Below are 56341 nucleotides of genomic sequence, written 5' to 3' on the forward strand. Positions count from 1 at the left end.
GCCATCGTCACCGCCGTCCGCGAGAAACTGGCCCCCGGCAGCTACCTGGTGATCTCCCACGGCTACGCGGGGACCCTCCAGGAGGAGACCGTCGCCGAGGCCAAGGGGGTCTACACCTCCACCTCCGCCGGTGCTCCCGCTCTCCGCACGCCCGCCCACCTGGCCGCCTACACCGACGGCCTGGAGGTGCTCGACCCCGGCATCGTCCCGGTCCAGTCCTGGCGCCCGGAGTTCGACGGTGACGCCGAGTACGACCTCGGCAAGCCCGGCGTCCTCGGCGTGGTGGCCAGGGTGCCGTAAGGCCCAGCCCGTCCTGACCGGCATCGCGGGCCGTCGGCCTGGATGCCGGCGCAGGGGCGCCGGCCAACGTCGAGCAGGCGGTCGAGTCGTTCCCACATCACCTCGACGCCGGCCTCACGGTCGTGCGGTGATCTCCCGGCCTCGCTCCCGCCGGCCGATCGCGGTCACGGGATTCCAAGAAAACTCCGCCCCTCAGTGTGACCGGGTCCCATTGTGCGCACATCCGTACGCATGACCGACTTCTTCGCCGGGGACCCGCGTACCAACCGCGAGCGGATGCTCGCCGGTGACCTCTACATCGCCGACGACCCCGAACTCGAGGCCGCCCTCAAGCGCGCCGGCATCCTGGCCCACCGGTACGGCGAGCTCTACGTGACCGACTACGGGGCGGCCCGCGCCGTTCTGGAGGAGCTGCTCGGTTCGGTCGCCCCGGACGTCCACATCCGGCCGCCGCTCTACGTCGACTACGGCTCCTTCATCACCGTCGGCCCGGGAACGTTCGCCAACTACGGCCTGACCGCCCTCGACGTCGCCCCCATCACCATCGGCGCCGACGTGCAGATCGGCCCGAACGTGCAGTTGCTCACCCCCACCCACCCGCTCGATCCCGAGCGGCGGCGCGCCAAGCTGGAGGCCGCCGCGCCGATCACCATCGGCGACAACGTCTGGCTGGGCGGCGGCGCCATCGTGCTCGCCGGGGTCACCATCGGTGACGACAGCGTCATCGGCGCCGGTGCCGTCGTCACCAGGGGCATCCCGGCCGGGGTGGTCGCCGTGGGAACGCCCGCCCGCGTCGTCCGCGACCTCTGACCGCCCGCCCGCGCAGTCCGCCGTCCGTGGCCGCCCGCCCGCGTCGTCCGTGCTCTCCGGCCACCTCGCACCCCCGCCCGGCAGACTTCGATCTCCGGTCTCCCTAGACTGGTTCCTGTTTGGAAGGAAGTGTTCACCATGAGTAACACAGCCGAACTTCAGGAACTCAAGTCCCGGCAGCAGAAGACCTGGGCCAGCGGCGACTACAGCAAGATCGCCTGGCTCACCGTCCCCATGGCGGACGTGCTGTGCGACGCGGCCGACCTGCGGGCGGGCTCGGCCGTCCTCGACGTGGCGACCGGCACCGGCCACGTCGCGCTCGCCGCGGCGCGTCGCTTCTGTACGGTGACCGGCGTCGACTACGTGCCCGCCCTCCTCGACCGGGCGGCCCGCCGCGCCGAGGCCGAGGACCTCCCCGTCGACTTCCGTGAGGCGGACGCGGAGAACCTGCCGTTCGCGGACGCGTCGTTCGACTACGTCCTCTCCTCGATCGGGGTCATGTTCACCGCCGACCACCAGCGGGCGGCCAACGAGCTCATCCGGGTCTGCCGGCCCGGCGGGCGCGTGGGCGTGGCGAGCTGGACGCCGGCGGGCTTCATCGGCGAGCTGCTCAGGACGGTGAGCAACCACGCGCCCCCGCCGCCGGCGGCCCTGCCGCCGACCCGCTGGGGAGAGGAGGGCACGATACGCGAGCTGTTCGGCGATGGCGTCTCCGCCCTGACGTTCATCACCGCCGCGGTGACCCAGCGTTTCTCCTCGCCGGAGCACTTCGCCGACTTCTTCCTCACCCACTACGGCCCGACGCTCAAGGCCGCCGAGCGGCTCGACGACGCCGGTCGGCGGGCCTTCCGCGACGACCTGGTCGCCATCGCCGCCAAGTCGAACCGCGTCACGGACGGGACCCTGGTCAGCGACTGGGAGTACCGGATCGCCGTCGCGACCCGCGTCTGACCCTCCCGGCCGTCCCCGCCCTCCCGGTCTTCCGCGTGCCGTCCGGGACATAACCTCTCTCAGCACCGTGAAAGCGGATCACCGCATCGGGTGATACAGGATGACCGCTGATCCGCTCGCGAGAGGTTGCACATGACGGGGAGAGCATCGTGACCGCGATGTCCTGGGCCGCGTGCCCGGCGGAGGACACTCCGCCGGGCGTGACGGAGGCCCCTGATGCCCGGTCGTCCCTCTCGGAGCCGGAGACCCGCGGCGTCCGGCTGCCGCTCGACGACCCCGAGTCGTTCGGCGCGGTCTTCGACGCGTACTTCGGGGAGATCCACCGCTACGTCGCCCAGCGGCTCGGCGTCGACCACGCCGAGGACGTCGTCGCCGAGACGTTCCTCACCGCGTTCCGCAAGCGGTCGCGTTACGACCCGTCCCGCGCCACCGTGCGGGCGTGGCTGTACGGCATCGCCACCAACCTCGTCGGCAAGCACCGCCGCCTGGAGGTGCGCACGCTGCGTGCGCTCGGGCGGTACGGCCCGGAGGCCGACGCCCCCGGGCACGAGGAGCGCGTCGCCGTACGGGTCAGCGCGGAGAGCCTGCGCCCGGAGCTGGCGGCGGCGCTGGCCGGGCTGGACCGGCGGGACCGGGACGTGGTGCTGCTCGTCGCCCTGGCCGGGTTGAGCCACGAGGAGATCTCCACCGCCCTGGACATCCCGTACGGGACCGTCGGATCCCGGCTGAGCCGGGCCAGGAAGAAGCTGCGCGCCGCGCTGGGCGGCGTCAACCCCATGCTCGATCCCGAGGAGGCCGGCCGTGGATGAGCTGCAGGCGATCCGGGAGCTGTACGGCGAGCCGCAGGCCGATCCGTTCCTGGCCGCCAGGGTCCGGAGGCGGCTGGAGAGCGGGTCCCGGCGGCGGCGCCGGAGGTTGCCGTGGACGGCGGCCCTCGCGGGTCTCGCCGCCGCGGCGGCCGCCACGGTGATCGCGGTCCCGGGTGTGATCGGGCTCGGCCAGGACCCGGGCACGGCCGGGCGGGCCCCGGGGGCGTCCGGGCAGCCGGGCGGACCGGAGGCGGCGTCCACGACGCTCTCCGGGCGGTCGATCCTGCTCGCGGCGGCGAGCACGGCCGCGGCGGAGCCCGCGGTGCCGGGTTCCTACTGGCGGGTCAGGAAGCTCTACCGGCAGACGCATCCGGAGCGGCTCGGGCGGGGCCAGAACCGCTACTGGGTGGTGGAGTCGCGGCTCACCGAGCAGTGGGTCGCCAGGGACGGCAGGGTCTGGTCCGGTTCCCGGACGCTGGGGACGCACCCGGCGAGTGCGGCCGACGAGGCCGCCTGGCGGCGTGACGGCTCCCCCGCCGAGTGGTCGAGCCGGGGACGCGTGCTGTCCACCTCTCCCGAGAAGGGCCGGCTCAGGGAGGCCACGGGCAAGGTGCCGTTCAGCATGGCCGGCCGGGAGATGACCACGGAGCAGATCCGGGGGCTCCCCGCCGATCCCGCCGCGCTGCGGGAGTGGGTGGGCGCAGCCGTACGGGAGGCCGGGATCGGAGGCGGGGAGACCACACTGACGTCCACCGCCGGACCCACCGGCGGGACGGCGCAGGACGCTCCCGGGCCGACCGGCGGGACGGCGGAGAACACCCCCGGCGGTTCCCCGGAACCGGACGACGGCGTCGTGGCCGACGCGCTCAGCGGCCTGTTGTGGAGCAAGCCGTCGCCACCGGCCGTGCGGGCCGCCGCCTACCGGGCCCTCGCGGAGCTGCCGAACGTGCGCTACCTGGGCGAGGCCACGGACGAGCGAGGCCGCAGGGGCGCCGCGTTCTCCTTCACGACGTCCTTCACCACGTCCTCCACGGAGCAGGTCACCGTCCAGCGGACGTTGATCATCGATCCCGGCAGTTCCCAGGTGCTCTCCTCGACCACCACCGGCCTGCCGGGGGTCAAGGGCGAGCAGGTCGAGGTGGTCCTCAAGGCGGGCTGGACGGACGACGAGCCGTCCCCACCGGGGCTTCTCCGGTAAGTCCACCGGGGCTTCCCCGGTAAGCCGGCCGCGGCCCGTTCCTCCCTTCTTTTCATCCGGTTCACAGGCGCGTGGGGGTCGTCCATGCCCTGGATTGGAGCAAGCGCTTGCTTAGAAACATCGTGTCCTCGCTCGGCCTGGCGCCGCGCCGCCCCGCCGTACCGGCCCGGATGACCGGTGACGGCCCGGCCGTCTGCGTGGCCGGGCACTTCCCCGCGATCAAGGTGCCCGAGGTCATGCGGGGCCGGGTCACGTTCGCCGGCCTGCCTCCCGTCGACCTGGGCACCGCGGGCATCGACTGGCGCCTCGACCCGCACCGCAACCGCTCCTGGGCGCTGAACCTGCACGCGCTGCGCTGGATGGGGCGGCTGGTCGTGGAGTACGAGCGCTCGGGGGAGCGGCGGTATCTCGACCGTGCCACCGCGATCGCCGAGGACTGGGTGCGGGAGAACCCCCGCGGCGGGAGCGGTGTCAGCCCCTGGGCCTGGGCCGAGCATCCGGTCGCGCTGCGCACGCCGGCGCTGGTCTGCCTCAGCGCGCACGTGACGGCCCGCTGGCTCCGGGACAGCCTGGTCACGCACGGCGGGATCCTGGCCGACCCCGCGCTCTACCGGCAGGGTCACAACCACGGCCTGGACCAGGACATCGCGCTGCTGCTGGCCGGCGCCCGTCTCGGCCACCGCGAGTGGCGGGACCTGGCGCTCCGGCGGATGACCGCCTCGGCGGAGATCGCCATCGACGCGCAGGGCGTGCTGCACGAGCAGGCCCCCCGGTACGGCGTCTACGTGCACCGGCGGCTGGGCGTGGCGATGGAGGCGATCGAGCGGTGCGGGGCCGAGGTCCCCCCGGGTCTCGCCGCCCGGCGCCGGTCGCTGGAGACCTACGTCAGCCACGCCGTCCAGCCCGACGGCCGCCTGGTGCCGATCGGCGACAGCCCGGCGGGCATGCGCCCGGAGGGCTTCGCACGGGAGGAGTCCACGGTCAGGATCTTCGACGGCGGTTACGTGTTCGGCAGGACCGCCTGGGACGACCCGGGCGCGGCCCACTACTCGATCAGGTTCGGCCCCGGGCGCAGGCTCCACGGCCACGAGGACCACCTGGGCGTCACCTACCACGCCCAGGGCCGGGACATCCTGGTGGAGGCGGGCTTCCACTCCTACGAGCGCACGCCGTACCAGAAGTGGACCTCGTCCCCCGAGGCGCACAACGTCCCCGTCGTGGTGGGCGCGGCCTTCCGGGAGGGTACGGCCACGCGCCTGACGGGCTCGTCCGTCACCCCGGTCCGGCAGTCCTTCCGGCTCACCGACGACGCCTACGGCGTGAGCCGCACCCGCTCGGTGCTGGTCAGCCACGGCGCCGACCTGATGGCCGTGCTGGACACGGTCCCGGCCGGATCGGCGCTGCGCAGCCTGTGGCACTTCGACCCGGCGCTCACCGTGGCCTCCCGGGGCGACGGGCGGGTGGTGCTGGCCGACGGGGACTGGCGGGTGGCGCTGGTCCAGCTCGCGGTGCCGTCGTGCCGCCCGCTCGGCGGCCAGGCCGTACGGCCCGGTGTGGTCTCGCCCGGCTACCTCAGGACGGCGGAGGCGGTGACGGTGCTCTCCCCGGCGGCGCGGGCCGTACTGACCCTGATCGTCCCCGGGACCGCGGATCCGGAGATCACCGTCTCCGAGGAGAGCGGCGAGGTGACCGTCCGCACCCCCGGCGGCCCCGTCTCCTTCCCGCCCTCACTCGGCCTGTAGATCACGCCGGCGTCCCGTGGGACGGTCAGAACGGCAGGTAGTAGCTGAGCACGTCGGCGGTGAGCGGCGGGAAGAGCGCCTGGAACAGCTCCTTCTCCCCGGTGTAGACGTCGGGCCGGATCCGGCCCAGTCCCTCGATCCCGCGCGGGCCGAACAGCAGGGCGGGCAGGTAGTCGGGGGCCACTCCGGCGCCTCCCACGGCTCCGGGCCCCTGCATGGCCCCGCCGGTGACGACCTCGCCGAGACCGTCGGCGCGGACCGGGATGCGGTAGTGGGCGCCGAAGGTGGAGATGACGATGTCACGGCCGGTGCGGTCGATCCCGGCCGCGGTGAGGCGCCGCCACAGCAGCGGCCGCAGCCGGTCGAGAAGCGCCGCGACGTCCGGGATGCGGACGTAGTACTGCTCGGCCTGCGCGCGCGGTTCGTAGTCGAGGAAGTCCCGCCAGGCGGTGGCGGTCACGGTGCCGGCCCGGTGGACGACGTTCACCCGGCCGCCGGGCACCAGGGCCGCGACGCCGCGGAGCAGTTCCCGCGCCGCCGCCTCGTCGCGCGCGGCTGCCTCGGCCAGCAGGATCTCGCCGTCGTCGGGGGGCGTGGTGCGGCCGGTGGCGACGACGGCGCCGGCGTCTTCGAGGACCCACAGGGTGCTCGCCTCGTGGGCCAGCAACCACCGCCAGCACGCCGCCGAGTGCGGCATGGCCACGTCGAACAGGTTCTGGGCCGTGTCCTGCAGGGCCGCCATGGCGGGGATGTCGGAGGGCAGCGCGGCGCGGAGCGCGGGTGTCCCCTCGCCGGGCGGCGGGGTGCGCACGGTCAGCGCCGGCGGTATGTCGATGGCGTACTCGTAGCCGAACAGCCGGTAGAAGTACGGGATCCCGATCATCGCCTGGATGACGTGGCCGCGGGCGGCGGAGCGCTCGTGGGCCCATCGCATGAGCGCCCGGACGAGTCCGCGTCCCTCGTATTCACGGTCGGTGGCGACCAGCTCGACCTGACCGGCGGGCAGGCGGATGTCGCCGAGGCGTACTTCCTCGTCGAGGAGCGTCGCGGTGGAGACGACCCGGTCGCCGTCGACGACCACGGCGCAGGCGGGCCAGCCGGCGTCGGGATCGGTGACGACCAGCCGGTGGTCGAGGGCGTCGGCGGGTTCACCGCGTTCGGCGAGAAGCGTGCCGATCTGGTCCAGCTCCGAAGGCCGCGCCTGTCGCAGGACGAGGCCGTCGGCCAGCGGGACGGGGGCGGGGAGGTCTGCGGTTGCGGTCACGCCGGGACTATCGCACCGCCGCGACCGCCCCGTCCATCGAGTTTCCGCCGCGGGACCGCCGTCCCCGGAAGCCCTGGGAAGCATGGGGCGATCGGGGAATCCCCGTCATCGGGAGATCAGGGGGACACGTAGCACTCGACCTCGGCGCGGCGGGACGGCAGGCCGCCCGCCGCCGCGGTCTCGGCGCACTTCCGTTCCCGCTCGCTGAGCGGGAGGACGCCGCACACGCTGACCCCGGAGTAGGTCCGGCAGTCCAGCGAGGGGTTCTCCTCCCCCGTCCGGTAGTCGTTCTCGGCCGCCGAGCGGCACCGCTCGCGCAGCGCCGGGGTGTCGGCGTACCGGCACTGGTCGAGCAGGATGCGGTGCTGCGCCGGGCTCACCTCGACCGGGGTTTCGGCTGGGGTCTCCCCCGCCCGCGCCGTACCGGCCGGGTTCGCCTCCTCCGCCCGCGCCGTACCGGCTGGATCCGACTCGGTCCGGCCGGCGCGGATCGTGCTCTCCCCGGACGGTCCCGCCTGGACCGTGCCCCCCGCCGGCCCGGCGGGCGCCTGGGCCACCGGTTTCCCGGTCGTGACCCCGCATCCGGTGGCCGCGACCGATGCGGTGGCCAGCGCCGCCGCGCAGATGAACAGCCTCATATCGCCCCCCGCCTCACCGTAGCCCGAAAACGGTCTTATCCAAGGAAAGGCCGCGTATCGCTTGAGTAGTACGGCTCGCGCAAGCAGTGCGTCGTGCAAGCAGTGCGGCTCATCTGAGCGGTCCGGCGGCTACTCGGCGAGCCCGTCCTTGTAGCTCTTGCGCAATCCGATGACGTCCAGGACCGGCACGGCGGTCTCCTCTCAGCGGAGCGTGTCGCGGATTTCCCGGGCGGGCCCGTCGCGCGTCAGGTGAGCCTGTTGCGGAGCGGGACGTCGCGGATGATCGGCCAGGTCATCGCCAGGCCGAGCAGGAAACAGCCCAGGCCGGTCGCCAGGGCCGTCAGGACGGTCGGCGTGGAGACGACGCCCAGAGGCATGGAGATGAAGGGCAGCCTGAGATCCGCGCCGATGGCGGCCTCGCCCAGCACGACCAGCCCGATGCCGAACGGGATCGACAGCAGCCCGCCGCCCTGCCAGCGGTAGAAGGCCGCCCCCATGAAGGTCCCGGCGACGATCCAGACGAGGAACTCGACGAGGTACTCGGTGAAGACCAGCGGCACCTGGGTCGGCGAGGCGAACAGGTGCGGCCTGGCCAGTTCCTGCGTCCAGCCGGCCACGCTGTACAGGAGCGTCTCCAGCAGGTAGCCCACCACGAGCAGGGCGGACAGGACGGGCGCGTACAACGCGACGGTCACCGCCGCCTGCGCGCCGAACTGCCTGCGGGTCTGTCCGTGCGCGATGTAGAGCGGGAGGAACTCCCGGACCAGGGCGACGCCGACGAACAGCGCGAACCAGCGGGGCACCTGCGTCGCGCCCTCCCACACGCTCCTGTCGAGCGTTCCGAAGATCGCGATACAGATCGTGATCAGCGTCGTGACCGCGTAGAAGGCCGCCCAGAGGATCCCGGCGAAGTAGATCTGGGCGGCGAGCAGACGGCTGGGGAATCTCATCGGGCGTCTCCAAACGGGTTCGCGGAGGCGTCCGCGGCCGGTACGGCGGGCGCGGCGTCCCCGGAGCCTTCGGTGAGGTGGACGAACAGGTCCTGCATGGCGATCGGGCCGAGTTCGAGCCCGGCCTCGCGGGCCTTCCTGCGCTGGGCCTCGTCGAGGTCGCCGTAGACCATCGCCGAGGCGGTCGGGCCGAGCCGCTTGGCGCCCAGCACGGTGAGCCCGGCGGTGAACGCCTCCACCTGACCGGCGGGACCGGTGACGGAGGTGCCGCGCGACAGCAGTGTCTGGCTCTCCTCGTGCAGGACCAGCCTGCCCCGGTCGATGATCACGACCTCCTCGAACAGCGAGCTGTACTCCTCGATCAGGTGGGTGGAGAGGATGATCGTGCGCGGGTGCTCCATGAAGTCGGCGAGCAGCGCGTCGTAGAAGGCGTAGCGGGAGGGCGCGTCCATGCCCAGGTAGGACTCGTCGAACATGGTCAGCTGTGACCGGCCGGCCAGCCCGACCACCACGCCCAGCGCCGAGCGCTGTCCCTTCGACATCTCCTTCACCTTCATGTTCCGCCGCAGGCCGAACCGGTCCAGCAGCTCGCCGGCGTAGGCGGCGTCCCAGTGGGGGCGCAGCCACTCGGCGAAGTAGAGGGCGTCCTCGACCTTGTCGATGTCGATCGTCTCGCCCGCGTCCCTGATCAGGCAGATCTCCCGGGTGATCGCCGCGTTCTCGAACACCGGGTGCCCGCCGACCCGGACCGTGCCGCCGGACTCCCTGCGGAAACCGGCCAGCACCGACATCAGGGTGGTCTTGCCGGACCCGTTCCGGCCGAGCAGTCCGTAGATCTTGCCGCCGTCGAGCGAGAAGGTCATGTCGTCGATGGCCCGGACGTCACCGTAGTTCACCCGCAAGCCGCTGACCTCGATGTTCATGCGTTCCTCTCCAGCTCGTCGATGCGCTTGACGATGTCGCCCAGCGGGATCCCGATCGCCTTCGCCTCGGCCACCATCGGGTCGACCACGTCGGCGAAGAAGCGCTCCCGGCGCTGCGCCCGCAACTCGTCCCGGGCGGCCGGACTGACGAACATCCCGATCCCTCGTTTCTTGTAGAGAACCCCTTCGTCGACCAGCTGCTGGAACGCCTTGGCCGCCGTGGCCGGGTTGATCCGGTAGAACGCGGCGTACTGGTTGGTCGACATGACCTGCTCGTCGCCCTGCAACGCTCCGCTCAGCACGTCGGCCTTGATGCGGTCGGCGATCTGCCGGTAGATCGGGCTCCGGTCGTCGAACATCACACCTACTCCGTCGGTTCATTACTCATGCAATGAACCATAGAAGACAGGCGGGCACGCGTCAACGCCCCTTCGTCCGCACACACCCCCAGGGGATCCGCCTCCCGGCCGGCCGCCATCCGGTGACGGACTTCCGGCCGCCCTTGACCACCACGACCCGGCAGGAGGCAGGCCCGGTGCCGCAGGCGCCGGCCGGTCCCCGACGTCGGCCGGGATCGAATATCTCAAGCATGGAAATGCGGCATGTTCACATAAACGGACCGCTTTCCCCTAACTCCGCCAACCGATTCCTCATACCATCTCCTCCATGCCTGAGGTGGATTTTGTACTTGCGATAATTTTCGGCCCTCCAGTGGCATTGGCGTTCTGCTCTGCCGCTTTCGCGGGGCGGTCGGCCCCCCACGGCCGCCACACGCGCGTGCGCCCGATCCATCTGATTCGGGGAACGACCCTGAGTGCGATCGGTATCGCGGTGACGGCGCTCATCGCGTGGTCCACCCATGAAGACGTCCACTATGACGACTTCGGATTGGCCATGACCTTCTGGGCGGCCATGTTCAGCGGGGCATTGTTCCTTCTCGGCCTGGGCCCGTTCGTCCCGTGGCTGCTCGGATTCCTCCCGCGGCACGCCGCACGGCTACCGCTCCCGTTCCGGCTGGCCTCCCGGGACCTGGCCGACGACCGTTCCCGTACGGCCCCCGCGATCGCGCTGACGATGATCGCGACCGCCCTCGCCGTCACGATAACGATCACCGAGGTCGCCGAGACGGCACAGCAGAGGGCGCAGTACCACCCGCAAGGCAGACCCGGCGCCCTGATCGTGGAGGTCTTCACCGATGACGGGGCGGCGGCCGCACGCACGGCCGTCCGGCACGAGTTGCCCGGGGTGCCCATCGCGCAGAGCTATCGTCCGCGCGAGCACGGGCACTTCAGCCTGGGCATCGGGAACGTGGGACCGTCGGAGACCGAGAGTGTCGATCCGTCCTACCTCATCGGCGACCGGGCGCTGCTCCACTACCTCACGGCAGACGCGTCGACGCCCTACGACGAGAACACGGCCGTGGTCGTCACCACCGCCGATGCCGAAGTCGACCGGGTGCGGATCCACTATGACGCGCCTGGTGGCGGCCTCCCCCCGGCCGGCGGTGATACCGCCCTGTCCGGCAAGACCGTCCCCGCGATCACCGTCAGGCCCGGTGACCCTCGCGTGAATAAGATCTTCGTCCCCGCGAAGGTCGTGCGGGACCTCGGCTTCCAGCTGGCCCCGGAGAAGATGATCATCGATCCCTCCGTCCACCGGGTCTCGGCGGCCGAGCAGGAGCGGCTCGACCGCCGCCTGGGTGACAGCGCGACCACCTACGTCGAGCGGGGATTCCAGCCCTCGGACCGCTGGCTGGGCCTCGTCGGAACGTTGATCGCCTTCGCCTCCTGCGGTGCGCTGGCCGCGACCGCGCCGGCAGCCGTCGGCGCGCGGTCACGGCGGGTGCTCCGGCGGGTCGGCGGCGGCTCGACCGCGACCATGCGGTTGTTCGCCGCGTGCCGGACGGGGCTGGGCACCGCCTGCGGAACCGTGACGGGCGCGGTCGCCGGGTCCGTCGCCGGCCGGATGCTGGCATGGCCCATGACCGCTTCGGCCGACTGGGAGCCGATCGAACGGGCCCCCTTCGACACCCCGTGGTGGACGATCATCGCTCTGTCCGCCGGACTGCCCGTGCTCACCGCCGCGATCGCGGCTCTGCTCCCGCCCGCGGCTCCGCGCGAGCACGCGTGAACGCCCTCCGCTACGGGGTCGCGACGCCGTACCGGGGACCGCGCCGGACCGGTGCTCCCGGAGGAAGAGCGGTCAGGAGGCGCACAGGGTGCCGCGGCTGCCCTCCACGGGGATCCGCACCAGCATGCGGGTGTCTCCGGGAACGGACCGGACGGTGATCGACCCGTTGTGGCGCTGGGTCACGATGCGGTAGGAGAGGTGCAGGCCGAGACCGGTTCCCTTGCCGACGTCCTTGGTCGTGTAGAAGGGTTCGAAGATCCGGGAGAGGGAGTCGGCCGGGATCCCGCTCCCGCTGTCGCCTATCTCCACCGTCAGGCAGTTTCCCTCAAGGGATGTCCGCAGGGTGAGCGTTCCCCGGCCGTCCATCGCGTCGACGGCGTTGTCGATGAGGTTCGTCCAGACCTGGTTGAGCTCCGTCGGATATCCCAGGATCTCGGGGATCTCCGCGTCGTACTCCCGCACGACGCGCACCTCTGAGAGCTTGGACCGCAGGACCGTCAAGGTGGCCTCCAGGCCGTCCGTCACCGAGAAGCGCTGTTCGGGGGCGCGGTCCAGGTTCGCGTAGTCGCGAGTGGCGGCGATCAGCGCGGAGATTCGCGGGGCGGCGATCTGCAGTTCGTTCACCAGTCCCCGGACCTCCAGCAGCGCCGCCAGATGGTCGAGTGCGACCGGAACGGCGCCGGAGTGCAGGCCGGCCGTCCGCCGGGCCAGCCACTCCTGTGAGAGGCCGAGATCGGCGAGTGCCGACGCCAGGCGGGCGGCCCGCGCGGCCCCCTGCTCGTCGGCCCAGTCCGCGATCTCGTCCTCGATGTCCGCCAGCGTGACGGGGTCGGTCTCGGTGGGGGCGGGAGTGTCCAGGGCGTCGTCCGCGGTCCGCGCCAGGGCGTCCCGTTCCTCGTCCGTGGCGATGCGCCCCCAGGCCGACGCGGTGTCCGTGAGCCGCGCCACCGCGGGCCGCAGTTCCTGGGCGGCGCGCGCCACGGCGGCCGCCGGGTTGTTCAGCTCGTGGGCCAGGCCCGCCGCGAGCGTGCCCAGCGCCATCACCGTCGCCCGGTTGCGCGCCTGAAGCTCGGAGGCCTTGATGCGCCAGGCGAGGACCGGCAGCAGGACCCGCGCCACGCTCGGACAGCGGACGAGCATCTCGAAGAAGACCGGCTTGGGGTAGACCAGCACGGTCGTCTCGCCGACCGCGGTGACGGTGGCGACATAGCCTCCGTCGGTCAGCAGGGGCAGCTCACCGGTGAACCCGTGGGCCGCCGTCGGCTTGCCGTCCTGTCCGCCGTCCGGCTTCGAGCGCGTCGTGTGACGGGTCAGGATCTCCTCGCGCCCGTCCTCCACCTTGGTGACCACGAGCTCACCGTCGAGCAGCACGTAGAACTCGGTCGCCGGGTCACCGTCGCGGAACAGCACCTCGCCATCGGCCAGCCTTCTCCGCCGGGCCGCCGTGGCGAGCCATTCATATTGCTCCTCCGTGACCCCGGCGAAGAGCTCGATGGAGGTCAAAAGGGAGCGGAGCCGCTGAGCATCCTCAGCATCGGCCATGGTTCCTCCATTTGGAGCCGATCCCGGACGCCCGCCCGGCCAGTTCTCAGCGAGTTTCCACCGTTTGAATATGCATCACCAGAACAGCAGGGGGCCAGGATGCTGCCATGCAGTATCCTGGCGGCACTAATACGTGAATACGTACGCCGATACGTACGCCGAAATTAATCCGATTATCCGCGGGTTTTTTATCCGACAGACTCTGTCAGGTCCGCTCGGCGGAGGCCGCCGCCTCGTCCTAGACTATTGTCCGCCCTTAGTTTCGCGCGGAAAGGTTCCTCGTGAGCGAATGCACACACCTCGACCAGATCCAGCGGGTGACCCCTAGCGCGAACGGCTGCGAAGACTGTCTCGCAATCGGTGATCTCTGGGTCCACCTGCGGTTGTGCCTGACGTGCGGCCATGTCGGCTGCTGCGATTCCTCCAAGAACCGGCATGCGACGAAGCACTACCGGAGCGCCGGGCATCCCGTGGTCTCCTCCCTCGAACCGGGTGAGGAGTGGGCCTGGTGTTACGTGGACCAGGTAGCGCTGGCACCTGCGTAAATCTCCCTTCCCGAGCAGGAGCCACGATGAGCTCAGCCTCCCCGCCCAAACCTGTGATCCTCGCGGTGGACGACGATCCACAGGTTCTCCGCGCCGTCCGCCAGGACCTGAGAGTCGCGTACTCAAGCGATTACCGGATCCTGGGCGCATCCTCGGCGAAAGACGCTCTGGAGATTCTCGACGCTCTCGAACAGCGTGGCCAGGACCCGGCGCTCTTCCTCGCCGACCAGCGCATGCCGGACATGACCGGGGTGGATTTCCTGCTCGAAGCGGTGAGTCGTTACCCCGACGCCAAGCGTGTGCTGCTCACCGCATACGCGGAGACCGACGCCGCGATCACGGCGATCAACCGGGTCCGGCTCGACTACTACCTCATGAAGCCGTGGGACCCGCCCGACGAACGGCTCTTCCCCATCCTCGACGATCTGCTCTCGGACTGGACGGCCGCCTACCGTCCCCAGTATCGCGGCATCCGCATCGTGGGCCATCTCGTCTCCCCTCAGACCCATGCCGTCCGCGACTTCCTCACCCGCAACGGACAGCCGTTCCAGTTCCTGAACGTCGAGAGGGATCCGGAGGCGCGGCGGCTGGTGGAGTCGCACCCCGCCCCTCACCCCGCCCTCCCCCTGGCCTTCTTCCCCGACGGCGCGGTGCTGTCCGCGCCGAGCAACAGCCAGCTCGCCGACCAGCTGGGCCTGGTGACCACCGCCTCCCGGCCGCACTACGACACCGTCATCATCGGCGCCGGCCCGGCGGGACTCGCCGCCGGTGTGTACGGCGCGTCGGAAGGACTTTCGACGCTGATCCTGGACGCGGGCGTGCCGGGAGGACAGGCGGGGACGTCCAGCCTCATCGAGAACTATCTCGGTTTTCCCGCGGGCCTGTCCGGCGCGGACCTCACCCGCCGCGCCGTGACCCAGGCCACCCGGTTCGGGGCCGAGCTGCTCTATCCGGTGGAGGTCGTCGGCCTGCGCCGGGAGGACCCCGTGAAGATCATCGGACTCGGCGACGGCGCCGAGATCAGCGCCGGGACCGTCCTGCTGGCCATGGGGGTCTCCTACAACCGGCTCGACGTCCCCGGGGCCGAGCGTTTCGAGGGAGCCGGTCTCTACTACGGCGCGGCGACGACGGAGAGCGCTTCCTGCGTCTCCCAGCACGTGTTCATCATCGGCGCGGCCAACTCCGCCGGTCAGGGCGCGATCCACTTCTCCAAGTACGCCGCCAAGGTCACCTTGCTGGTGCGGGGTGAGTCGTTGCAGACGAGCATGTCCCAGTACCTGGTCGACGAGATCGAGCGGATTCCCAACATCGAGGTCCGGGTGCGTACGCGGGTCGTCGGCCTCGAAGGCGATGAGAACCTGGAACGCCTCGTCCTCGTCGACGACGCCACCGGCGCCACCTTCGAGGAGCCCGCCGAGTTCGTGTTCACCTTCATCGGGGCCCGGCCGCGGTCGGCCTGGCTCGGGGGCATGGTGGAGTGTGACGATCACGGTTTCGTCCTCACCGGATCCGACCTGATCCGGAGCGGGAAACTCCCGCCGTCCTGGCCGTTGGCGCGTGAGCCGTACCTGCTGGAGACGAGTGTCCCCGGCGTGTTCGCGGCCGGCGACATCCGGGCCAACTCGGTCAAACGTGTGGCGTCCGGCGTCGGGGAGGGAGCGATGGCGGTCTCACTCATCCACCGGCACCGCGCGAACGGCTGAACGTGCTCCACACGGACACCCTGCCGCCTCCACGCGGACACCCTGCCGGTCGGTTGCGTCGCCCGACGCCGTCACCGCCCGTCCCGGGCTACGTGACGGTGTCCCAGGAGAGCAGGCCGGAGGTGGCGATGAGATAGCCGAGCTGGGCCCTGCTGTTGCTGCCCAGCTGCTTGGAGATCTTCGCGATGTGCCCGCGGCAGGTGCGGACGTTGAGTCCCATCCGGCGGGCGATGGCGTCGTCGGTGTGACCCTCCACCAGCAGCCGGAGTATCGCGTGCTGAAGCTGGGACATCGACTCCTTGCTGGTGGAAATGAAATTTTTCACGTCCACCGGAGTCGCCTGCCACCAGTCACGCTCGAAGACGTCCGCGAGAAACCTGACCAGCCCGCGGTGCTGTATTTCCAGGACGGATCTCAGCTCCAGATCGGCCGGAATGAACGCGACCTCCCGGTCCACGATGACCAAACGGTCCACGACCGAGGGAAGGGTTCGCACCTGACCACCCCGGCCGGAAACCAGGCGCATGAATTCCAAGGTGCGCGGATTGAATCTCACCGCGTGTTGATAGATGATTCTGCTGCCGACACCGCGCCGGAACAGCGGTTGCATCTGCCCGTAGGTCAGGGTGAGCGGGTGGGCGTCCCCGCCGTTCCCCAGTTGCGTCAGGAGCAATTCTTCCCGGCTGCCGGACAGACATTCTTCCAGGGCCGCCTCGACGGCCCGCGGGTCAGCGTGAATGATCAGCCAGTTGTGCTGCTGGCGCTGCTGGGTCGCGGAATACACCGCTTCCAGCGGCGCCAGCACCGCGTGCAGGCGGTGAATCCATTCCTCGCGCTCCTTTATCTCGTCGTTGAGCGGCCGGGAGAGCCGGATCACGGCCGACGAGGGGCGCAGCGGCACCCAGACATCCGAATGGTCCGACAGCGGGTGGAGGAGACCCAGCTCGACCAGGCACCGGGTCAGCTCACCCTTCGACACGCGGCCACGCTCGACCGCCGCGACATAGACGCGCGTCCCCTCGTCGCAGAGGCCTGGGCCGATGAGATCCTCGTCGCCGCTCTCCGCACACATCTCCGTGCCATGCCCCCCCGCCAGGATCCTGCACTACAGGATTCTGCTCCTTGAGCATCCACTCCCGTTCCCCCGGATGATGCAAGCTAGACGCGAGGGATATCCGTTCCAGAGAAACCAACGCTATCCGAGTGGATCAGACCCGTGCAACCTTAACTCCACCCAGGGTTCAACCAGATCATCATGCACTGTCATGCACGTTCGGGGGCTAGCCAACGCGGGGAATGATGCAAAGTCTCACTCCTGTTCCGAACGCTTCCGTTCCGAACACCTCCACTCCGCACACTTCCGTTCCTCACACTTCCCTTCCACACACTTCCCTTCCACACACTTCCGCTCCGCACACTTCCACTCCGATCTTCTCGGATCTCGTCAACGATCTTTGTGAAATCGCCTTCGCCTCCATGCTCCGCAGCGATCAGCGCCGCTGGGCGGAGATATACATCCGGGGTCTCCTTTCCGTGGACGGCAGGAAAACCATGCGGAAGATCGCGGGGCACGACGGGGGCACCATCGAGCAGAGCCTGCAGCAGTTCATCAGCAAATCGCCGTGGAAATGGGTTCCCGTCCGCCACGCGCTGGCCCGCCATCTCGACTACCTGCTGCGTCCGCAGGCGTGGATCGTGGAGCCGCTGGTCATCCCGAAGTCGGGCGCGCACTCCGTGGGAGTGGAGCGGCAGTTCGTCCCCCGCCTGGGCAAGGTCACGAACTGCCAGCAGAGCGTCGGGATCTGGCTGGCCTCCGAGCGGGTGAGCTGCCCGATCGACTGGCAGCTCGCCCTTCCCCCGCAGTGGACCAGCGAACCGGAGCAGCGCGATCGGGCGGCCATCCCCGGTCACGTCAGGTCTCTGACGCCGACCCAGTGCGCCGTCGACGCGATCGTCAACATCGCCGAGGAATGGGGGCTGCGCAGGCAACCGGTGGTCATGGAGGTCCACGAAACCGATCTGTTCACGGTGAGCCACGAACTGGCCTCCCGGAGCATCCCCTTCATCCTGCGGGTGAGCGGCTCGACCACGGTGCGGGCGGCCGGTCCCGAACCCGCTGCCGGCGGGGAACACTGGGTCTCCGCCCGCCACCTGCTCGAATCCCTCAAAAGCCAGCTGAACTCGCTCGGCTGGCCGGAGCGCAACCGCCCCTACAGTCAGGAACCGACGGCCCTGCTGGACACACGTGTCTGCCTTCCGCTGCCGCCGGGTTCCGCCGAGGGGCGATCCCGCCCTTTTGTCTTACTGGGCGCGTGGGTCGAGCGGGGCGGCGAATACTGGATCTCCAACATCGACCAGCTGCCGCCCGCGGCGCTGTTCCGCGCGGCCGGCCTGACGCAGCGGGTCGCCAAGGATCTCACGGGCGTCTGCCGGCCGCTCGGCATCGGCGACTTCGAGGGACGTTCCTTCCGCGGCTGGCACCACCACGTCACCCTCGTCTCGGTCGCGCAGGCCATCACCATGATCGGGAAAATGCGCGGTCAGCCGGTCCGGGCCGTCCCGCCCCGATGAGACAACGGAGTACCCATGACCAGTTTGAACTTCTCCCGGCTCCACCCGGCTCTGGACCGGCAGCTCGCGGCTCTGGCGGCGCGTGATCTGGACGGGCTGCTCGCGAACTACAGCCCCGACGCCGTGGTCGTCCGTTTCGACCGGACCGCGGACGGCGAGGCCGAGATCCGGGAGATGTTCGCCGACTACATGGCGCTGGAACCCGAACTCGTCGAACTCGTCCACTACGCGGAGACCGACGACGTCATCTTCTATCGGGCGGTGATGAGCCTGGCCGGGACGGCGTACTGCACCCTGGGGACTCTGGTGCTCAGGGAAGGCAGGATCTGGCGGCAGACGGCGGCCGTCGAGACCGGCTGAGCGGCCGGGCTCACCGCCACCGCAGCAGGTCGCGGGAGTCGGCCAGGCTGACGCCCGGAGGAATCCGGGCGTCAGCGGTGACGGTCAGTCGCGGGAAGACGTTGACTCCCCGCAGGCCGACCCCGGCGTGGACGTCGACCTCGTCACCGAGCGCGCAGAAGTCCGCGAGCGTGACGGGACGGTCCGGGGCCGATCTGATGCGGACCATCTCTCCGAGGAAGGCATCGGTGATCATCGCGCCGGGCCCGATGATGCTGTGGTCGCCGCACGAGACGCCGCGCAGGACACTGCCGGGCCCGATGTCGACGCCGTCGCCTATGTCGGAGTCGGCGAGCACAGTGCCGGGCCCGATCTCGACGGCCCTGCCGATCCGCACGTGCGGGCCGATCAGCACCGTGCCGTCGGACATCTTCTCCGCGAGGGTCTTGCCCGAGATCTCGTCCTTGAGGCAGAGGCTGCTCTCGTGGATGCGGACCCCCCCGGGGAAGATCTCGACCTCGGGTCCGTTCCGGTCGCTCAGCAGCGGATATCCGTCCCTGAGCACCTCGCGCAGGGTCTGGAGGTAGTCGCGGGGATTGCCGAGGTCGCCGAACTTGGTGATCGGGTGGGAGGTGACGCGGAACCCGCGCGAGACGAGCCACGGCAGCAGGTCGGTGCCCCAGTCGAGGCGGTTCCGGGCCGTGTCGCGCAGCGCCGGTTCCCTGGCCGCCGTCCGCAGCAGGTCGCAGTCGATCAGGTACATGCCCGCGTTGGTCTCCAGCCCGCCCGATGCCCGGTCGGCCAGTATCCCGGCGACGGCGGGAGTCGGCTTCTCCACGAAATTCGTGACCATGCCTCGCGTGTCGCGGCGCAGCACGCCGTACTTCCCCGCCGCCTCGGCGGGCGGGCGCGGCACCGTGGCGACGGTGACCGCGGCCCCCGCCTCCCGGTGCGCGCGCGCCATCGCGGCGAGGTCGAAGTCGAAGACGGAGTCGGTGGGGAAGACCAGCGCCGGCCCCGACAGGTCCCAGTGCTCCAGCGAGTGCAGCGTCGCCTGCCCGGAACCGGTGTTGTCGTGGTCGAACCGGCTCCTGGAGTACTGGACCGCGACGCCGAGCCGCCGGCCGTCGCCCACCGTCGCCTGGATCTGGGACCGGTTCGCGTTCCCGTTCGCCGCCACGAAGAGCTCCCGCACCCCCTGACCGCGCAACGACTCCACGGCCCATTCGATGAGGGTACGGCCCGCTATCCGCAACACCGCCTTGCTCCGGACGCAGCCGGGCGCGCTCAGCGTCAGCGGCCTGGCCCGGAGCCCCTGGCCCCCGGCCAGGGCGATGGCGGGAATGCTCTTCATCTCCACCTCGGTGACATCAGTCGGCGGAACCGACGATCAGTGAGACGATCTGGTGGTAGCCCGCGATCAGCCGGTGTTCCGGTCGGTCCGCGCCGGTGATCTCCACCGGCGCCGGGGAGTAGGGAAGAACCACGCTCACCGGCACGCCGTACACGAGCTCCGCGTGCCTGAGCATCTCGTCCGGTACGGCGCCGCCGGGCGCCATGTTCATCACCAGGACGGGGTCCGGGCAGCCCAGCCGGGCGGCGAGCGAGAGGGTCTCCTCCGCGCAGGCCAGGTCGAGGCGGTCGGGCCTGGTGAGGACGAGCAGCTTGTCACAGCTCGCCAGGGCCGTCACGGTCTCGTTGCTGATCCCCGAATGGGTGTCCAGGAGCAGCACGTCGAGGTCGAGGGAGGCGATGAGCCTGTCGAATCCCTCGCCCAGCAGCCCGACGTCGTACCCCTTGGCCAGCACCTCACCGATGCGGGCGGCGTCGGTGAGCGCGGGGATCAGGAAGAGCGCCGACACGTCGTCCCCCGATCCCGGCAGGTGGTAGGCGGCGTCCTCTATCTCGCACCGGCCCACCAGGTAGTCGGCCAGCGAGAACCGGGAGCCGTAGTCCGGGATGTCGAACAGGATGGCCGTCGAGGGCGACTGGATGTCCATGTCGACGAGGGCCACCCGGCGGCCGGCGACGGCCATGAGCAGCGCCATGTTCGCTATCGTCGTGGACTTCCCGGTGCCGCCCCGGAAGGAGTGGATCGTGATCACCTCCGTCATTCCTCCTCCCGCCGGTGGACCGCCATCATCGTGATGTCGTCGGACTGCTCGGCCTTGCCGACGTATCCGCGGACCGAGGTCTCGACCCGGTCCAGGAGCCTCGTCGCCGACGCCGCCGGTTCCCGCAGCAGGGCGAGGAGCCGTTCCTCGCCGAAGAACTCCCCCGCGCCGTTGCGCGCCTCGGTCACGCCGTCGGTGTAGACGAACAGGGTGTCGCCGACGTCGATCGCGACGGACCCGAGTGAGAAGTCGCAGTCGGGCACGACGCCCACGGCCGGTCCCGTGGGTTCGAGGAACCTGAACGGCTCGCCCGATCCGCTGATCACGACCGGTGGATTGTGCCCCCCGTTGATGTAGATGAGACTCCCGGTGACCGGGTCCAGGACGCAGAAGAACATCGTGGCGAAATAGCCCTGCCGCATGTGGTTGCGGGTGAGGTAGCCGTTGGTGCCGGTGACCGCGTTCATCAGCGGCGTCGCGCCGACCACGGGGATCACCCGGCCGTCGCCGGCCATGGCGGCCTGGTCGACGATCAGGCTCTGCAGACCGCTGTGCTCGGCCGTGTGCCGGAGCAGGCTGCGGATCAGCGCCATGAAGAGAGCCGCGCCCACGCCCTTGTCGCAGACGTCGGCGACGACCAGCGCCAGCCGTCGCCTGTTGACCAGCTCGAACACGTCGTAGAAGTCGCCCGCGACCTTCCGCGCCGGGTCGAAGCGCACATCGAGGTCCCATCCCGGCCTGGTGGGGAGCGTCTCGGGGAGGAACCCCCGCTGGATCTCCCTGCCGATCTGCAGTTCGCGCTCGTAGCCCAGCAGGTCCGCGCGGGCCTCGGCCCTGGCCCGCTCCAGGCAGGTGCCCATCCGGGCACCGACCAGGACCGGGAGGAAGGGCGGGACGATGTAGTCGAGTCCTCCTCTGACGTGCGGTTCCAGGGTGTCGAAGTCGTCGTCGGCGAAGACCGCGACGACGTGCGGCACTCCTTCGAACCGTCCGCCGACCGCCTTGATCGTCTGCGGGGAGAGCGCCGACGACGCCAGGAGGATGTCGCCGCGCGGTGCCCGGCCGGCGGCCGGGTCGAGTATCTGGCCCGACGTCCAGGTCTCCACCGTCATGTCCAGCGCCTGCAGAGCTCGCAGCAGCTCCCGAGGCACGGTACCCGGCCTCTTGACGACGAGCACGGCGCTCTTCACCATTCTGCTTTCACGTGTCGGTGGACCATGAGCGTGCTGGTGTTGACGCCGTCCACGAACATGTACGCGAAGTCGTCGAGAGCCCGCAGCGCCAGGAAGATCCCGAGCCCGCCGATCCGGCGTTCCGCCGGCGGGACGTCGAGCTCCGGGTCCGACAGTCCCCGCCGCGGGTCGAAGGGCGGCGCGTCGTCCTCCAGGCGGACCCAGACCGACTCCCCGCTCGTCCCGCAGCAGACCGCGAACTCACCCCCGCGTCCGGCGTATCCGTGGACGATGATGTTGGTGGCGAGTTCGTCGGTCGCCAGGCGCAGCCGGTACGTCGCCTCCTTCGGTAGCCGCGCCCTCCTGGCGAGCGAGAGGACGTGGTCGGCCAGCTGCTCCAGCGACGGCAGCGCGGCGGGCAGCCGGAGGCGGCAACGTAGCGGACTCATCGGCCTCACCCGTCGACGAGGACGAGATTCCGGTCCAGTCCGGTCAGCCGGATGATCCGGGCGACCGACTCGGCGGCCCCGGCGATGGTGATGCGCACGTCCTCCCCCAGCTTCTGCTGCGCGAACATCAGCGAGCGCAGTCCGGCGCTCGACATGTAGGTCAGGTTCCGCATCTGGATGACGATGCTCGTGACCCTCCCGGCCGCGGCCTGCTCGATCGTGTCGTGGAAGGCGTAGGCGGTCGACGCGTCCAGCTCGCCGGTCAGCTCGATGTCGGCGACGCCGCCGTTCAGGGCGAAGGAAGCGGTGAAAGCCATGGGGACTCCTTTTCCGGGGGTTGGTCAGACGGGGCGCGGCCGACGAGGATGACCGTCGACCGCGGTGCCACGAGGTAGCGGCCCGGGTGCGTCAGGGGGGGTTCGGTCCCGGCCGGATGGACGTCGTGCGGGGCGGGCGCCGCGGTGTCGGCGGCCAGGCACCACTCCAGTCCCGGCGGGGGTTGCGGGAGTTGCGTGTCGTGCGCCTCCCAGTGGGCGTTCATCGCCACGTGGACGACGTCGCCGTCCGGGCCGTGCCGGGTGACCGCCAGGAACCGGCTCTCCGCGGACCAGTCGGGCTCCCCCGCCCGCACTCCGTGCCAGGTCACCGCGTCGTACGGGTGCCAGGCCGGGCGGAGCGCCGGATGCGCGTGCCGGAACGCGATCAGATGCCGGACGAACCTGAACAGCTCCGGGTTGCTCTCGCCCAGGGTCCAGTCGAACCAGGACAGTTCGTTGTCCTGGCAGTAGGTGTTGTTGTTGCCGAGCTGGGTGCGGCCCACCTCGTCGCCCGACAGGATCATGGGCACGCCCTGGCTGGTGAGGAGCACCGCCATGGCGTTCTTCATCTGACGCAGCCGCAGCGCGTTGACGCCGGGGTCCGTCGTCGGGCCCTCGACGCCGCAGTTCCAGCTGTTGTTGTCGTTCGCGCCGTCGGCGTTGCCCTCCCCGTTGGCCTCGTTGTGCTTGTCGTTGTAGGACACCAGGTCGTTGAGGGTGAAACCGTCGTGGGCGGTGACGAAGTTGATCGACGCGATGGCGCCGCGCCCGTCGTACAGGTCGGGTGAGCCGATGACCCGGGTGGCCAGCTCGCCGACCACACCGGAGTCCCCCTTGAGGAATCTCCGCACGGTGTCGCGGTACTTGCCGTTCCACTCCGACCAGCGGCCGTAGCTCGGGAAACTGCCCACCTCGTAGAGACCGGCCGCGTCCCACGCCTCGGCGATCAGTTTGCAGTTCCTGAGCAGGGGGTCGTAGGCGAGCTGTTCCAGCAGCGGGGGGTTCGGCAGCGGAGTGCCGTCCCCCGCCCTGTCCAGGATCGCCGCCAGGTCGAAGCGGAATCCGTCGATGTGGTACTCGGCGACCCAGTAACGCAGGCAGTCGAGGATGAAGCCGCGCACCACGGGGTGGTTGCAGTTCATCGTGTTGCCCGTGCCGCTGAAGTTGTAGTAGTAGCCCTCGGGGGTGAGCATGTAGTAGGTGGTGTTGTCCAGCCCGCGGAAGGAGATCGTCGGGCCGTTCTCGTTGCCCTCGGCGGTGTGGTTGAAGACCACGTCGAGGATCACCTCGATGCCGGCCCTGTGCAGTTCCTTGACCAGGGCCTTGAACTCGTCCGCCTGCATGCCGTACTTCCCGGTTGCGGCGTAGCCCGCCTTGGGCGCGAAGAACCCCAGCGTGTTGTAGCCCCAGTAGTTGCGTAGCGGGTTCCCCTCGGAGTCGGTGTGCGGGTTGTCGAACTCGTCGAACTCGAAGATCGGCATCAGCTCGACGCAGTTCACCCCCAGTTCCCGCAGGTAGGGGATCTTCTCCCGGAGGCCGGCGTAGGTGCCGGGCGCCGACACGCCCGACGAGGGGTGCCTGGTGAATCCGCGGACGTGCGTCTCGTAGATCACCAGCTCTTCCATCGGAATGCCGGGCGGGCGGTCGTCGCCCCAGTGGAAGTCCTCCAGCAGCGGCCGGGAGCGGTAGGGGTAGATCCGGTCCCGGTTCGGCGGACTGCCCCAGACCTCGCGCCCGGAGATCAGCCGCGCGTGCGGATCGACCAGGATCTGGCTGGCGTCGAAGCGGTCGCCGCGGACCGGATCGAACGGGCCGTCGGCGCGGAATCCGTACTCCAGCGTCTCGGGGTCCAGCCCGAAGACGGTCATCGAGAAGACGCTTCCGACCCGGAAGTCCGCGGGGAACTCCAGCTCGGCCAGGGGCTCGTCCTTGCCGCGCTCGAACAGCACGAGCGTCATCGACCTGGCCCGGTCGGAGTACACCGAGAAGGTGAGCCCGCCGGGAACCGAGGTGACCCCGAAGGGGTACGGCCTGCCTGTGCGAACCTCGTACCCCGCGATCCGATGCGTCGGATGGGAGTCGATCCGCGTCCTGCTGTCGATGACGGTCATCGGTGAACACCCTCGGCGATCTCGAAGAAGTCCAGGAAACCGGTGGCCGCCATCACGAACCTGACCTCGTCCGCGACCCCCGTGATGGCCATCCTGGTGTCCTGCTCACGCGCCTGCCGGTGCAGCAGGAGCAGGGCGCGCAGCCCGGAGCTCGACACGTAGGAGACCGAACTCAGATCGATCAGCATCTGGCCGCCCGGGACGAGCACGGCGAACAGCTGGTGGGCGGAACCACTGTCGATCTCTCCGACCAGGATCGCGGTGGTCGCGTCTCCGACGCGGCCCAGGGACATCTCGAAGCTGCTCATGACGCCTGCTCCGGGGTGAGCCGGACGCGGACCTTCACCTGGCGCGGCGTCTCGGGAAGCCGGACGGTCAGCGCCTGGGCGTCGTAGTCGTCGTGGGGGGAGCCGTCGATCTCCACCTCGGTGATCCGCACCCGGCCGGCGGGGAGCAGGTCGGGCGCCACCCGCAGGACGCGGCCGGGGAAACCGTCGGGGTGGGGCTTGAACCAGAAGTCCATCGGGCGCCCGCTGATGAGCAGGTTGTTGTAGACGGCTCCCAGGTAGCACAGCTCGGCCGAGTGGTACATGCTCATCGAGTGGCTGCCCTTGAGCCGCTCGGTGCCGAGCAGGTACGGCAGGCCGCTGGCCAGCACGTTGAAGTAGACCGCGCCCTCGTCGTGGTCGAGGAAGAAGGCGTTGTAGAAGGCCTCCGCCCGGCGCGCGTCCCGCAGGAAGTCCTCCCGGCCGGTGAGCCCGTGCAGGATGAGGTAGGCCAGGATGGCCTGCTCCTGCTGCCACCACGCCTTGCGGTCGTGCCAGGCGAAGTGGTGGGCCTCCTGGCCGGCGTCCTTGACCCGTTCCACGACGTCGTACCACCCGCCGCGCTGCCGGTCGCTGCCGACCGCGGGCATGGTGTCGCCGATGGCGGTGGCCAGGCCGAGGTAGGAGTCCTTGGGGCGGAGGGTGTGCATCCGCATCAGGTTCCAGGCGATCTTGAGGTTGTGCCCGACGACGGCCCGGTTCTGCTGCCAGCCGTGGGTGGTGTCGTGCGACCAGTCCCGGTGGAAGCGCTCCTGCACGAACGGGCTGTGCGTGTCGTCGGGGAAGCGCTCGACGATGGTGTCGAAGGTGTACTCCAGCATGTCGGCGTAGCGCCGGTCCCCGGTGGCCAGATAGAGGTTGATCAGGTACGCGGGCGCGTGGTCGCCGACGGAGTTCCAGTTCTTGCGCTCCCGGTTCTCCCCCAGGGACTCGTGGTCGGGGCTCATCAGGATGGGGTCGACGTGTGAGAAGTAGCCGCCCTGCTCCCGGTCGAGGAAGAACCTGTCGAACAGCCGGACGGTGGCGTCCGCGTCCCGCCGGATGCGCGGGTCGCCGGTGATCCGGTAGGTCTGCACGGGCCCGGCGAGCGCGTAGATCTGCTCGTACATCGGGATCGCGTGGTAGTCGTCGCCGAACTCGGAGGTGAACAGCTTCTTCTCGGTGTCGCCGTTGACGCTCAGGCCGTGGTACCAGTAGATGACGTCCTCGTCGTGGTCGACGAAGCGCATGTGCTCGCGCAGATACTCCGTCCCCTGCTCGGCGACCTCCAGGTAGGTCTCGTCGCCGGTCAGCAGGAAGGCGCTGGCCATGCCGTACACCAGCCGGGAGATCGTGTCGGTCTCCTGCACGTGGCTGGTGGTCTTCTCACCGCCCAGGCGGATCTCGGTGCGGTAGCCGGCGAAGTCCACCGGCCCCTCGCCGAACTGCGCCTGCCGGTAGAAACCGGCTATCTTCTCAAGCTGGTCGACCCACCAGTTCTTCTCCTCGAACCGGAACTCGGCGGCCTTGCCGTCCATGAAGATCAGGCGTTTGGCCTCGAACCGCGGCGGGCTGCCCTCGGGATAGAAGACACCGTAGACGAACAGGAAGCGACCGGCCTCCAGCATGTCGTCGATGTGCCCGCTGGCGTCGACGTACGGCTCCTGCAGATTGCGCAGCAGTTCGGCGCTCGGGTCGCCGGCGAGGGAGATCTCGAACTCCCGGCCGTCGGCCGTGACCAGGCCGAAGGCCCGGCCCACCGGGTCGTGACGCGAGACGGTGCCCGCGATGGTGTCGGAGAAGGTGAAACTCATAACGTCAGACATGGTCGTGCCCTTCACGTTCCTGGTCGCGGTAGCCCTGGCTGACCTCGACGACGACCCCGTCCGGGTCCCTGATCCAGACGGTGCGCCAGCCCTCGATCGCCTCGTCGAAGCCGAGCGGGCCGAGTGTCACCTCCGCCGCGTCCCCCATCGTGCGCAGGAACGCCCCGACGTCGTCGGTCTGGAAGGCGAGGTGACGGATGGTGCCGGGTTCCGGCGGCCCGTCTCCCCGGGCGGCGCCGGTACGGCCGCCGACCGGGAACAGCTCCAGGTAGGCGTCGTCCCTCCGCAGGAAGACGATCTCCCCGTTGTCGATCGGCACCGCCCTGGCCCGGCGGAAGCCGAACCAGCGGGTGTAGAACTCCTCGGTCCGTACCTGGTCCGCGCAGTTGAGACCCACGTGCGACCACCTCATGCGGTCGCCTCCGCCCCGAGCCGGTCGATGATCGTCCTGGCGAACAGGTGGTGGTGCTGGCCGGTGCGGCCGGTGACGAGGTCACCGTCGACCACGATGTCCTGGTCGACGTACTCGGCGCCCATGTTCCGCACGTCGCCGACGAGGTTGTTGTGGCAGGTCACCTTCCTGCCGCCGATGACCTGGGGGATCGTGGACGCCAGCCACATGCCGTGGCAGATGATCCCCTTCAGCAGCGCGGGTTCGGCGAAGGCCCGGTGGAGCAGGGCGGCGGCCGGCGCCGGTTCGTCCACGTTCTCGGTGTAGCGCAACCGGTCGGAGACCATCCCGGAGGGCACGACGAGCGCCGAGTATCCCCGCAGCTCCTCGTCGCTCATGTTCTCCAGGCTGCGGTCCACGGTGAACGGCGCGCGGTACTCGTGCCCGGTGAAGGTGAGCGACGGCTGGCCCCACAGCCGGGTGAGGAAGTGGACCTGCGCGCCCTCCTCGGCGAAACGCCGCTGGTAGTAGAAGATCTCGGGTTCGTAGAAGTCGCTCTCCAGCAGGATCGCGATCCTGTGACCGGTCAGATCAGCCATGCTGGGCTCCCTTGATCAGATCGGCGGCACGTTCCGCGATCATGACGATGCCGGTGTGGCAGTTGCCCGACGGCACGGCGGGCATGACGCTGGCGTCCACCACCCGGAGCCCGCCGATCCCGTGGACGCGGAGCTCGGGGTCGACGACCGACAGGTCGTCGACGCCCATCCGGCAGGAGCCGGCCTGGTGGTGGTAGCTGTCGGCGGTGTTCCTGACGAACCCGGCGAGATCGGTGTCGCTGGTCACCGCGGCGCCCGGCCGCAGTTCACCCTTGTTCCAGGGAGAGAACGCGCGGGTGCCCATGATCTCCCTGGCGAGCCGGACTCCCTGGACCAAGCGGTCCAGGTCGGACCTGTCGCCGAGGTAGTTGGGGTTGACCAGGGGTTTGGCCGTGGGATCGGGGCTGGCCAGTCTGATCCAGCCCCGGGAAGCCGGTCTGACCACTCCGGGCAGCACGCTGACCGTGTTCGGATGGTCCCGGCCGACGATGATGTCGAAGGGGACGTGGACGAAGGCCAGCTGCAGGTCGGGGGCGGGCAGTCCGGGCGCGGACGCGGTGAACAGCGCGCTCTCGGAGAGGTTCTGCGCCGGGGGTGGGAGTTCGGCGCGGGTCTCGGTCATGAGCCCGGTGAGGACGTGGTTGTGGAAGTTGGCGCCGACACCGGGCAGCGCCCGGCGCACCTGGATGCCGAAGGGACGCAGTTGGGCGGGGTCGCCCAGGCCGGAGAGCATGAGGAGTTTGGGCGACTCGATGGCGCCGCATGCGACGATGACCTCCGCCGCGGCGTGCACCCGGTGCAGGCCGGGTTCGCCCGCCTCGCCCACGTCCCGGCCGGGGAGCCCGGCCGGTCGCTCCCGCTGGAGGTACTCCACCCCGACGCAGGTGTCCCCGTCGAACAGGAGCCGGGTCGCCTGCGCGCCGGTCCGCAGGGTGAGGTTGGGACGGCGCAGCGCGGGTTCGATGTAGGAGGCCAGCACCCCCTGGCGGCGGCCGTCGGCGACGTCCAGCTGGTGCCAGCCCGCTCCGGACATCTCACCGGAGTTGAAGTCCTTCAGCTCCGGGTAGCCCAGCTCGACGCAGGCGTCGATGAAGGCCCGCGACGCCGGGTTGGGACGGTGCAGCCCCGCGTCGGTGATCCGCTGCGGCCCGGCCGCGGGACCGGCCGCGTCCTGCAGGGATTCGATCCTGTCGAAGTAGGGCAGCACGTCCGCGTAGGACCAGCCGGCCGCTCCCTGGTAGGCCCAGTTGTCGTAGTCCGAGGGGTGCCCCCGGACGTGCATCATGATGTAGAGGTTGCTGCTTCCTCCGGGGCCCCGGCCCCGCGGCTCGTGGGTCACCCGCCCGCCGAGCCCCCGCTGCGGGACGCTCCGGTACCCCCAGTCGGCGGAGCCGCCCAGCAGCCTGAACCAGGCCGCCGGCTCGTCCACCTCGGGCGGGATCGTGCTGTCGCCCGCCTCCAGGAGCAGGACCCGCACGTCGGGGTTCTCGGTCAGGCGGTAGGCGAGGGTGCCTCCGGCCGCGCCGGAGCCGACGATGATGTAGTCGAACTCGCTCATCAGAACTCCCCATGATGCGCGGAGACGGGTCGGCCCCGTCTCCGCGCGAACGGCTACTGGAGGCGGTCGCCGACCGGCTTGAGCTGGAACTGGTTCCACATGTAACGGTCCACCAGGTGCTGGTCGGCGGTGTGGACCTGGACGTCGGCGAGCCTGCCGTCCCGTACGCCGTAGGTGGTGCAGGTGGGGAACAGCACCTCCTCGGCGCCCAGCTTCCCGTGGCCCACGTGCTTCTCCACGACGGTGCCGTTGTCCAGCTCGCCGAAGTGCACGTCGTCCACCCGGATACCGGCCTGGAACAGCTGCCCGAGGAAGGCCATCACCTCGTCGACGCCCCGGTGCTCGCCGCTCAGCGGGTGGTGGCCGGGCATCCGCCAGACCATCTCGGGGTGGAAGAGCTCCTCCCGGATCCCGTTCAGGTTGCCCTCGTTGAAGTAGTCGTACATGCGCATCACGAGATCGGTGTTGGACATGGTGCCTTTCCTTACTTGAGGACCCCAAAAGGGGCAGTGTCGTGATAATTGGACATGTAGGTGATCTTTCCGTCAGTGATGCGGAAGTAGTTCATCACCTGGGCCTCGATGGGCTCGCCGGCGGCGCTCTCCGCGACGATCCGGGAGACGACGGCGGCCTGTTCCCCGTCCACCAGGAAGTGACGCGGATTGTTCTGGAAGGACGCGTACATCTCGCCCATTCCGCTCATCATCGAGCGCAGCGTCGCCGCCCCCTCGATGTGACCGGCCAGCTGTTCATCCATGACCATGTCGTCGGCGAACAGGTCGCACCAGCGATCCCAGTCCCCCGCGTTGGCGTACCGGTAGTAGCTGTCCAGGATGTCCCGAGCGTCCATGGGGCTCACCCGCTGATCCGGGCGCCGCCGGCGTCCAGCTGGGACCAGAACTGGTTGAACCGGGTGGTGCCGTCACCGAAGATCGCCCCGCGTCCCTCGACCACCCTGCCGTCGCTCCACCGCAGCACGTGGACCACGTCGATGTCGAGGCTGTCGTACGGCGAGGCCGCCCCGGTCGCACCGGCCCGGCGCCCCACGTTGTGGGTGACGTCGGCCGAGTAGTCACCGCCGGTCAGCACCGCGACGCGCTCCATGGAGAAGGAGCCGCCGGACAGCTTGCCCACGCGCTCCATGAATCCGAGGAAGGCGTCCCTGCCCTCGTACCAACCGGCGAGCTGGTGGTTGCCCGGCACGCACCAGCGCATGTCCTCGTGCCAGTACCTGGCCACCTGCGCGGGGTCTCCCGAGCCCAGCGCCGCGTAGGCGGCGTCGACCAGCTCGGGTGTCACAGCGGTCATGTTCATCCACTCCTTCGTGAGCCGTCGCCTGGGTGATCAGAGCGAGGCGGAGCCCGGCATGGGCGCCAGGCCGTTGACGATGTAGGTCTTGATGAGCGGCCCGTTCTCGCCGGGCACCACGATCCAGGTCTGGTCGGCGTCGAACCCCAGCCACTCGCTCCGCGGCTTCGGCGGGTTCCAGACGCTGGCCTGCCAGTTCACCAGCACGGTCACGGTCGCCTCGGTGGCGCCGGGCGTCACCTCGACCTCGGTGATCGTGTGCGTCTCGTCGAAGAACCGGTGGGTGACCGCCTCGTACCAGCCGGCGAACCCGGCGTGACCGCGGGCCGTGGCCTCCGGGAAACGCATCTCCAGGCCGTCGTCCACCAGGAACCTGGTCACGTCGGCGAGTTCGTCGTGCCGGTCGAGCGCCTCGTACCACGCCTTGGCGAGAAGCCGGACGGCCTCCTGACTGAGCTGACTGGACGGCTGACCGGACGGTCGGGGGGACGCCTGAGAGGACATGGGATTCCTTAGGGGAGGGTGGACAGGTCGACGACGAACGGCCCGGGAGAGGCGAGCATCCGGCGGACCCCTTCGGCCGCCTGCTCCGGCTTCTCCACCCGGATGCCCTCGACGCCCAGCCCGCGGGCGAGCTCGGCGAACCTGATCCGGGGATGGGACAGATCGAACGAGGAGGGGAACGCGTGCGGCGGGATGTCCCGCTCCCTCCAGTACTGCTCGATGTTGTCGTCGAGCAGCTTGTACTTGCCGTTGTTGCAGACCACGAACTTGGCGCCGACGTCGTAGCGCGCGGCCGTCCACAGCGCCTGGTAGGTGTACATCGCCCCGCCGTCCCCGGTGAAGCCGACGACGGTCCGGCCGGGGTGGGCGAGCTTGGCCCCGATCGCGCCGGGGATGCCCACGCCCAGGGACCCGCCCCTGGTCAGGAAGTAGCTCCCGGGCCGGTCGGCGGGGAAGTAGTCGGCGATGGCCGGGGAGGCGGTGAGCGCCTCGTCGAAGACGACGAGGTCGTCCGGGGCCGCGGCCGCCAGCTCCTTCAGGAAGGCGCGCAGCGTCGACCCGGTGACGTCGGCCCTCGCCACCTGCGCCCGCCGCCGGCCGGCCTCGGTCTCGCGTACGGCCCGCCGTACCGAGGCCGCCTTGAGATCGGCCGGGGTCAGCCGTTCGGCCAGGGCGGCCCCGAGCATGGCGAGCGTGGCCTTGGGGTCGGCGACCAGCCCCAGGTCCACGGGGAAGTTCTTGGCGATCTCATAGGCGTTGAGATCGATGTGGACGATCTTCGCGTCCGGCCGGAAGGGGCTGTCCAGGGCCGGGAAGACCTCGGGGAACACATAGGTGCCGACGATGAGCACGGCGTCGGCGACGCCGGTCACGGCGGCGCTGTGCTCGCCGAACATGTGGCCGAGCTGTCCCCGGGCGAGCGGGTGCGACGCCGGCATGTTGACCTCGGAGGAGTCCACCGCCCACACGTCGGCGCCGAGCAGTTCGGCGACCCTGACCAGTTCGGCCTGCGCGCCGGAGAGACCGACGCCGTCGCCGACGAGGACGAGGGGCCGCTCCGCGCCCGCCAGCAGCTCGGCCGCCCCGGCCACCGTCCCCGCCGACGGGGCGGTCGCGGTGAGCGGGATCGACGCGGGGACGACGGGCTCGTCGTTGAGCTCGTCGAGAACGTCCATCGGGAGGGAGACGAACACCGGGCCGCGCGGAGGCGTCATCGCGATCTTCACGGCCCGGCGGAGCACCCGCAGCAACGACTGCGAGCTGGTCACCCGGGTGGCGTGCTTGGTCACCGGGCGCGCCATCGCCACCAGGTCGGCCGCCATCTGGGCGTCCATCGCCTCGTAGCGGACACCGGCCTCACCGGCGATGACCACCAGCGGCGTGTGCCCGCGCATCGACTGGTAGAGCATGCCGACGGCGTTGCCCAGGCCGACGCCGCTGTGCAGCTGCACCAGGGCGGGCCCGCCGGCCGCGCGGGCGTAGCCGTCGGCGATCCCGGCCGCCACGGTCTCCTGCAGCGTGAGGACGTACCGGAAGCCGGGGGTCTGGTCGAGCGCGTCGAGGAGTCCCTGCTCGACGGTCCCCGGGTTGCCGAACATGAGGGTCATGCCGTCGGCGGCGAACTGCTCCAGAATCTTGAACTTGCCCTGTTTCGCGGTCATCGGCGGGATCTCACCAGCCGTACCTGGTCAGCCCCTGCTCCAGCACCTCGACCACCTTCTGGCCGGTGAGGAAGGAGTCGGGGGTGGACCGGCCGGTGATGAACGGATAGTCCACGATCACCGACACCGGCTTGCCGAAGTTCCCGTGGTAGGCGCCGTCCGGGCCGGTGGCGTCACGCAGGATGTACTCCAGCGGGTACGGCGGCGGCCCCATGACGAAGTCCGTGCCGAGGAATCCGGTGCCGTCCTTGTAGTCGTACTCCTTGCAGTGCCCGGTGACGTGTTTGCCCCAGATGATGCTCTTGCGGTCGTCCCAGTCCCTGGCGAACGCCAGCGCGGCCACGCCGTAGCACTCCGCCGCGACCGGCTTGCCCGCCCGCAGGAACGCGAGGATCACGTCGTGCACCCGCTGGTTGTTGGCCATGTCGACGATGGGGCCGCTGCCTCCCACCAGCACCACCGCGGAGTAGTCCGCCACCTCGGCCGCCACCCGGTCGAGCCGCCGGTGGTACTCCTCCAGCTTCCGCAGGTGGTCGGGTTCGCTGCTGTAGGGGCGTTCGGGCACCCATGCCTCGAGGTTCAGCGGGTCGTCGAGACGACCGGACGCCTCCAGCTCGCGGCCCAGCGCGGCCACCTCGGCGGTGGTCACCGTACGGCCGAGAGGCGGATCGACGTAGCCCTCGTCCAGGCTGGGCGGGAGCGCGTGGGCCCGCTTCCCCGTGGGGGTGGCGAAATCCACCTCGTACCCCTGCCCGTCAAACGCCGACAACGGGCCGACGAGTTCTTCGGACCAGTATCCGTACTCGGAGAGAATCACAAGAATTCGCTTGTTCACCGGCACCCCTGAGTTCAGTTCCGACGTCCTACACGAATGAGGCTGGCAGCCGCGTCGTTCCATTGTCAAAGGGCTTAATTACACTTTTCCGGTCACCGCCGATTTCGCGTCGCCTAAGTCAGATGGGACCGGAATCCGGTGATTTTCCGTGCAGACTTCCTGAAGTCGGTGCCGGTTTACGGGGCGGAGCCGTACTTCGTCATGTCGGCGGGACGCAAAAAGGGCGGGCCGGCCGGAACGAGTTCCGGCCGGCCCGCCCTCGGACCCCAGACGGCTACCCGAGCCGCTGCCTGCTCATGGCCGCCCACGTATAGAGGCCTGCCACCAGGAACGCACCCGGGATGGCGACCCACGCGGTGACCGTCCACGAAGTGAAGATCGCAAGCAGGGCGACGGCGGCACTGTAGATCATCGTCACCACGAAGGCTATGTTCTTCGGGTTCATACTCATCCCTTCGGCGTTGATCAGCACTTACAGGATGACTGATCCTCCGCCTCCGGTAAAGGGTGCGGAGGAATCCCGGTACGCATCGCGGGCCGCGGGCGTACGTATGTACGTACGCCCGCATGGGTTCCGTATTTACCCGGACGCGGGCCACCGAGTACCTCTGACGATAGGTGAATTTTCTTCGGAGGGATCCAGTGGTACATCACCCGCGCTTGAAAGCCCATTTTTCCCATGAAGTCATCGGAACCTCGCAGGCGTTTTTGATTTCCGAGGAACAGAGTCACGTCGTCGAGGGTGAGAGCGCGGTGCGGATCCTGCCGCTGCTGGACGGCGGGCACAGCGTCGAGGAGATCGCCGCCGTCACCGGCCTGCCCTTCACCCAGGTGCTGTTCGCCGTCCACCGCTACGCCGCGCTGGGACACCTCGCCGACGGCAGCCCCGACCTGCCGGGGCCCGAACTGGCCTACTGGGACTACACGGGGGCCGACCCCGCAGGTGTGGACCGGCTCATGGCGGAGCACCCGATCGCCGTCGTCACGCTCGGCGACGCCGACGCGACCGCCGTGCTGGCCGCCCTGCGGGACAACGGGCTGCGGGCCAGGCCGTCGGACCCGGCCAAGCAGCTCTCGATCGCCCCGGACGCGCCCGGCAGCACGCTGGTGGTCACCGACGACTACCTCAATCCGGCGCTGCGCGACCTCAACGCCGCCTTCCTGCGGGCGGGCCGGTCGTGGCTGCCGGTCAAGCCGCGCGGCCTGTCCCTGTGGTTCGGCCCGATCTTCACGCCGGGCCGTACCGGCTGCTGGGAGTGCCTGGCGCAGCGCGTCGAGAGCAACCGCCAGGTGGAGAGCTACCTGCAGCGCAAACGCGGGGACGACCCCGTCCGGACATCGCTGGCGGGCCTGCCCTCCGGCGCCCGGACCGTCGCCGGGCTCCTGGCTGAGGAACTGGCCAGGTCCGTGGTGACGGGCTCGTCCGAACTGGCCGACGGGCGGCTGGTCACCCTGGACACCCGCAGCTTCGAGATCGCCACCCATGAGCTGGTACGGCGGCCGCAGTGCCCGGCGTGCGGCGACCCGTCGATCACCGCCGACCGGGATCCGCGGGTCGAGCTGGTCTCCAGGCGGGTGAACTTCCGCCAGGACGGCGGCTACCGGGTGCTGACTCCCAAGGAGACCTTCGACCGGCTGGAGCGGCACATCAGCCCCTTCCTCGGCGCGATCACCCGGCTCGGCAGCCTGTCCGGCGACGACAACGGCATCACCCGCAGCTACAGCGCCGGCCACAACTTCGCGGTGACCAGGGACAACCTGGCCATGCTGAAGCGCAACCTGCGCGGGCAGAGCGGCGGCAAGGGACGCACCGACATCCAGGCCAAGACCAGCGCGGTCTGCGAGGCCATCGAGCGCTACAGCGGGGTGTGGCGCGGCGACGAACCGGTCGTCCACGCGAGCTTCGACGAGCTCGCGGACTCCGCGATCGCGCCCAACGACCTCATGCTCTTCTCCGAGCGGCAGTTCGCCACCCGGCTGGAGTGGAACGCCAGGCCGGACACCCGCCTGCACAAGGTGCCCCGGCCGCTCCGGCCCGACCAGCCGCTGGACTGGTCGCCGCTGTGGTCGCTCACCGAGCAGCGGGTGCGTCACGTGCCCGCCTCCTACGCCTGGTACGGCCACCCGGACGTCGAGGACAGCTACGTCTGCTACAGCGACGCCAACGGCTGCGCCAGCGGCAACACCGTCGAGGAGGCGGTCCTGCAGGGACTGTGCGAGCTGATCGAGCGGGACAGCGTCGCGCTGTGGTGGTACAACCGGGTACGCCGCCCCGCGGTCGACCTGGACTCGGTCCGCGACCCCTACATCGACCTGCTGCGCGAGTTCTACGCCGCCGCCTCACGCAGCCTGTGGGTCCTGGACATCACCTCCGACCTGGGCGTCCCCGCCTATGTCTGCGTATCGCACCGCACCGACCACCCCGTGCAGGACATCGTCCTCGGGTTCGGCGCCCACCTCGACTCCCGGCTGGCCCTGATCCGGGCGATCACCGAGGTCAACCAGTTCCTTCCGGCGATCGAGCAGCGCGACGCCGACGGCGGCACGATCTACCTGGAGGACGATCCGGGCACCCTGGAGTGGTGGCGTGAGGCCACCGTGGAGGCCGAACCGTGGCTCGTCCCCGACCCGGCGGCGACCGCGCGGACCCTCCCGGCCCTCGACGCCGGCGACGACCTGAAGGTCATGGTGGAGGGGTGCGTGACCCGCCTGGCCGCGCACGGCCTGGAGACGCTGGTGCTCGACCAGTCCAAGCCCGACCTCGACCTCAACGTCGTCAAGGTCGTCGTCCCCGGCATGCGGCACTTCTGGCGGCGGCTGGGCCCGGGCCGCCTGTACGACGTGCCCGTCGAACTCGGCTGGCTCGATCAGCCCACCACCGAGGACGGCTTCAACCCCAGAAGTGTGTTCTTCTGATGGGGACCGCGACGCGCGACCAGATGGTGATCAGGCTGTGCCCGAACGAGGAGGCCGGCACGCTGCTCGGCCCCCGGCCGCCCGCGGCGCTCAAGGAGGCGGCGCAGACCCTCGCCGACCGCGACGCCTCCGAACTGGAACTCGCCGCCCAGTGCGGACCCACCGACCTGATGCTGCTGCACGTGCTGCTGCGCAGGCTCGACGTCCTGGGCCGCCTGGAGCACGCCCTGCTGTCGGCGGACGGGCGGCAGCGGGCCCGGCTGCGGCCCGTCGGACGCGGCCCGGTCAGCGTGCCGGTCCGTCTCGACCCCGCGGTCCCGGTACGGCTGGCGCCGTACGTCATGATCCGGGCCGAGGGCGGCGGTCTGCTCGCCCAGGCGCCGACCGGGCACTGCGTGCTCGACCTCGCCCCGGAGACGGCCGGGCTGCTGGGCCGCCTGGCCGGCGGCGTGTCCCCGGCCGAGGAACCCGAGCTGCTGCGGCTGTTCGCCGGGGCGGGCCTGCTGGAGCCGGCGGGCACCGCGAGCCCCGGCGGCCCCCTGTGGGACTTCCACGACCTGTGGTCGCACGCCAGGGCCAGGGGGACCAGGCTGTCACCGCAGTACGGCGCCAGCTACCGCGGCCTGGAGCACGGGGCGGCGCCGCCGGTCACGCCCGACCGCCGCACCGGGCCGCGCGTCCGGCTGCGCGTCCCCGACCTGGCGGCCGTCGCCGCCGCCGATCCGCCGCTGACCGAGGTGATCGAGAAACGCCGGTCCGTCAGGGTGCACGACGACTCCCGGCCCATCACCCTGGACCAGCTCGGCGAGCTGCTGTACCGCACGGTCAGGCAGCGGACCGTGCTGCACGGCGAACACGGTCTCGACCTGTCCAACCGTCCCTATCCCTCCGGGGGCGCGATCTACGAGCACGAGATCTACCCGCTGGTCACCAACGTGGACGGCGTCGAGCCGGGGCTGTGGCACTACCACGCCGGAGATCACGCGCTGGAGCTGGTCGCCGAGCCCTCGCCCGCGGTGCGGCGGCTGGTGGAGGCGGCCCGGTCGATGGCGCTGATGGACGCCGAACCCCAGGTGCTGCTGACGATCACCGCCCGGTTCGGCCGCCTCAGCTGGAAGTACGAGACCATCGCCTACTCCCTCACGCTCAAACACGTCGGCGTGATCTACCAGACGATCTACCTGGTGGCCACCGCGATGGGGCTGTCGGTCTGCGGGCTCGGCGGCGGCGACGCGGGCGACTTCGCCGCGGCCAGCGGCATCGACTATCTCACCGAGGGCAGCGTGGGCGAACTCGTCCTCGGCAGCCGCCCGTCCACCCTTTAAGGAACCAACGATGCAGTTCCGTTTCAAAGCGCTGCAGCGCATGCGAGAACCGGACGAGCTGGACTCGGTGACCTCACTCGCCCGGCCACGCGGCTGGATCGCCGTGCTGGTGGTGACGGCGCTGATCGCCGGAGCCGGGGTCTGGGCGTTCGCCGGGCGGCTGCCGTACACGGTCCGCGCGGAGGGGTTGCTCACCCGCCCGCTCGGCGTGGCGCCGCTGCACAGCACGCTCACCGGCCTGGTGCGCGACGTCCGGGTGGCCCCCGCCGACGACGTGCGCGCCGGTCAGCTCCTCGGAGAGGTCGTCACGGCCAGGGGGAAGGTGGAGGAGATCCGCGCCCCCTTCGCCGGGCGGGTCGTCAGCGTCGCCATCGGCCACGGCCAGGCGGTGTCGCACGGCACCACGGTGGCCACCGTCGAGCGGACCGACGCGCCCGACGACCGCCTGCTGGCCATGCTCTTCGTACCCGGCTCGGCGGCGGGCGTCGAGCCGGGTCGTCCCGTGGACCTGTCGGTCGCCTCGGCCCCCGTCTCCAGGTACGGCGTGCTCCACGGCACGGTGACCTCCGTCAGCCCCTACCCGCTGACCAAGGCGGCGCTGACCAGTCTCCTCGGCGACCCGGTCATCGCCGACCGGTACTTCCTCAACGGCCTGGGGCCCCGGCTCGTGGTCGTCGACCTGGTCAGGAACAGCCGCACGCCGACCGGTTACGACTGGTCGGCCCAGGGCGGACCGCAGTCCCTTCAGTCGCAGGTCCACGTCACCGGCAGCATCAAGCTCGGGGGACGGACACCGATCACCTTCGTCCTCGGGCAGTGACCATGACACAGACGACAGCTCCGCCGCCGGAGGACACGACCGGGGAGCGGACCGACACGATCCTTCCCTCCAGCTCAGGGCGGCGGACCCGGCGCTGGCGCACCCGCACCCCGACGGTCATCCAGATGGAGTCGGTGGAGTGCGGGGCCGCCTCGCTGGCCATGGTGCTGGCCCACTACGGGCGTTTCGTCCCGCTTGAGGAGCTCCGTACGGCGTGCGGGGTCTCCCGGGACGGCGCCAACGCCAAGAACCTCCTGGACGCCGCGCGCAGCTACGGCCTCGAGGCCAAGGGGTTCCAGATCGATACGGCCGACCTGCTCACGGTGCGGGGGCCGTACATCATCTTCTGGGCCTTCCAGCACTTCATGGTCGTCGAGGGCATCCGCACGCGGCGTGGCAGACGGTACGTCGCGGTCAACGACCCCGCCTCGGGGCCGCGCACGGTGACCTGGGACGACTTCGACTCCGGCTTCACCGGCATCGTGCTCACCTTCGAACCGGGCCCCGGCTTCGAGCGGGGCGGCAAGCGGCCCCGGCTGATCGACGCGCTGCTGCGCAGGCGGATGCCCACCGGCGGCGCGCTGTCCCTGGTGCTGCTCGCCAGCCTGCTGCTGGTCGTGCTCGGCCTGACCGGACCCGCCTACTTCCGGGTCTTCATCGACCGGGTGCTGACTGACCCCGGATCCGGCTTCCTGCCCCCGTTGCTGCTGGCGATGACCGCCACGGCCGCGGGTCTGTTCGCGTTGACCGCGATCCAGCGGCTCCATCTGCTGCGGATCGAGTTCAGGATGGCGCTCGTCAGCTCGGGCCGGTTCTTCCGGCACCTGCTCCGGCTGCCGGTGGAGTTCTACCTTCAGCGGCAGCCCGCCGAGGTGGCCAAGCGCGTGTCGGTCAACGACAACGTGGCCGAACTGCTCTCCCGCGACCTCGCCGCGACCGGTCTCAACCTGGTGCTCGTCCTGTTCTACGGCTTCATCCTGCTCCGCTACGACCTCCTGCTCGGTGTGATCGGCAGCGGCATGGCGCTGCTCAACATCCTCGTCCTGCACTGGGTGGCCAGGGCCCGCACCGACGCGGTGACCAAGCTCCGCACCGACCAGGGCAGGCTCACCGCGACGACGTTCAACACCCTGCAGCTCATCGAGACCATCAAGGCGACCGGGGCCGAGGCCCAGGCGTTCGCCCGGTGGTCGGGGTTCCTGGCCAAGGTGACCACGGCCAAACAGCAGCTCGGCCTGCCCACCACGGTCATCTCGGTCGTCCCGGCGCTGCTGGCCACCGCCAACACCGGGCTGATCCTGCTGATCGGCGGGTTGCGGGTGCTGGACGGCGCGATCAGCATCGGCATGCTGGTGGCCTTCCAGAGCCTGCTCACCGCGCTGAGCAGGCCGGTCACCCAGCTGACGGAGCTCGGCGAACGCGTGCAGGACATCACCGCCGACGTGAACCGGCTGCACGACGTGGAACGCTACGGCGAGGACCCGGCGTTCCGCCGCGCGACCGGGAAGGACGAGGAGCGGCTCGACGGTTACCTGGAGTTCCGGAACGTGACCTTCGGCTACGGGCCGCTGGCGCCCCTCGTCCTCAGGGACCTGTCGTTCTCCCTCGTGCCCGGCCGCAGGGTGGCGATCGTCGGGGGATCCGGCAGCGGCAAGTCGACCGTGGGCCGTCTCGTCGCGGGCCTGTTCGAGCAGCGGTCGGGAGAGATCCTCATCGACGGCCGGCCGCGCCGGGAGGTCGGGCACGAGGCCTTCGCCGCCTCGGTGGCCTTCGTCGACCAGGAGGTCGCGCTGTTCGAGGGCACGGTCAGGGACAACCTCACGCTGTGGGACGACTCGATCAGCGACGACGTCGTCAACGCCGCCCTGCGCGACGCGATGATCTTCGATGTGATCGCCGCCCGGCCGGGCGGTATCAACAGCGTCGTCCACGAGGGAGGACGCAACTTCAGCGGCGGCCAGCGCCAGCGGCTGGAGATCGCCAGAGCCCTGGTCTCCGACCCCACGCTGCTGATCCTCGACGAGGCGACCAGCGCGCTGGACGCGGAGACCGAACGGATCATCGCCGACAACCTGCACCGCAGGGGATGCTCCTGCCTGATCATCGCCCACCGGCTCTCCACCATCCGCGACGCGGACGAGATCATCGTGCTGGAGCACGGCGAGATCGTCGAACGCGGCCACCATGGCGACCTGGTCGAACTCGGCGGACGCTACGCGGCCCTGGTCGACTCGGCCGCCGGGGAAGGATTCCAGTGACCCTCACGCTCTCCGGCGCCGTCGCGATCGACTATCAGCGCGACCGTCTGGTGATCCTGGACGACCCGGCCAGGCTGCTCCTGGTCGAGTCCGGCGCGCTCGACCTGTTCGCGGTCCGGCTGACCGGCGGACGGCCCACCGGCCGCTGGACCTTCCTGGCCCGGGCGGACGAGGGCAGTCTGCTGCTCGGTTCGCCGCCGGGTCCCGTGCACAGCATCGTCGGCCGTCCGGTCGGCGAGGCCCGGCTGGCCTGGGTGCCGCTCACCTGCCTGGACTCCCCGGAGGCGCTGTCCTCCGGTTTCCTCCGCGGCCTCGACCACGGGATCGAGGTCATCGCCACCGCGCTCCACGAGCAGCTGCCGCCCCGGGCCTTCGTCCCGCTGGAGGCGGACGGTGAGACCACGGCCGCCCCCCGGCTCCCGATCAGGTCGGTCGACGGAGTCCGCTGGGTCCGCGTCGAGGAGGGCACCGCGGTCATCCCCGAGCGGGCGGGCAGGACGCTCACCCCCGGCGGCGTGCTCTGCCTGACGGAACGCGACTGGCTGGTGGCCGAGACCGCGGTCCGGCTCAGCTCGGCCACCAGCGCCGACCTGCTGGCCGAGTGCCGGTTGACCGAGCACCTGATCGGGCACGCCTGCCAGGTGCTGCATGTCATCGATGACCGCGTCGCGCGGCAGCAGACCGCTGAGCGCGCGGCGCTCCAACTCCGTGCTGAACGCAACGGCGAGCGGGTCAGGTCCGCGGCCAGGGGCTACGACGCCGTCCTGGCCGGGTCGCCCGACCAGCTGCGGCTGGCCGAGCTGTCCGGCCGCTCCCCCGAGCTCGTCGCGATGCGGCTGGTCGCCGCCCGGCTCGGATTCGACGTGCGCGAGCCGTACGGTGAGGTCCACGGGCGCGACCGGCACCGCCTGGAGCGGATCGCGGCGGCCTCCGGCGTGCCGACCAGGAGCGTCCGGCTGGAGGGCCGCTGGTGGAAGCAGGACCTCGGCCCGATGGTGGGGTTCGTCAGGGCCGGGCGCCGGCCCGTCGCGCTGCTGCCGGAACGCGGCGGTTACGTGGTGGCGTCGGCGGACGGCTCCCGGGCGGTGACACCGGAGGTGGCCAAGACGCTGGACGGGACCGCCCTGGCGATCTACGCGCCGCTGCCGCCGGGCGACCACTCTCCCTGGTCGCTGCTGCGTTTCTCGCTGTACGGCAGCCGCGGCGACCTGGTCAGGCTGACGGTCACCGGCCTGCTGGTGGCGCTGCTCGGCCTGGCCGTACCGCTGATGACCGGAGCGGTGCTCGGCACCTTCATCGCCCGGGCCGACCGCGACCTCGTCACCTGGGGGGCGCTGCTGGTCATCGGCTGCGGGGCCGCGGCGGCGCTGCTGTCGGTGGTGCAGAACCTCGCCGTGCTGCGCATGCAGGGCCGCGCGACCAGCAGGTTGCAGGCGGCGATCTGGGCCAGGCTGATGTCGCTGCCCGCCTCGTTCTTCGGCCGGTACGCCGCCGGTGAGCTCGGCACCGCCGCGCTCGGCGTGAGCGCGGCGCAGGAACTGCTGTCCAGCGTGATCACCTCGGCCGTCCTCGCCCTCTTCGCCGGGGTGGTCAACCTGGGACTGCTGTTCGTCCTCGACGTGCCGATGGCGCTGCTGGCGACGGGACTGGTCGCGATCAGCATCGTGGTCTGCGGGGTGGCCGGTTTCCGGCAGATCCGCTGTCAGCGCGATCTCTACTCGTGGGAGCAGAAGCTGTCGTCGCGGGTCTACCAGTTGCTCAACGGGCTGACCAAGCTCCGGGTGGCCGCCGCGGAGGACCGCGCCTTCGCGATGTGGTCGCGCGGGTTCGTCAGGGGCCGCGCCCAGGCCGCCGCCGCCCGCCGCGCGCAGAACTGGCTCACCACCTTCAACGCGGGGTTCCCGCTGTGCTGCGCGGTGCTGATCTTCCTGGTCACCGTCCGCTCGGATCTGTCGGTGTTCACGTTCCTGGCCTTCTTCACCGCCTTCAACCTGCTGCTCGCCGCGACGCTGGCGTTCACCGGGGTGGCGATCACGGTGGTCGGCGCGGTCCCCATGGTCGAGAAGTTGTCGCCGATCCTGCGCGCCGAGGCCGAGGGCCAGAGCGACAAGGCCGATCCCGGTGAGTTGTCCGGTGAGATCTCGCTGGCCCACGTGAGTTTCCGTTACGGCGGCGACGGACCGCTGATCCTCGACGAGGTCTCCCTCGACGTGCTGCCGGGCGAGTTCCTGGCGATCGTGGGTCCCACCGGGTGCGGGAAGTCGACGCTGCTGCGGCTGCTGCTCGGCTTCGAGACCCCGGACACCGGCGTCGTCCTCTACGACGGGCAGGACCTGGCCGAACTCGACATCACCGCGGTGCGCCGGCAGTGCGGCGTGGTCATGCAGCACGGCGCGCTGCTGGCCGGCGACATCAAGTCGAACATCATCGGATCGACCGCCTACAGCGTGGACGACGCCTGGGAGGCCGCCAAGATGGCCGGGATCGACGAGGACATCAAGGAGATGCCGATGGGCATGAACACGGTGATCTCCGAGGGATCCAGCACGGTCTCCGGCGGCCAGCGGCAACGCCTGATGATCGCCCGGGCGCTGGTCTCCCGGCCCCGTATGGTCTTCTTCGACGAGGCCACCAGCGCGCTCGACAACCCGACCCAGCGGATCGTCGCCGAGAGCACCCGGCGGCTGAACGCCACCCGCGTCGTCATCGCGCACCGGCTGTCCACCATCATCGACGCCGACCGGATCGTCGTCCTCGACCAGGGAAAGATCGTGCAGCAGGGCAGCTACGAACAGCTGATAGCCGAGGAAGGCGGCGTGTTCGCCGCCCTCGCCCGGCGTCAGATGGCCTGACCGTCCGGGTCCGGCCCCGGCCCCGGAGCCGGAACCGGACCCGGGGCCGGGGCCGGGGCCCGATCGTCCGGGCCCGGAGCCAGGTGCGCGGCCAGGGGGCCCGCCACCGCCTCGGGACATTCCAGGAGGGGCAGGTGCCCCGCCCCCGGCACGTCCAGTCGCCGGCAGCCCGGCACCGATCGGTGGATGGTCGCGGCGTTGCGCAGGAACGCCTCCATGTCCTCGGTTCCGCTCACCACGAGGGTGCGCGCCTCGATCCTGTGCAGGTCGCCGAGTTGCGGATGACTGACGAGCGTCCGCATGCCGTCGCCCCGCAGTTCCTGCCAGGAGTGCCGGGAGACGACCGCGCGGATGCGGGCACGCACCTGCGGATGGCGGAGCGTGCCGGTGTAGATGTCCGGGGGCGAGGACATCCACAGGTCGGCCAGCACGTCGCCGCCGGCCCCCATCCTGGCCAGGGCGGTGAGCTCGCGCCTGCGCCGCCCGGCCGCCGGATCGAGGGCGCCGCCGTTCAGTCCCGGCGCGGCCACCACCAGCGCGCGCGTCACCTCGGGATGGTCGACGGCCAGCTGGAGCGCCGAGATCGTGCCGAAGGAGAGCCCCACCACCCGGTCGGCGCCGTGGTCCCCGGCCACCCCGGCCAGTCTGTCCGCGAGTTCCGGCAGGGTGAGGCCCGGCGGCAGCACCCCGGAGGCACCGTGCCCGGGGAGGTCGACACCGATGTGCCTGAACCCGGGGAGCAGGTCCCACAGCGGCTTCCACAGCGTGGAGTCCATCGTGTAGCCGTGGATCCACAGCACCCCCGGACCGCTCGAACCACACCGGTGCACGGCGAGGCCGGCCATCACGCCTCCCCGAATTCCGCGACGAACCGGCGGAAGGCGACCACGGCCTCGTCTCCGCCGTCGTAGTTCTGCGGCGCCCGCGGGTCGAGATGCTCCCAGATCGGGATGTCCTGCTGGAAGGCGGTCTTGCTGCCCGCGATCAGCATGTCCAGGATCGCGAGCTGGTCGTCGCGCACGCCGATCGCCACCCGGGCGACGCATCCCCCCGGCCGCGGCGTGGTGGTCGTGATCACGACGTGCTCCGATCCGGGAGCCCCGATCTCGGTCGCGACGACGGTGGGGCTGAAGGCGGTGGCGTGGAAGCGGGTGTCGGCCACCCGCCGCTGCCACGTGGGGCCGCCGAGCGTGTGGAACGTGGCCTCGACGGACAACTCGCCGCCCGCACCGGTCCGCACCGCCATGCCGCTGATCCTGGGCACCCCGTGCACGGTGGGGAAGTGCTCGGTGTCGAAGGCGTTCTCCACCACCCACTCGGGGTCCACCGCGATCTCCACGGTGAGCGCGGCGTGCAGCGGCCGGTTCGCGGTGACGGACGGGACAGCCGAGGAGAAGCCGCGGTCGTCGTCCCCCAGCCGCACGAAGATCGCCTCCCCGGACCGGATCACCCGATGCTCGGCCACCGACCAGCGGCGGTCACCGGCGCCCAGGGCGATGCGCTTGCCGTGGAACGGGCACAGGATGGCGTCGCCGCAGTAGACACCGCCGTATCCGAGGTCGGCCCCCCGGTGCGGGCAGATCGCGTCGAACACGCGGACCGACGCGCCGTCACGGACCACCACCAGCCGCCGGTCCCCCAGCGCGTACGGCGTCAGCTCGCCCGACAGCTCGCTGTCGAAGCAGAGCAGGTACCAGCCGGTGTGCGGTTTCGACGTGGTCATCGGCCCATCCCCCTCACCATCAGATCCGCCGTCGACCCGGTCATCGGCCCACCGCCTTCGCCATCAGGCCCGCCGCCTCCGCGCCGGACGACATCGCGCCCTGGACGCTCGCCGGACCGCCCACCGTGGCCTCCCCCGCGAAGAAGAGCGTGTCGGCGATCGGCTCGGCCCAGCGGCCGGGCGCACCCGCGCCGCCGACCGACGGATAGGTGAAGCCGCCCGCCGACCACGGTTCGGCGCCCCAGTCGGCCACCTCCGTGCCGCGGATCCGGCTGCCCGCCGCCCAGGGGAACAGCCGCGCCACCATCGGCCCGATCGGCCCGGCCGCCCCGGCCCTGATGCCGGCCGCGGCCGACGCCTTGCCGACGAGGAGCACCTCCGGACGGTCGCGCACGCATCGGGCGAATCCGCTGCGGCCGTCCGAGTCGAACACCACGACGGACTCCGGAGCGGGATCGGACAGCGTGACCACCGCGCAGCAGGCGTCGCCCAGCGGCAGCCGCCGCGCGGCGGCCAGTTTCCCGGGAGGGAGGCCGGGGATGCGCAGGCCGCCGGTCAGCACGACCGACGGCGGGACGGTGACCAGGGCGGTCCGCGCGACGACCGGGGTGCCCCCGCCCACCAGGTGGGCGGTCACCCGGCCGGGGGAGAAATCGAGCTGGGCGACCGGCTCGCCAGTGCGGATCTCCAGCCCCTCGGCCAGCCGTTCGACGATCGAGATCATCCCACCGGGCACGTCGAACTGGTCCGTCCCGGCCTGCGCCGCCCGGCGGGCGGCGGCGGCCAGGCCCCGGACGTCGAGCAGGCCGGGATCGGCCGCCCAGTTCTGCCGGAACCACTCCTCGGCGATCCGCCGCTCCTGCTGAACGATCCCGGCCGCGTCCAGCCACCGCTCCACCGAGCTTCCGGTGCTCCCGGTGCTCCCGGTGCTCCCGGTGCTCCCGGTGCCCCCCGTGCCCGCGGCGTCCGGCCGGAGCAGCCTCGCCTCCAGCAGCCAGGGCGGATTCCCGCGGGCCAGCGCGCCCATGTCGACGAGCCGATCGGCCACCACGGCGCGAGCCGCGCTCCGCCGGTAGGCCGAGACCGGCCCCCGTCCGCCGAGGACCTCCCACACCGGGTTGGCGTCGCCGTGGACGACCTGGGCGCCCAGCTCCACCGGTGGTCCGCCGTCTTCCGGCAGATGGGTCCTGACGCGGCCGCCGATGGTAGCACGCGCCTCCAAAATGGCAACGGAAATCCCTCGATTACATAATTCCGTGGCAGCTTTAAGGCCCGATATACCGGCGCCCACGATTAATGCGTCGACTGGCATGGATAATCGTCACCTCCGCCGTTATTATCCATAAATCTCGCCCGGAGAACAGGAGGGAAATAACGTGACGTCACAGCCGACCGCGGCTCGGCCGTGGCCTCCGGGGATGGCCCATCCCTTCGCCCCGGACGGCCGGCGGAATCCCTTTCCCGCTTTTCGCTGGCTGCGCGCGGAGAGCCCGGTCCACTACGACCCCTTCATGCGTTTCTGGCTGCTCAGCAGGCATGCCGACTGCGCGGCGGCCCTCCGCGACCCGGCGTTCTCCGCCGCGCTCGGCCAGGACCAGCGGCAGCGCGACGACCAGCTCCCCGCCTCGATGCTCAGCACGGATCCCCCCGAGCACGACCGGCTGCGCGGGCCGGGCATGGCGTTACTCGGCCCGGCGGCGGTCCGCGCGCTGGCCGGTGACCTGGAGGAGGAGGCCGACCGGCTGCTGGACGGCCTGGAGGCGGGTCCCGGCGGTGAGATCGACGCCCATCGGGACCTCGGCGAGCCGTACGCCCGCGCCGTGCTCGCCCGCGCGCTGGGGCTGCCCCGGGCGGAGTGGGAGGCGTTCGGCCAGTTGGCCGGGGCGGTGTCGGTGAACCTCGATCCGCTGGGCGGACCGGCCGCGATCCAGGCGAGCCGCCTGGCCAGGACCGAACTCGCGCGGCTGCTCGGCGCCGCGCCCGCGGTCCGACCGGCCGAGCTCACCCGTGCCGAGCTGCTGGAGATGTTGTCACTCGTGGTCATCGGCGGCTACGAGCCGCTGGCCGTGCTCATCGGCAACACGCTGTTCTGCCTGCTGTCCCGGCCCCGCCTGGCCGAACGCGTCCGTCTCGGCGACACCGCCCTGGCCGCCACCGCCGTCGAGGAGGTCACCCGGCTGCACGGTCCGATCCCGTTCACCGCCAGGGTCACCACCGCCGCTGCGGAGCTGCCCGGCGGCGTGATCCCCCCCGGAGCCCGCGTACTCGCCCTGCTCAGCTCCGCCAACCGCGATGAGCTGGTCTTCGACCGCCCGGACGAGCCGGTGATCGACCGCTCCCCCAACCCCCACCTGGCCTACTCCTCCGGCCCCCACTTCTGCCTCGGCGCCGCCCTGGTCCGCCAGGCCGCCGCCCTGCTGGTCCCCGCCTTCCTGCGCCGCTTCCCCGGCGCGCGCCTCCCTCCGGAGGATGCCGGCTGGGCGGCCTCGCTGGTGCCCCGCCGGCGGGTGTCGTACGGCCTGCGCCTGGCCTGAGCCGTGGGCGCGGGCCGTACGACAGCCTGGGCCGGTTCCTAGGCGCAGCAGCACGGGGTGCAGCAGCAGCAGGCGACGCCGGCCGCGATCTGGACGAGCTCGTCCTCGCTGAGCTGGGAGACGTCCACCTGGGGGGTGTCGGTGATGTGGATCTCGTAGACGCCGCTGGTCTCGCCGGCCTCCCAGAGGGCGACCTGGTTGTCGATGCTGCCCTCACCGGTGGGCTCGACCCGGACGATCCGGATCTCGGCACCGTCGGGAACCTCCAGGCCCACCTCGGAAAGCGCCGAGCGGGAGTCGGTGTCCAGCCGCTGAGCGAACTCGTCATTCGACCAGAGGGTGATGAGCAGACGGGTGTAGGAGTTGACGAACTCTGCGCGTTCCTGGTTGTTCATGACTTTCTCCTTCTGAGTGCTTCCCCACTTGGTTGAATGGATCTCCGCCGGCTGAGTCGAAGTCTTACACCCGCCACCGGCGGTGACGAGACTTATCTTTTTCATGCGTTCTCCGTACGCATACGCAGACCACTGGATAAGTGTTTCTTTATCGAGACGTACGACAGCAGACATAACTCAGTGTTTTTGCGATAGTCGGAGTCATGGCTGATACGGTGACAACAGATGTGGCGGTGAGCCTGAGGGGCTTGCGTAAGACCTTCGGTGAGGTGCGGGCGGTCGACGATCTGGATCTGCACATCGCGCCGGGCGAGGTGGTCGCCCTGCTGGGGCCGAACGCGGCGGGCAAGACCACCACGATGGAGATGCTGCTCGGCCTGACCACTCCGGACAGCGGGGAGATCGAGCTGTTCGGCAGGACCCCCCGCCGGGCCGCGGCCGACGGGCTGGTCGGCGCGATGCTCCAGTCGGGCGGTTTCCTGGGCGAGATGACCAGCCGGGAGATCGTCCAGGTGATGGCCGCGCAGTACCCGAAGGCGATGAAGGTGGACGACGCCATCGCCCGGGCCGGGGTCACGAAGTACGCCAAGCTCAAATACAGCGGGCTCTCCGGCGGTCAGAAGCAGCGGACGCGGTTCGCCGCGGCCCTGGTCTGCGACCCCGACCTGCTGGTGCTGGACGAGCCGACCGTGGCGATGGACGTGCAGAGCCGCCAGGAGTTCTGGGCGGCGATGCGCGAGTACACGACCGCCGGGCGCACTGTGGTGTTCGCCACCCACTACCTGGCCGAGGCGCAGGACTTCGCCGACCGCGTGGTGCTGATGCGGCACGGGAAGATCGTCGCCGACGGATCGGTGGACGCGATCGTCGCCAAGGTCGACGGGCGCACCATCAGGGCGATGGTCGAGGGGACCAGCGTCGAACTGCTGGCCGCCCTGCCGGGAGTGGGCACCGCCCAGCTCCGCGGTGAGCACGTGGAGCTGCACTGCTCCGACTCCGACGCCGCGCTGCGCGCGCTGCTGGCGGATTATCCCCGCGCGCGTGACATCTCCGTGACGGCGATGTCGCTGGAGGACGCGTTCGTGGCGCTGACGGCCGACGAACCGGTCATGGAAGAGGTGTGACCATGGGCACGTTGATCTGGACCGAGCTCAAGGTCCTTTCCAGGTCGGTCGAGTTCCTCGTCATCACCATCGCGTTCCCGATGGTGTTCTTCCTCGTCATGTCGGAGGTCTTCGGCTCGGACCGGGCCGGCGGGCTGGACATGAACACCTACATGATGATCAGCATGGCGGCGTTCGGCGCCATGTCGGTGGCGTTCGCCGTGGGCCCCCGGGTCGGCCTGGAGCGACAGGCCGGGTGGAACAGGCAACTGCGGCTCACCCCCCTGCCGGGCTGGGGCTACGTCGCCGTCAAGATCACAGTGGCGATGATCCTGGCGCTCCCGGCCGTGCTGCTCGTCTTCCTGTCCGGGCTGCTGATCAAGGGCATCGAGCTCACCGCCGGGCAGTGGCTGGCGATCGTCCTTTCCTGCTGGATCAGTTCGCTGCCGTTCGTCGTGCTCGGTCTGCTCATCGGGATGGCCGTCAAGCCGGAGTCGGCGCAGCCGCTCGGTCTCGCGGTCTACCTGCCGATGGCCATGCTCGGCGGACTGTGGATGCCGGTGGACATCCTGCCCGGCTTCATGGCCACGCTGGCCAAGGTGCTGCCGAGCTACTGGCTCGCGGAGATCACCCGTGACCGGCTCACCGGGGTGGCGCTCGATCTGCTGGGCGTCGGGGTGCTGGCGGCGTGGTTCCTGGTCGCCCTGTCCCTGGTGATCGGCCTCTACCGCCGCGACGCGGCCAGGGTGTAGGGGGAGGTTCGGTTCCGGGGCGGCGCGGGACGCCGCCCCGGGTGATCAACTCACGAGGTCGCGGGCGGTGGTCTCGGTGACCGTGCGCAGCGCCTCGGCGAGCAGGAGACCGAAATCCTCGGGGGCGAGGAGGGGAGGCGGAGCGGCGGCCGGGTCGCGGAGCACGGTGGCCCGGCGTTCGACGTCACTCATGAGCTGGGCCGCCAGGCCGCTGACCGTGTCGAGGAGTTCCGCCAGCAGTTGCAGCGCCGCGAGGGGACTCAGCCCGTAGTCGCGCAGGCCGAGCGCGGCGCGCAGCGGCTTGGGGCGCAGCACCCGCAGGACCGGGCCGTCCCGGGCGACCAGACCGTGCGCGAGCAGGGTCCGCAGGATGGCGGGGCGCGCGGTGCCCAGTTGTCTCACCAGCTCGGCCAGGGCGTCGTGATCCTGGTCGGCACGCAGGCCGAGGAACACTTCGATCGCCGCCAGGTTGTATCCCTGGCGCTGCAACGCCTTGATCGCCTCCAGGCGGCGCACGTGCCCGGAGTCGTAGACGGCCACCCGGCCGCGCCGCAGCGGCGGCTGCAGCAACCCGCGCGACTGGTGGGCGCGAATATTGCGCGGCGACATCCCCACCAGCTTTCCCAGATCATCGATTGTATGAATGACCTGGGTCGAATAAGTCATGTCAGCCTTTTCCGACATACACCGGGGGGCCAGTGATTCCCTCCGTTTTCCCAGGAACGAAGCATCGCTATCTCCTCACCGGTCTCGTACCGTCCCGACGGTTCCTCAGTGTGGTCCGGAACGGGCTAAATCGGAAGCAACGCCCGTGGCCGGTCAGTGCCTGGCATCAAGCTGCCCGGAGTCGCGCCGCTCCGACTTCAGGAAGTCCGTCTTGTCTCATCACAAATCTGCATTTCCTGCACCTCTACACAAATCAATGCAAGCCTCACCGCCCATCTCGATTCGGTGATATCCAGTGAAGGGACGACGAGGCTTTCAGGAGGCAGCGTGTTGAGTTTCGGAGTGTCGTTTCTCCCGGACGCGACTCCCACGACGATGTCGGCCGGGGACTACTTCGCCGGCGCGCTCGAGGTGTGCGAGTTCGCCGATCGGATCGGGTTCGGCTACGTCAAGATGACCGAGCACTACGCGCACCCCTACGGGGGCTACTGCCCGAGCCCGCTGCTGTTCCTGTCGGCGGTCGCGGCCAGGACCCGGAACATCAGGTTGATGACCGGCGGCATCATGGCCTCCTTCCACCACCCGGTGCAGATCGCGGCGCACACCGCCATGCTGGACGTGATGAGCGGCGGGCGGCTGGACGCCGGATTCGCCCGCGCCTGGCTGCCGCACGAGTTCGACCTGTTCCAGGTCTCCATGGACGAGAGCCGGGCCCGGTTCGTCGAGACCGTCGACGCGGTGGTCGACCTGTGGACCCGGCCGGGGGCGGAGGCGGCCACGCCCTTCTTCGGCTACTCCGGCGTCGACCTGCTGCCCGGCTGCGTCCAGCGCCCGCACCCGCCCGTCTGGGTGGCGGCGGTCCTGTCCCCGCAGAGCTTCGAGTGGATCGCGCGCCGCGGGTTCGGCCTGCTGGTGACCCCGGGCCTGCGGGGATTCCCCGCGCTCGCGGAGATGGTCGCGCTCTACCGCTCGACGTTCGCCGAGGCGCACGCGGGGAGCGGGGCCCGGCCTCGGGTGGCGCTGAGCCTGCCGCTGATCGTCGCCGACTCCGACGCGGAGGCGGTGTCGGCCTCCGACGAGTACCTGGGCCGGTACCTCGAGGTATGGAAGTCGGCCGGCGAGATGTGGAACTCACGCACTTCCGCCGACTACGCGGGATACACCGGCGTGAGCTGGATGCTGGACAACGACTCGCCCGCCAAGATGAGGGAGCGGACGGCGGCGGTGGTCGGTGGACCGGACAGCGCCGTCGAGCAGATCACCCGGATCCGGCAGACCGTCGACCCCGACGTGCTGCTCTGGCAGATCGACACGGGCGCGCAGCCGGCGAGCCGCGCCCTGACCACGCTCCGCCTGTTCGCCGACAAGGTACAGCCCGCCCTGAGCCTCACATGATGCCGGGGGCCCGGGTGCCGTCCTCCGTGGGAAGCAGCACCCGTTCCCTGGCCAGCACACCGGCCTGGAACCTGTTCTCCGCCCCGAGCAGGCTCATGATCTCGGAGATGCGGCGGCGGCAGGTCCGGAGCGACAGTCCGAGCCGGCGCGCGACCACCTCGTCCTTGGCGCCGGTCGCGAGCTCCCGCAGGATGGCCTCCCTGATCAGCTTGCCCTTCTCGCCGTCCATCGGCTCCTCGTATCCCGCTCCGGGAAAGGGGTGGGCGCGCGACCACATGTCCTCGAACACCGTGACGATGAACTCCACGACACCGGGTTCCTGGACCACCACCGCCCCGGATCCGTCGGAGGTGGGCAGCAGGCAGCGCGCGGCATCGTGGACGATCTGCCGGCGCGGGACCGTGGAGACCGTGCGGATCTCGGCACCCGCCCGCCCCACCCGCTCCGCCCACTTCCGGGTGGGGCGGTGCTCCCGGGTGGCGTGCTGCAGCACCACCCGCATGCGGACCCCGCGGGTCAGCAGGGTCAGGTCGTTCTCCAGGCTCCTGGCCAGCTCGCCCCGCTCCCAGCCACCGCCCGGATGGGCGACGAGAACCTCCTCCCGCACCCGATGAGACCAGTCGCGCAGCAGGTGCCTGGCCGTCTGGTTGTCGACGATGTCGAGCACGGCCGCGCGGCGCCGCGACTGCTGCGCCTCCTCGTAGTAGGGCATCAGGCGCATGACCTGGTCGCGGGTGGAGGCGATCTGCGCCTGACGGCGGCGCAGTTCGAGCTCCTCGTCCGCCAGCAACTCGGCCAGCGCCGCCTCCGGGGCGACGACGTCGAAGACGCCCCCGGCGGTCGAGACCGAGCGCAGGAGCTTGAGCTGGCCCAGCACCGAGATGGCCTTGCGGACCTGGTTCTCCCGCACGCCGAGTCCGGCCGCGGCCTCCTGGGGGGTCCAGTCCTCATGCGACAACGCGTACCGGTAGACGTCGATGGCGTCCTGATCGAGCCGTAAGTCCACGCCTTACTCCCTACAAGTAGCACGTTGACATTTTTCAATGAAAAAAATGGCGACCAGGGCTCTTCGCCAGCTATCAATGAGCAGTCCGACCTCAGAGAAGACCGACCCGCAGGGAGTCGCGTTCCGGAAAGCATCCCTTGAGTCCTCGTCACAGCCCGGGGGACATGGAGCCATGAATGCCATACCACACCACGCGAAAGAGGTTAGGAATCCCCCGTCCGCCGGTGGATCCACCAACCTCCAGGACGTGATCATGTTACACCGCGCTGCGGAACTCACCATTGTCAATACCGCGATGACCCGGCTTCGCTCGGGTACCCCGGCCGTGATCGTGGTGCGGGGCGACCGCGGCATCGGCAAGACCGCGTTTCTGTCAGCCGCCGTGGCCAGGGCACCGTCCTCCGCCGTCGTGCTGCGCGCCCGGGGCCACCCCAGTGAGCGGACCTCGGCGTTCGGCGTGGTCCGCCAGCTGTTCGACGGCCTGCCCGCCCCGGCCCCGCCCGCCTCCGCGGGTTTCCCCGCACCGGACGAGGCGCTCCACCAGCTCTACCGTCAGGCCAGGTCACTGACCTCCGGCCGGCCGGTGGTCATCGCGATCGACGACGTCACCCTCGCCGATCCCGAGTCGGCGCAGTGGTGCTCCTACATCGCGCGCCGCCTGGACGAGCTGCCGGTGACGATGATCGTCACCCTCGACGTCGGCGGATCCGACCTGGACGACCTCGCGCAGGACATCGGCGCGCTGCCGTACGGGCACCTGCTGCGGCTGGAGCCGCTCTGCCCCGACTGCTGCGCCGAGCTGCTGGCGACCGCGTTCGGAACGAGCGTCCATCCCGGCTTCGCGCTGGCCTGTCACCGGCTCACCGGGGGCAACCCGTTCCTGCTCGGCGAGCTCGCGAACTCGCTGCGCGCCGCCAGGGTGGCGCCGGACGAGACGAACGAGGGCCTGGTGGACGAGGTCGGCGCGGTCTCGCTGACCGCGACCGTGCTCAACTGGTTGTCCTCCTCCCACCCGGAGGCCGTCGACCTCATCAAGAGCCTGACGGTGCTCGGACCGGAGATCGGCCTGGCCGCCGCCGCCACGCTGGCCGGGCACGGGGAGGCGGCGGCGGCCGAAGCGGTCACCGCCCTGCGCCGCGCCCGTCTGCTCGGCGACGCCGACGACTTCGCGCACCCCGCGATCCGGCGGGCCGTCCTGGCGGGAACCGACGCCCAGCGGCTGGGCGACCTGCACATCCGCGCCGCCGACCTGCTGCTGCGGCTCGGCGCGCCCCCGCATGTCTGCGCCGAGCACGTCATGTCCGCCGGACCGCGACAGGGTCCGGACTCGGTGGGCATCCTGCGCGAAGCGGCCACCGAGGCCGCGGCGCACGCGCTCTGGCCCGAAGCCGACCGCTATCTGCGCCGGGCGCTGTCGGAATCGGTGGGCCTCGACCCGCCGCTGGGCCTCCTCTCCGAACTGGGGGCGGCCGAACTGCATCTCGACATCCCGGCCGCACGACGGCACCTGCGCACCGTGAGCGAACGCGCCGGAACCCCGGACGCCCTGCTGCCGTTCGCCGACGTCCTGCTCACCGTCAACGCACCGGAGAGCGTCGACGCGTTCGCGGCCTGGCTCGACGTCGAACCCCGCTTCGCCGCGCAGACGCTGCTGGCCGGACGGCCCGTCCCCGCCGCCCGCCTGACCGGGCCCGGCCGGGACCTCGCCGCCGTGACGGCCCTGGCCACCGCCGCCGCGGGGGGTCTCGCCAGCCGTACGGAAATCCTGGCCCGGCGGTGCCTGGACATCCCGGGCAGCGCCCCGGCGACGCTGCTGGCCGCGCTCGCGCTCTCCTGGGCCGAGCGGTTCGACGACGCCGCCTACTGGGCGGACCGGGCCATGTCCGACGTCCAGGCGTCCAGCTCACCCGTGGAGCGGGCCTTCGCCCTGGTCGTCTCCGCCGAGCTGGCCTACCGCGCGGGCCGGTTGGAGACCTCGGCCGCCACCGCCGCGGCCGCCGTCGAGCCGGCGGCCGCGGCGTCCGCCGGAGAGCTCCGCATCGCGGCGGAATCCCTGCGGGCCCGAGTCCTGGTCGAACACGACGACGTGACCGCCGCCGCCCGGCGGCTCGCCGGGCTGAACCGCCTCCGCGCCGCTCACCCGCTGATCCGGGCCCTCCAGCTGGAGGTGACGGGTCTCATCCAGCTCACGGCCAACCAGAACCGGCAGGCCCTGTACGCCTTCGCCGAGTGCGGCAGGCACGCCCTGGCCGCCGGCGTGAGCAATCCCGCCTGCCTCGCCTGGCGCGGGCACGCCGCGCTCGCCCACGTGAAGCTCGGGGAGGTCGAGCAGGCGCGACGGCTGGCGGACGAGGAACTGCGGCTGGCCCGGGCCTGGCGTCGACCGGCCGCGATCGGCCGGGCCCTCAGCGTCGCCGGGGTGACCAGGGAGGACACCGCCAGGGTCGATCTGCTGCACGAGGCCGTCGAGGTCCTGCGAGGCTCGGGCGCCCGGCTCGACGAGGCCAGGGCCGTGGTACGGCTCGGCATCACCCTGCGGCAACGCGGCGAGACCGCCAAGGCGCGGCAGGCGCTCACCGAGGGCGTGACGCTCGCCACGGAATGCGACGCCACCAGATTGGCACGGCTGGCCCATGACAATCTGCTCGCCGCGGGCGGGCGGACCGCGGCGCGGCGGGGAGACGCACCGCGGGCCTACCCGGTGACGACCGTCCGGCAGAGCCTCACCTCGGGTGAGCAGCGGGTCGCCCAGCTGGTGATCCAGGGGATGGGCAACCAGGCCGTGGCCGATCAGCTGTCGATCAGCAAACGGACGGTGGACACCCATCTGGCCAGGATCTTCCGGAAGCTCGGCATCCGCGCCCGGAGCGAACTCGGTCCGGCGCTGAACGGGAACGGGGCGAGCGGTGTCAACTGATCACGACCTGGGCACGATCCTGCCCGGCCTCGAAGCCCTCTACCGCGACCTGCACCGCCACCCGGAGCTGGCCTTCCAGGAGACCAGGACGGCGGCGACGGCGGCGCGCCGGAT

53 protein-coding genes (1 of these 53 cut by a window edge) are annotated in these 56341 nt (G+C 70.6%); 22 read left to right on the forward strand and 31 right to left on the reverse strand.

The window, feature by feature from the left end; all coding sequences use genetic code 11:
- The 6 genes from IEZ08_RS29380 to IEZ08_RS29405 form a co-directional block, all read left to right on the forward strand.
- The coding region (locus IEZ08_RS29380; RefSeq protein WP_189243409.1) for an SAM-dependent methyltransferase at positions 1-300 on the forward strand (300 nt) is incomplete at its 5' end.
- A 231-nt stretch (positions 301-531) separates the two neighbouring features.
- Positions 532-1110, forward strand: coding sequence for a sugar O-acetyltransferase (locus IEZ08_RS29385; RefSeq protein ID WP_068926236.1), 579 nt, complete (start codon positions 532-534; stop codon positions 1108-1110).
- A 138-nt stretch (positions 1111-1248) separates the two neighbouring features.
- A complete protein-coding gene (locus tag IEZ08_RS29390) occupies positions 1249-2061 on the forward strand; it encodes a class I SAM-dependent methyltransferase (protein WP_068929104.1) in 813 nt (270 codons plus the stop codon).
- 146 nt (positions 2062-2207) lie between these two features.
- The gene (locus tag IEZ08_RS29395; protein ID WP_229803644.1) at positions 2208-2870 is read left to right on the forward strand and encodes an RNA polymerase sigma factor; all 663 of its coding nucleotides are present in this window, start codon (positions 2208-2210) and stop codon (positions 2868-2870) included.
- A complete protein-coding gene (locus tag IEZ08_RS29400; RefSeq protein WP_068926238.1) occupies positions 2863-4068 on the forward strand; it encodes a CU044_5270 family protein in 1206 nt (401 codons plus the stop codon). The genes IEZ08_RS29395 and IEZ08_RS29400 overlap by 8 nt, the downstream gene beginning before the upstream one ends.
- Positions 4069-4175: 107 nt before the next feature.
- Positions 4176-5810 (forward strand): heparinase II/III domain-containing protein, encoded by a 1635-nt coding sequence (locus IEZ08_RS29405; RefSeq protein ID WP_229803633.1) that lies wholly within the window; start codon positions 4176-4178, stop codon positions 5808-5810.
- A 25-nt stretch (positions 5811-5835) separates the two neighbouring features.
- Here the strand turns inward: IEZ08_RS29405 and IEZ08_RS29410 are convergent, their stop codons facing one another.
- From IEZ08_RS29410 to IEZ08_RS29430, 5 genes are all read right to left on the reverse strand, one after another.
- Positions 5836-7074 carry a GNAT family N-acetyltransferase gene (locus IEZ08_RS29410; RefSeq protein ID WP_068926242.1) on the reverse strand — a complete coding sequence of 413 codons (1239 nt, stop codon included), beginning with the start codon at positions 7072-7074 and terminating at the stop codon, positions 5836-5838.
- A gap of 116 nt (positions 7075-7190) precedes the next feature.
- A complete protein-coding gene (locus IEZ08_RS39880; RefSeq protein ID WP_229803634.1) occupies positions 7191-7712 on the reverse strand; it encodes a hypothetical protein in 522 nt (173 codons plus the stop codon).
- Between the two features lie 245 nt (positions 7713-7957).
- Positions 7958-8662: a hypothetical protein gene (locus IEZ08_RS29420; RefSeq protein WP_068926244.1), complete on the reverse strand. Its 705-nt coding sequence runs from the start codon at positions 8660-8662 to the stop codon at positions 7958-7960.
- Entirely contained in the window at positions 8659-9585 is a 927-nt protein-coding gene (locus IEZ08_RS29425) for an ATP-binding cassette domain-containing protein (protein ID WP_068926246.1), read from the reverse strand. The genes IEZ08_RS29420 and IEZ08_RS29425 overlap by 4 nt, the downstream gene beginning before the upstream one ends.
- Positions 9582-9944 (reverse strand): GntR family transcriptional regulator, encoded by a 363-nt coding sequence (locus IEZ08_RS29430; RefSeq protein WP_068926248.1) that lies wholly within the window; start codon positions 9942-9944, stop codon positions 9582-9584. Before IEZ08_RS29430 ends, IEZ08_RS29425 begins: the two co-directional genes overlap by 4 nt.
- A gap of 472 nt (positions 9945-10416) precedes the next feature.
- Here IEZ08_RS29430 and IEZ08_RS29435 point away from each other — a divergent pair, with 472 nt between their 5' ends.
- Positions 10417-11715, forward strand: a complete 1299-nt coding sequence (locus IEZ08_RS29435) for a hypothetical protein (RefSeq protein WP_189243410.1) — start codon at positions 10417-10419, stop codon at positions 11713-11715.
- A gap of 72 nt (positions 11716-11787) precedes the next feature.
- On the opposite strand, the gene IEZ08_RS29440 is transcribed toward IEZ08_RS29435, so the two are convergent.
- On the reverse strand, positions 11788-13257 hold the full coding sequence (locus tag IEZ08_RS29440) for an ATP-binding protein (RefSeq protein WP_068926253.1): 1470 nt from the start codon (positions 13255-13257) through the stop codon (positions 11788-11790).
- A 317-nt stretch (positions 13258-13574) separates the two neighbouring features.
- Between IEZ08_RS29440 and IEZ08_RS29445 the strand changes: the two genes are divergently transcribed.
- Both IEZ08_RS29445 and IEZ08_RS29450 read left to right on the forward strand, forming a co-directional pair.
- The gene (locus IEZ08_RS29445) at positions 13575-13802 is read left to right on the forward strand and encodes a UBP-type zinc finger domain-containing protein (RefSeq protein WP_229803646.1); all 228 of its coding nucleotides are present in this window, start codon (positions 13575-13577) and stop codon (positions 13800-13802) included.
- A gap of 26 nt (positions 13803-13828) precedes the next feature.
- Positions 13829-15505: an FAD-dependent oxidoreductase gene (locus tag IEZ08_RS29450; RefSeq protein ID WP_068926255.1), complete on the forward strand. Its 1677-nt coding sequence runs from the start codon at positions 13829-13831 to the stop codon at positions 15503-15505.
- An 88-nt stretch (positions 15506-15593) separates the two neighbouring features.
- On the opposite strand, the gene IEZ08_RS29455 is transcribed toward IEZ08_RS29450, so the two are convergent.
- On the reverse strand, positions 15594-16577 hold the full coding sequence (locus tag IEZ08_RS29455; RefSeq protein WP_068926257.1) for a helix-turn-helix transcriptional regulator: 984 nt from the start codon (positions 16575-16577) through the stop codon (positions 15594-15596).
- A 227-nt stretch (positions 16578-16804) separates the two neighbouring features.
- Between IEZ08_RS29455 and IEZ08_RS29460 the strand changes: the two genes are divergently transcribed.
- Entirely contained in the window at positions 16805-18076 is a 1272-nt protein-coding gene (locus tag IEZ08_RS29460; protein ID WP_425312311.1) for an IS701 family transposase, read from the forward strand.
- Between the two features lie 15 nt (positions 18077-18091).
- The gene (locus IEZ08_RS29465) at positions 18092-18436 is read left to right on the forward strand and encodes a nuclear transport factor 2 family protein (RefSeq protein WP_068926262.1); all 345 of its coding nucleotides are present in this window, start codon (positions 18092-18094) and stop codon (positions 18434-18436) included.
- A gap of 10 nt (positions 18437-18446) precedes the next feature.
- On the opposite strand, the gene IEZ08_RS29470 is transcribed toward IEZ08_RS29465, so the two are convergent.
- The 18 genes from IEZ08_RS29470 to IEZ08_RS29555 all read right to left on the reverse strand — a co-directional run bounded on the left by IEZ08_RS29470 (position 18447) and on the right by IEZ08_RS29555 (position 34037).
- Positions 18447-19769 carry a nucleotidyltransferase family protein gene (locus IEZ08_RS29470; RefSeq protein ID WP_068929106.1) on the reverse strand — a complete coding sequence of 441 codons (1323 nt, stop codon included), beginning with the start codon at positions 19767-19769 and terminating at the stop codon, positions 18447-18449.
- A 16-nt stretch (positions 19770-19785) separates the two neighbouring features.
- Positions 19786-20529 (reverse strand): MinD/ParA family ATP-binding protein, encoded by a 744-nt coding sequence (locus IEZ08_RS29475; protein ID WP_068926264.1) that lies wholly within the window; start codon positions 20527-20529, stop codon positions 19786-19788.
- On the reverse strand, positions 20526-21722 hold the full coding sequence (locus tag IEZ08_RS29480; RefSeq protein WP_189243411.1) for a PP2C family protein-serine/threonine phosphatase: 1197 nt from the start codon (positions 21720-21722) through the stop codon (positions 20526-20528). Before IEZ08_RS29480 ends, IEZ08_RS29475 begins: the two co-directional genes overlap by 4 nt.
- Positions 21716-22150: an ATP-binding protein gene (locus tag IEZ08_RS29485; RefSeq protein ID WP_189243412.1), complete on the reverse strand. Its 435-nt coding sequence runs from the start codon at positions 22148-22150 to the stop codon at positions 21716-21718. Before IEZ08_RS29485 ends, IEZ08_RS29480 begins: the two co-directional genes overlap by 7 nt.
- 5 nt (positions 22151-22155) lie before the next feature.
- Positions 22156-22467 carry an STAS domain-containing protein gene (locus IEZ08_RS29490; protein WP_068926270.1) on the reverse strand — a complete coding sequence of 104 codons (312 nt, stop codon included), beginning with the start codon at positions 22465-22467 and terminating at the stop codon, positions 22156-22158.
- Positions 22440-24578 carry a glycogen debranching protein GlgX gene (gene glgX / locus IEZ08_RS29495; RefSeq protein WP_068926272.1) on the reverse strand — a complete coding sequence of 713 codons (2139 nt, stop codon included), beginning with the start codon at positions 24576-24578 and terminating at the stop codon, positions 22440-22442. The genes IEZ08_RS29490 and glgX overlap by 28 nt, the downstream gene beginning before the upstream one ends.
- On the reverse strand, positions 24575-24886 hold the full coding sequence (locus IEZ08_RS29500; protein ID WP_203863529.1) for an STAS domain-containing protein: 312 nt from the start codon (positions 24884-24886) through the stop codon (positions 24575-24577). Before IEZ08_RS29500 ends, glgX begins: the two co-directional genes overlap by 4 nt.
- Positions 24883-26697 (reverse strand): AGE family epimerase/isomerase, encoded by a 1815-nt coding sequence (locus IEZ08_RS29505; RefSeq protein ID WP_203863530.1) that lies wholly within the window; start codon positions 26695-26697, stop codon positions 24883-24885. Before IEZ08_RS29505 ends, IEZ08_RS29500 begins: the two co-directional genes overlap by 4 nt.
- A gap of 4 nt (positions 26698-26701) precedes the next feature.
- A complete protein-coding gene (locus IEZ08_RS29510) occupies positions 26702-27121 on the reverse strand; it encodes a VOC family protein (protein ID WP_068926276.1) in 420 nt (139 codons plus the stop codon).
- Complete coding sequence (locus IEZ08_RS29515; RefSeq protein WP_189243413.1) at positions 27118-27699, reverse strand: DJ-1/PfpI family protein; 582 nt, start codon at positions 27697-27699, stop codon at positions 27118-27120. The genes IEZ08_RS29510 and IEZ08_RS29515 overlap by 4 nt, the downstream gene beginning before the upstream one ends.
- Complete coding sequence (locus IEZ08_RS29520; protein WP_189243414.1) at positions 27692-29257, reverse strand: GMC family oxidoreductase; 1566 nt, start codon at positions 29255-29257, stop codon at positions 27692-27694. Before IEZ08_RS29520 ends, IEZ08_RS29515 begins: the two co-directional genes overlap by 8 nt.
- Before the next feature lie 53 nt (positions 29258-29310).
- Positions 29311-29730, reverse strand: coding sequence for a nuclear transport factor 2 family protein (locus tag IEZ08_RS29525; protein ID WP_068926282.1), 420 nt, complete (start codon positions 29728-29730; stop codon positions 29311-29313).
- An 11-nt stretch (positions 29731-29741) separates the two neighbouring features.
- A complete protein-coding gene (locus tag IEZ08_RS29530) occupies positions 29742-30107 on the reverse strand; it encodes a nuclear transport factor 2 family protein (protein ID WP_068929108.1) in 366 nt (121 codons plus the stop codon).
- 5 nt (positions 30108-30112) lie between these two features.
- Positions 30113-30565: a nuclear transport factor 2 family protein gene (locus IEZ08_RS29535; RefSeq protein WP_068929109.1), complete on the reverse strand. Its 453-nt coding sequence runs from the start codon at positions 30563-30565 to the stop codon at positions 30113-30115.
- A 36-nt stretch (positions 30566-30601) separates the two neighbouring features.
- Positions 30602-31069, reverse strand: a complete 468-nt coding sequence (locus IEZ08_RS29540) for a nuclear transport factor 2 family protein (RefSeq protein WP_068926284.1) — start codon at positions 31067-31069, stop codon at positions 30602-30604.
- Positions 31070-31077: 8 nt separating this feature from the next.
- Positions 31078-32730, reverse strand: a complete 1653-nt coding sequence (locus IEZ08_RS29545) for a thiamine pyrophosphate-binding protein (protein ID WP_068926285.1) — start codon at positions 32728-32730, stop codon at positions 31078-31080.
- Positions 32731-32740: 10 nt separating this feature from the next.
- The gene (locus IEZ08_RS29550) at positions 32741-33565 is read right to left on the reverse strand and encodes a type 1 glutamine amidotransferase domain-containing protein (protein WP_068929110.1); all 825 of its coding nucleotides are present in this window, start codon (positions 33563-33565) and stop codon (positions 32741-32743) included.
- Between the two features lie 274 nt (positions 33566-33839).
- Positions 33840-34037 carry a hypothetical protein gene (locus IEZ08_RS29555; protein WP_068926287.1) on the reverse strand — a complete coding sequence of 66 codons (198 nt, stop codon included), beginning with the start codon at positions 34035-34037 and terminating at the stop codon, positions 33840-33842.
- Between the two features lie 170 nt (positions 34038-34207).
- Between IEZ08_RS29555 and IEZ08_RS29560 the strand changes: the two genes are divergently transcribed.
- The 5 genes from IEZ08_RS29560 to IEZ08_RS29580 are packed head-to-tail and all read left to right on the forward strand — an operon-like array spanning position 34208 to position 43736.
- Positions 34208-36481 carry a TOMM precursor leader peptide-binding protein gene (locus IEZ08_RS29560; protein WP_068926289.1) on the forward strand — a complete coding sequence of 758 codons (2274 nt, stop codon included), beginning with the start codon at positions 34208-34210 and terminating at the stop codon, positions 36479-36481.
- Positions 36481-37806 (forward strand): SagB/ThcOx family dehydrogenase, encoded by a 1326-nt coding sequence (locus IEZ08_RS29565; protein ID WP_068926291.1) that lies wholly within the window; start codon positions 36481-36483, stop codon positions 37804-37806. Before IEZ08_RS29560 ends, IEZ08_RS29565 begins: the two co-directional genes overlap by 1 nt.
- Before the next feature lie 10 nt (positions 37807-37816).
- Positions 37817-38626 carry a biotin/lipoyl-containing protein gene (locus IEZ08_RS29570; protein WP_189243415.1) on the forward strand — a complete coding sequence of 270 codons (810 nt, stop codon included), beginning with the start codon at positions 37817-37819 and terminating at the stop codon, positions 38624-38626.
- Positions 38627-38628: 2 nt separating this feature from the next.
- Positions 38629-40884: an NHLP family bacteriocin export ABC transporter peptidase/permease/ATPase subunit gene (locus IEZ08_RS29575; RefSeq protein ID WP_084780636.1), complete on the forward strand. Its 2256-nt coding sequence runs from the start codon at positions 38629-38631 to the stop codon at positions 40882-40884.
- Positions 40881-43736 carry an NHLP bacteriocin export ABC transporter permease/ATPase subunit gene (locus IEZ08_RS29580; protein WP_068926295.1) on the forward strand — a complete coding sequence of 952 codons (2856 nt, stop codon included), beginning with the start codon at positions 40881-40883 and terminating at the stop codon, positions 43734-43736. The genes IEZ08_RS29575 and IEZ08_RS29580 overlap by 4 nt, the downstream gene beginning before the upstream one ends.
- Here IEZ08_RS29580 and IEZ08_RS29585 read toward each other — a convergent pair.
- The 3 genes from IEZ08_RS29585 to IEZ08_RS29595 are packed head-to-tail and all read right to left on the reverse strand — an operon-like array spanning position 43724 to position 46771.
- Entirely contained in the window at positions 43724-44581 is an 858-nt protein-coding gene (locus IEZ08_RS29585) for an alpha/beta fold hydrolase (RefSeq protein WP_189243416.1), read from the reverse strand. The two genes, IEZ08_RS29580 and IEZ08_RS29585, sit on opposite strands and share 13 nt — an antisense overlap.
- On the reverse strand, positions 44581-45459 hold the full coding sequence (locus tag IEZ08_RS29590; protein ID WP_068926300.1) for a Rieske 2Fe-2S domain-containing protein: 879 nt from the start codon (positions 45457-45459) through the stop codon (positions 44581-44583). Before IEZ08_RS29590 ends, IEZ08_RS29585 begins: the two co-directional genes overlap by 1 nt.
- Positions 45460-45499: 40 nt before the next feature.
- Complete coding sequence (locus tag IEZ08_RS29595) at positions 45500-46771, reverse strand: flavin monoamine oxidase family protein (RefSeq protein WP_189243417.1); 1272 nt, start codon at positions 46769-46771, stop codon at positions 45500-45502.
- A 106-nt stretch (positions 46772-46877) separates the two neighbouring features.
- Here IEZ08_RS29595 and IEZ08_RS29600 point away from each other — a divergent pair, with 106 nt between their 5' ends.
- Positions 46878-47993 (forward strand): cytochrome P450, encoded by a 1116-nt coding sequence (locus IEZ08_RS29600; protein WP_189243418.1) that lies wholly within the window; start codon positions 46878-46880, stop codon positions 47991-47993.
- Between the two features lie 38 nt (positions 47994-48031).
- Here IEZ08_RS29600 and IEZ08_RS29605 read toward each other — a convergent pair whose 3' ends face one another.
- Positions 48032-48388, reverse strand: coding sequence for a hypothetical protein (locus tag IEZ08_RS29605; protein WP_068926306.1), 357 nt, complete (start codon positions 48386-48388; stop codon positions 48032-48034).
- A 248-nt stretch (positions 48389-48636) separates the two neighbouring features.
- On the opposite strand from IEZ08_RS29605, the gene IEZ08_RS29610 reads away from it, so the two are divergent.
- Both IEZ08_RS29610 and IEZ08_RS29615 read left to right on the forward strand, forming a co-directional pair.
- Positions 48637-49512: an ABC transporter ATP-binding protein gene (locus tag IEZ08_RS29610; protein ID WP_218061761.1), complete on the forward strand. Its 876-nt coding sequence runs from the start codon at positions 48637-48639 to the stop codon at positions 49510-49512.
- Positions 49513-49514: 2 nt separating this feature from the next.
- A complete protein-coding gene (locus tag IEZ08_RS29615) occupies positions 49515-50243 on the forward strand; it encodes an ABC transporter permease (protein WP_068926310.1) in 729 nt (242 codons plus the stop codon).
- A gap of 45 nt (positions 50244-50288) precedes the next feature.
- Here IEZ08_RS29615 and IEZ08_RS29620 read toward each other — a convergent pair whose 3' ends face one another.
- Positions 50289-50909, reverse strand: a complete 621-nt coding sequence (locus IEZ08_RS29620) for a MerR family transcriptional regulator (RefSeq protein ID WP_176728595.1) — start codon at positions 50907-50909, stop codon at positions 50289-50291.
- 327 nt (positions 50910-51236) lie between these two features.
- Here IEZ08_RS29620 and IEZ08_RS29625 point away from each other — a divergent pair, with 327 nt between their 5' ends.
- Entirely contained in the window at positions 51237-52304 is a 1068-nt protein-coding gene (locus IEZ08_RS29625) for an LLM class flavin-dependent oxidoreductase (RefSeq protein ID WP_189243419.1), read from the forward strand.
- On the opposite strand, the gene IEZ08_RS29630 is transcribed toward IEZ08_RS29625, so the two are convergent.
- Positions 52297-53310 carry a helix-turn-helix domain-containing protein gene (locus IEZ08_RS29630; protein WP_068926315.1) on the reverse strand — a complete coding sequence of 338 codons (1014 nt, stop codon included), beginning with the start codon at positions 53308-53310 and terminating at the stop codon, positions 52297-52299. The genes IEZ08_RS29625 and IEZ08_RS29630 overlap by 8 nt on opposite strands.
- Before the next feature lie 253 nt (positions 53311-53563).
- On the opposite strand from IEZ08_RS29630, the gene IEZ08_RS29635 reads away from it, so the two are divergent.
- On the forward strand, positions 53564-56227 hold the full coding sequence (locus IEZ08_RS29635) for a helix-turn-helix transcriptional regulator (RefSeq protein WP_268249376.1): 2664 nt from the start codon (positions 53564-53566) through the stop codon (positions 56225-56227).
- Positions 56217-56341: the beginning of an amidohydrolase gene (locus IEZ08_RS29640; RefSeq protein ID WP_203863531.1), read on the forward strand. Its footprint extends 1144 nt past the window's final position; the window shows 125 of its 1269 coding nt (coding positions 1-125); it begins with the start codon at positions 56217-56219; its stop codon lies off the right edge, out of view. Before IEZ08_RS29635 ends, IEZ08_RS29640 begins: the two co-directional genes overlap by 11 nt.

Origin of the sequence: Planobispora rosea, from assembly GCF_014648175.1 — a bacterium.
Lineage (GTDB): Bacteria > Actinomycetota > Actinomycetes > Streptosporangiales > Streptosporangiaceae > Planobispora > Planobispora rosea.

Excerpts from the sequence above, each read along its gene's own strand:
- IEZ08_RS29385 (WP_068926236.1), top strand. The coding sequence starts at position 532 with ATGACCGACTTCTTCGCCGGGGACCCGCGTACCAACCGCGAGCGGATG.
- IEZ08_RS29390 (WP_068929104.1), top strand. The coding sequence starts at position 1,249 with ATGAGTAACACAGCCGAACTTCAGGAACTCAAGTCCCGGCAGCAGAAG.
- IEZ08_RS39880 (WP_229803634.1), bottom strand. The coding sequence starts at position 7,712 with ATGAGGCTGTTCATCTGCGCGGCGGCGCTGGCCACCGCATCGGTCGCG.
- IEZ08_RS29420 (WP_068926244.1), bottom strand. The coding sequence starts at position 8,662 with ATGAGATTCCCCAGCCGTCTGCTCGCCGCCCAGATCTACTTCGCCGGG.
- IEZ08_RS29425 (WP_068926246.1), bottom strand. The coding sequence starts at position 9,585 with ATGAACATCGAGGTCAGCGGCTTGCGGGTGAACTACGGTGACGTCCGG.
- IEZ08_RS29430 (WP_068926248.1), bottom strand. The coding sequence starts at position 9,944 with ATGTTCGACGACCGGAGCCCGATCTACCGGCAGATCGCCGACCGCATC.
- IEZ08_RS29440 (WP_068926253.1), bottom strand. The coding sequence starts at position 13,257 with ATGGCCGATGCTGAGGATGCTCAGCGGCTCCGCTCCCTTTTGACCTCC.
- IEZ08_RS29450 (WP_068926255.1), top strand. The coding sequence starts at position 13,829 with ATGAGCTCAGCCTCCCCGCCCAAACCTGTGATCCTCGCGGTGGACGAC.
- IEZ08_RS29455 (WP_068926257.1), bottom strand. The coding sequence starts at position 16,577 with ATGTGTGCGGAGAGCGGCGACGAGGATCTCATCGGCCCAGGCCTCTGC.
- IEZ08_RS29460 (WP_425312311.1), top strand. The coding sequence starts at position 16,805 with ATGCAAAGTCTCACTCCTGTTCCGAACGCTTCCGTTCCGAACACCTCC.
- IEZ08_RS29465 (WP_068926262.1), top strand. The coding sequence starts at position 18,092 with ATGACCAGTTTGAACTTCTCCCGGCTCCACCCGGCTCTGGACCGGCAG.
- IEZ08_RS29470 (WP_068929106.1), bottom strand. The coding sequence starts at position 19,769 with ATGAAGAGCATTCCCGCCATCGCCCTGGCCGGGGGCCAGGGGCTCCGG.
- IEZ08_RS29475 (WP_068926264.1), bottom strand. The coding sequence starts at position 20,529 with ATGACGGAGGTGATCACGATCCACTCCTTCCGGGGCGGCACCGGGAAG.
- IEZ08_RS29480 (WP_189243411.1), bottom strand. The coding sequence starts at position 21,722 with ATGGTGAAGAGCGCCGTGCTCGTCGTCAAGAGGCCGGGTACCGTGCCT.
- IEZ08_RS29485 (WP_189243412.1), bottom strand. The coding sequence starts at position 22,150 with ATGAGTCCGCTACGTTGCCGCCTCCGGCTGCCCGCCGCGCTGCCGTCG.
- IEZ08_RS29490 (WP_068926270.1), bottom strand. The coding sequence starts at position 22,467 with ATGGCTTTCACCGCTTCCTTCGCCCTGAACGGCGGCGTCGCCGACATC.
- glgX (WP_068926272.1), bottom strand. The coding sequence starts at position 24,578 with ATGACCGTCATCGACAGCAGGACGCGGATCGACTCCCATCCGACGCAT.
- IEZ08_RS29500 (WP_203863529.1), bottom strand. The coding sequence starts at position 24,886 with ATGAGCAGCTTCGAGATGTCCCTGGGCCGCGTCGGAGACGCGACCACC.
- IEZ08_RS29505 (WP_203863530.1), bottom strand. The coding sequence starts at position 26,697 with ATGAGTTTCACCTTCTCCGACACCATCGCGGGCACCGTCTCGCGTCAC.
- IEZ08_RS29510 (WP_068926276.1), bottom strand. The coding sequence starts at position 27,121 with ATGAGGTGGTCGCACGTGGGTCTCAACTGCGCGGACCAGGTACGGACC.
- IEZ08_RS29515 (WP_189243413.1), bottom strand. The coding sequence starts at position 27,699 with ATGGCTGATCTGACCGGTCACAGGATCGCGATCCTGCTGGAGAGCGAC.
- IEZ08_RS29520 (WP_189243414.1), bottom strand. The coding sequence starts at position 29,257 with ATGAGCGAGTTCGACTACATCATCGTCGGCTCCGGCGCGGCCGGAGGC.
- IEZ08_RS29525 (WP_068926282.1), bottom strand. The coding sequence starts at position 29,730 with ATGTCCAACACCGATCTCGTGATGCGCATGTACGACTACTTCAACGAG.
- IEZ08_RS29530 (WP_068929108.1), bottom strand. The coding sequence starts at position 30,107 with ATGGACGCTCGGGACATCCTGGACAGCTACTACCGGTACGCCAACGCG.
- IEZ08_RS29535 (WP_068929109.1), bottom strand. The coding sequence starts at position 30,565 with ATGACCGCTGTGACACCCGAGCTGGTCGACGCCGCCTACGCGGCGCTG.
- IEZ08_RS29540 (WP_068926284.1), bottom strand. The coding sequence starts at position 31,069 with ATGTCCTCTCAGGCGTCCCCCCGACCGTCCGGTCAGCCGTCCAGTCAG.
- IEZ08_RS29545 (WP_068926285.1), bottom strand. The coding sequence starts at position 32,730 with ATGACCGCGAAACAGGGCAAGTTCAAGATTCTGGAGCAGTTCGCCGCC.
- IEZ08_RS29565 (WP_068926291.1), top strand. The coding sequence starts at position 36,481 with ATGGGGACCGCGACGCGCGACCAGATGGTGATCAGGCTGTGCCCGAAC.
- IEZ08_RS29570 (WP_189243415.1), top strand. The coding sequence starts at position 37,817 with ATGCAGTTCCGTTTCAAAGCGCTGCAGCGCATGCGAGAACCGGACGAG.
- IEZ08_RS29575 (WP_084780636.1), top strand. The coding sequence starts at position 38,629 with ATGACACAGACGACAGCTCCGCCGCCGGAGGACACGACCGGGGAGCGG.
- IEZ08_RS29585 (WP_189243416.1), bottom strand. The coding sequence starts at position 44,581 with ATGGCCGGCCTCGCCGTGCACCGGTGTGGTTCGAGCGGTCCGGGGGTG.
- IEZ08_RS29590 (WP_068926300.1), bottom strand. The coding sequence starts at position 45,459 with ATGACCACGTCGAAACCGCACACCGGCTGGTACCTGCTCTGCTTCGAC.
- IEZ08_RS29595 (WP_189243417.1), bottom strand. The coding sequence starts at position 46,771 with ATGCCAGTCGACGCATTAATCGTGGGCGCCGGTATATCGGGCCTTAAA.
- IEZ08_RS29600 (WP_189243418.1), top strand. The coding sequence starts at position 46,878 with ATGGCCCATCCCTTCGCCCCGGACGGCCGGCGGAATCCCTTTCCCGCT.
- IEZ08_RS29605 (WP_068926306.1), bottom strand. The coding sequence starts at position 48,388 with ATGAACAACCAGGAACGCGCAGAGTTCGTCAACTCCTACACCCGTCTG.
- IEZ08_RS29615 (WP_068926310.1), top strand. The coding sequence starts at position 49,515 with ATGGGCACGTTGATCTGGACCGAGCTCAAGGTCCTTTCCAGGTCGGTC.
- IEZ08_RS29620 (WP_176728595.1), bottom strand. The coding sequence starts at position 50,909 with ATGACTTATTCGACCCAGGTCATTCATACAATCGATGATCTGGGAAAG.
- IEZ08_RS29635 (WP_268249376.1), top strand. The coding sequence starts at position 53,564 with ATGTTACACCGCGCTGCGGAACTCACCATTGTCAATACCGCGATGACC.